The sequence below is a fragment of the Nocardia puris genome, assembly GCF_003315035.1.
Classification (GTDB): Bacteria; Actinomycetota; Actinomycetes; order Mycobacteriales; family Mycobacteriaceae; genus Nocardia; species Nocardia puris.
In genome coordinates this window covers 169,396-225,573 of the sequence record NZ_QNRE01000011.1, presented here as the reverse complement: position 1 = coordinate 225,573, position 56,178 = coordinate 169,396, and the positions used below count along the sequence as shown (strand labels likewise).

The 56,178-nt window shown below is 69.2% G+C and carries 57 protein-coding genes and 1 tRNA gene (2 of these 58 cut by a window edge); 26 read left to right on the top strand and 32 right to left on the bottom strand.

What is annotated here, in order from left to right; genetic code table 11:
* Together DFR74_RS24900 and DFR74_RS24895 are read right to left on the bottom strand one after the other, a co-directional pair.
* Nucleotides 1-106, bottom strand: partial view of a type VII secretion target gene (locus tag DFR74_RS24900; protein WP_067505224.1) — the beginning only. Its footprint begins 218 nt before the window's first position; only the first 106 of its 324 coding nucleotides appear in the window; its start codon is at nt 104-106; the stop codon falls past the left edge of the window.
* Between the two features lie 73 nt (nt 107-179).
* A complete protein-coding gene (locus tag DFR74_RS24895) occupies nt 180-1,124 on the bottom strand; it encodes a hypothetical protein (RefSeq protein ID WP_067505227.1) in 945 nt (314 codons plus the stop codon).
* A 266-nt stretch (nt 1,125-1,390) separates the two neighbouring features.
* Here DFR74_RS24895 and DFR74_RS35560 point away from each other — a divergent pair, with 266 nt between their 5' ends.
* Complete coding sequence (locus DFR74_RS35560; protein ID WP_067505230.1) at nt 1,391-1,708, top strand: helix-turn-helix domain-containing protein; 318 nt, start codon at nt 1,391-1,393, stop codon at nt 1,706-1,708.
* Nucleotides 1,709-1,823: 115 nt separating this feature from the next.
* Here DFR74_RS35560 and DFR74_RS24885 read toward each other — a convergent pair.
* From DFR74_RS24885 to DFR74_RS24875, 3 genes are all read right to left on the bottom strand, one after another.
* Nucleotides 1,824-1,898: transfer RNA gene (locus DFR74_RS24885), tRNA-Thr, on the bottom strand.
* A 106-nt stretch (nt 1,899-2,004) separates the two neighbouring features.
* A complete protein-coding gene (locus DFR74_RS24880; RefSeq protein ID WP_011207082.1) occupies nt 2,005-2,247 on the bottom strand; it encodes an MbtH family protein in 243 nt (80 codons plus the stop codon).
* A gap of 174 nt (nt 2,248-2,421) precedes the next feature.
* A complete protein-coding gene (locus DFR74_RS24875; protein WP_067505233.1) occupies nt 2,422-3,255 on the bottom strand; it encodes an alpha/beta fold hydrolase in 834 nt (277 codons plus the stop codon).
* A gap of 159 nt (nt 3,256-3,414) precedes the next feature.
* Here DFR74_RS24875 and DFR74_RS36180 point away from each other — a divergent pair, with 159 nt between their 5' ends.
* From DFR74_RS36180 to DFR74_RS24855, 5 genes are all read left to right on the top strand, one after another.
* Nucleotides 3,415-3,585, top strand: a complete 171-nt coding sequence (locus DFR74_RS36180; RefSeq protein ID WP_170160797.1) for a hypothetical protein — start codon at nt 3,415-3,417, stop codon at nt 3,583-3,585.
* 106 nt (nt 3,586-3,691) lie between these two features.
* Nucleotides 3,692-5,257: an alpha,alpha-trehalose-phosphate synthase (UDP-forming) gene (locus tag DFR74_RS24870; protein WP_084537402.1), complete on the top strand. Its 1,566-nt coding sequence runs from the start codon at nt 3,692-3,694 to the stop codon at nt 5,255-5,257.
* Between the two features lie 406 nt (nt 5,258-5,663).
* Nucleotides 5,664-6,392, top strand: a complete 729-nt coding sequence (locus tag DFR74_RS24865; protein WP_067505236.1) for a response regulator transcription factor — start codon at nt 5,664-5,666, stop codon at nt 6,390-6,392.
* An 83-nt stretch (nt 6,393-6,475) separates the two neighbouring features.
* A complete protein-coding gene (locus tag DFR74_RS24860) occupies nt 6,476-7,888 on the top strand; it encodes a sensor histidine kinase (protein ID WP_067505350.1) in 1,413 nt (470 codons plus the stop codon).
* A 301-nt stretch (nt 7,889-8,189) separates the two neighbouring features.
* Nucleotides 8,190-8,732 (top strand): helix-turn-helix domain-containing protein, encoded by a 543-nt coding sequence (locus DFR74_RS24855; RefSeq protein ID WP_147265911.1) that lies wholly within the window; start codon nt 8,190-8,192, stop codon nt 8,730-8,732.
* Between the two features lie 81 nt (nt 8,733-8,813).
* Here DFR74_RS24855 and DFR74_RS24850 read toward each other — a convergent pair whose 3' ends face one another.
* The 12 genes from DFR74_RS24850 to DFR74_RS24795 form a co-directional block, all read right to left on the bottom strand.
* Nucleotides 8,814-9,302, bottom strand: a complete 489-nt coding sequence (locus DFR74_RS24850; RefSeq protein WP_067505244.1) for a h domain protein — start codon at nt 9,300-9,302, stop codon at nt 8,814-8,816.
* Nucleotides 9,299-10,297, bottom strand: a complete 999-nt coding sequence (locus DFR74_RS36735; RefSeq protein ID WP_198161687.1) for a hypothetical protein — start codon at nt 10,295-10,297, stop codon at nt 9,299-9,301. The genes DFR74_RS24850 and DFR74_RS36735 overlap by 4 nt, the downstream gene beginning before the upstream one ends.
* A complete protein-coding gene (locus DFR74_RS24840; protein WP_067505248.1) occupies nt 10,294-11,709 on the bottom strand; it encodes an MCE family protein in 1,416 nt (471 codons plus the stop codon). Before DFR74_RS24840 ends, DFR74_RS36735 begins: the two co-directional genes overlap by 4 nt.
* Nucleotides 11,706-12,944, bottom strand: coding sequence for an MCE family protein (locus DFR74_RS24835; protein ID WP_067505251.1), 1,239 nt, complete (start codon nt 12,942-12,944; stop codon nt 11,706-11,708). Before DFR74_RS24835 ends, DFR74_RS24840 begins: the two co-directional genes overlap by 4 nt.
* Nucleotides 12,944-14,227 carry an MCE family protein gene (locus DFR74_RS24830; RefSeq protein ID WP_067505254.1) on the bottom strand — a complete coding sequence of 428 codons (1,284 nt, stop codon included), beginning with the start codon at nt 14,225-14,227 and terminating at the stop codon, nt 12,944-12,946. Before DFR74_RS24830 ends, DFR74_RS24835 begins: the two co-directional genes overlap by 1 nt.
* Entirely contained in the window at nt 14,224-15,288 is a 1,065-nt protein-coding gene (locus DFR74_RS24825; RefSeq protein ID WP_067505257.1) for an MCE family protein, read from the bottom strand. The genes DFR74_RS24830 and DFR74_RS24825 overlap by 4 nt, the downstream gene beginning before the upstream one ends.
* Entirely contained in the window at nt 15,288-16,310 is a 1,023-nt protein-coding gene (locus DFR74_RS24820; protein WP_067505260.1) for a virulence factor Mce family protein, read from the bottom strand. Before DFR74_RS24820 ends, DFR74_RS24825 begins: the two co-directional genes overlap by 1 nt.
* Nucleotides 16,307-17,473, bottom strand: coding sequence for an MCE family protein (locus tag DFR74_RS24815; protein ID WP_067505263.1), 1,167 nt, complete (start codon nt 17,471-17,473; stop codon nt 16,307-16,309). Before DFR74_RS24815 ends, DFR74_RS24820 begins: the two co-directional genes overlap by 4 nt.
* Nucleotides 17,474-17,477: 4 nt before the next feature.
* On the bottom strand, nt 17,478-18,329 hold the full coding sequence (locus DFR74_RS24810) for an MlaE family ABC transporter permease (protein WP_067505266.1): 852 nt from the start codon (nt 18,327-18,329) through the stop codon (nt 17,478-17,480).
* 4 nt (nt 18,330-18,333) lie between these two features.
* Entirely contained in the window at nt 18,334-19,098 is a 765-nt protein-coding gene (locus tag DFR74_RS24805) for an MlaE family ABC transporter permease (RefSeq protein ID WP_067505269.1), read from the bottom strand.
* Between the two features lie 296 nt (nt 19,099-19,394).
* Nucleotides 19,395-20,300, bottom strand: a complete 906-nt coding sequence (locus tag DFR74_RS24800) for a 3-oxoacyl-ACP reductase (protein ID WP_067505271.1) — start codon at nt 20,298-20,300, stop codon at nt 19,395-19,397.
* A 42-nt stretch (nt 20,301-20,342) separates the two neighbouring features.
* Complete coding sequence (locus tag DFR74_RS24795) at nt 20,343-20,531, bottom strand: ferredoxin (RefSeq protein WP_067505274.1); 189 nt, start codon at nt 20,529-20,531, stop codon at nt 20,343-20,345.
* A 141-nt stretch (nt 20,532-20,672) separates the two neighbouring features.
* Between DFR74_RS24795 and DFR74_RS24790 the strand changes: the two genes are divergently transcribed.
* From DFR74_RS24790 to DFR74_RS24780, 3 genes are all read left to right on the top strand, one after another.
* Nucleotides 20,673-21,866 carry an acyl-CoA dehydrogenase family protein gene (locus tag DFR74_RS24790; RefSeq protein ID WP_067505277.1) on the top strand — a complete coding sequence of 398 codons (1,194 nt, stop codon included), beginning with the start codon at nt 20,673-20,675 and terminating at the stop codon, nt 21,864-21,866.
* Nucleotides 21,867-21,895: 29 nt separating this feature from the next.
* Complete coding sequence (locus DFR74_RS24785; protein WP_067505280.1) at nt 21,896-22,999, top strand: acyl-CoA dehydrogenase family protein; 1,104 nt, start codon at nt 21,896-21,898, stop codon at nt 22,997-22,999.
* A gap of 95 nt (nt 23,000-23,094) precedes the next feature.
* The gene (locus DFR74_RS24780; protein ID WP_147265910.1) at nt 23,095-23,382 is read left to right on the top strand and encodes a hypothetical protein; all 288 of its coding nucleotides are present in this window, start codon (nt 23,095-23,097) and stop codon (nt 23,380-23,382) included.
* Nucleotides 23,383-23,460: 78 nt separating this feature from the next.
* Here DFR74_RS24780 and DFR74_RS24775 read toward each other — a convergent pair whose 3' ends face one another.
* The gene (locus DFR74_RS24775) at nt 23,461-24,459 is read right to left on the bottom strand and encodes a sigma-70 family RNA polymerase sigma factor (protein ID WP_067505286.1); all 999 of its coding nucleotides are present in this window, start codon (nt 24,457-24,459) and stop codon (nt 23,461-23,463) included.
* Nucleotides 24,460-24,618: 159 nt separating this feature from the next.
* Here DFR74_RS24775 and DFR74_RS24770 point away from each other — a divergent pair, with 159 nt between their 5' ends.
* Nucleotides 24,619-25,038, top strand: a complete 420-nt coding sequence (locus DFR74_RS24770) for a VOC family protein (RefSeq protein ID WP_067505289.1) — start codon at nt 24,619-24,621, stop codon at nt 25,036-25,038.
* Nucleotides 25,039-25,090: 52 nt separating this feature from the next.
* On the opposite strand, the gene DFR74_RS24765 is transcribed toward DFR74_RS24770, so the two are convergent.
* Nucleotides 25,091-25,873: a crotonase/enoyl-CoA hydratase family protein gene (locus DFR74_RS24765; protein ID WP_067505292.1), complete on the bottom strand. Its 783-nt coding sequence runs from the start codon at nt 25,871-25,873 to the stop codon at nt 25,091-25,093.
* A gap of 59 nt (nt 25,874-25,932) precedes the next feature.
* On the opposite strand from DFR74_RS24765, the gene DFR74_RS24760 reads away from it, so the two are divergent.
* The 3 genes from DFR74_RS24760 to DFR74_RS24750 all read left to right on the top strand — a co-directional run bounded on the left by DFR74_RS24760 (nt 25,933) and on the right by DFR74_RS24750 (nt 29,606).
* Nucleotides 25,933-27,582 (top strand): acyl-CoA synthetase, encoded by a 1,650-nt coding sequence (locus DFR74_RS24760; RefSeq protein WP_067505295.1) that lies wholly within the window; start codon nt 25,933-25,935, stop codon nt 27,580-27,582.
* A 62-nt stretch (nt 27,583-27,644) separates the two neighbouring features.
* Entirely contained in the window at nt 27,645-28,484 is an 840-nt protein-coding gene (locus DFR74_RS24755; protein ID WP_067505299.1) for a thioesterase family protein, read from the top strand.
* A 681-nt stretch (nt 28,485-29,165) separates the two neighbouring features.
* Complete coding sequence (locus DFR74_RS24750; protein WP_067505303.1) at nt 29,166-29,606, top strand: hypothetical protein; 441 nt, start codon at nt 29,166-29,168, stop codon at nt 29,604-29,606.
* Nucleotides 29,607-29,631: 25 nt separating this feature from the next.
* Here the strand turns inward: DFR74_RS24750 and DFR74_RS24745 are convergent, their stop codons facing one another.
* Together DFR74_RS24745 and DFR74_RS24740 are read right to left on the bottom strand one after the other, a co-directional pair.
* Nucleotides 29,632-31,188 carry an acyl-CoA synthetase gene (locus DFR74_RS24745; RefSeq protein ID WP_067505306.1) on the bottom strand — a complete coding sequence of 519 codons (1,557 nt, stop codon included), beginning with the start codon at nt 31,186-31,188 and terminating at the stop codon, nt 29,632-29,634.
* A 22-nt stretch (nt 31,189-31,210) separates the two neighbouring features.
* Nucleotides 31,211-32,248 (bottom strand): LLM class F420-dependent oxidoreductase, encoded by a 1,038-nt coding sequence (locus tag DFR74_RS24740; RefSeq protein WP_067505310.1) that lies wholly within the window; start codon nt 32,246-32,248, stop codon nt 31,211-31,213.
* Nucleotides 32,249-32,467: 219 nt separating this feature from the next.
* Between DFR74_RS24740 and DFR74_RS24735 the strand changes: the two genes are divergently transcribed.
* Genes DFR74_RS24735 through DFR74_RS24720 form a run of 4 tightly spaced genes read left to right on the top strand, consistent with a single transcriptional unit; the run spans nt 32,468 to nt 36,059 of the window.
* A complete protein-coding gene (locus DFR74_RS24735) occupies nt 32,468-33,433 on the top strand; it encodes a Zn-ribbon domain-containing OB-fold protein (RefSeq protein ID WP_067505313.1) in 966 nt (321 codons plus the stop codon).
* 12 nt (nt 33,434-33,445) lie between these two features.
* Complete coding sequence (locus tag DFR74_RS24730) at nt 33,446-34,471, top strand: thiolase domain-containing protein (protein ID WP_067505316.1); 1,026 nt, start codon at nt 33,446-33,448, stop codon at nt 34,469-34,471.
* On the top strand, nt 34,468-35,637 hold the full coding sequence (locus tag DFR74_RS24725) for a thiolase domain-containing protein (protein ID WP_067505319.1): 1,170 nt from the start codon (nt 34,468-34,470) through the stop codon (nt 35,635-35,637). The genes DFR74_RS24730 and DFR74_RS24725 overlap by 4 nt, the downstream gene beginning before the upstream one ends.
* On the top strand, nt 35,637-36,059 hold the full coding sequence (locus DFR74_RS24720; protein WP_067505322.1) for a nuclear transport factor 2 family protein: 423 nt from the start codon (nt 35,637-35,639) through the stop codon (nt 36,057-36,059). The genes DFR74_RS24725 and DFR74_RS24720 overlap by 1 nt, the downstream gene beginning before the upstream one ends.
* 89 nt (nt 36,060-36,148) lie before the next feature.
* On the opposite strand, the gene DFR74_RS24715 is transcribed toward DFR74_RS24720, so the two are convergent.
* The gene (locus DFR74_RS24715; protein ID WP_067505325.1) at nt 36,149-37,402 is read right to left on the bottom strand and encodes a cytochrome P450; all 1,254 of its coding nucleotides are present in this window, start codon (nt 37,400-37,402) and stop codon (nt 36,149-36,151) included.
* A 127-nt stretch (nt 37,403-37,529) separates the two neighbouring features.
* Here DFR74_RS24715 and DFR74_RS24710 point away from each other — a divergent pair, with 127 nt between their 5' ends.
* Nucleotides 37,530-38,693, top strand: coding sequence for a steroid 3-ketoacyl-CoA thiolase (locus DFR74_RS24710; RefSeq protein ID WP_067505328.1), 1,164 nt, complete (start codon nt 37,530-37,532; stop codon nt 38,691-38,693).
* A 362-nt stretch (nt 38,694-39,055) separates the two neighbouring features.
* Nucleotides 39,056-39,472 (top strand): helix-turn-helix domain-containing protein, encoded by a 417-nt coding sequence (locus DFR74_RS24705; RefSeq protein WP_019044759.1) that lies wholly within the window; start codon nt 39,056-39,058, stop codon nt 39,470-39,472.
* Nucleotides 39,473-39,845: 373 nt separating this feature from the next.
* Here DFR74_RS24705 and DFR74_RS24700 read toward each other — a convergent pair whose 3' ends face one another.
* The 5 genes from DFR74_RS24700 to DFR74_RS24680 all read right to left on the bottom strand — a co-directional run bounded on the left by DFR74_RS24700 (nt 39,846) and on the right by DFR74_RS24680 (nt 44,474).
* On the bottom strand, nt 39,846-40,868 hold the full coding sequence (locus DFR74_RS24700; protein ID WP_067505331.1) for a hypothetical protein: 1,023 nt from the start codon (nt 40,866-40,868) through the stop codon (nt 39,846-39,848).
* Nucleotides 40,865-41,380, bottom strand: coding sequence for an ImmA/IrrE family metallo-endopeptidase (locus DFR74_RS24695; protein ID WP_067505334.1), 516 nt, complete (start codon nt 41,378-41,380; stop codon nt 40,865-40,867). The genes DFR74_RS24700 and DFR74_RS24695 overlap by 4 nt, the downstream gene beginning before the upstream one ends.
* A gap of 7 nt (nt 41,381-41,387) precedes the next feature.
* Nucleotides 41,388-42,362, bottom strand: a complete 975-nt coding sequence (locus DFR74_RS24690; RefSeq protein WP_113975268.1) for a hypothetical protein — start codon at nt 42,360-42,362, stop codon at nt 41,388-41,390.
* Between the two features lie 383 nt (nt 42,363-42,745).
* Nucleotides 42,746-43,654: an SDR family oxidoreductase gene (locus DFR74_RS24685; protein ID WP_067505357.1), complete on the bottom strand. Its 909-nt coding sequence runs from the start codon at nt 43,652-43,654 to the stop codon at nt 42,746-42,748.
* A 31-nt stretch (nt 43,655-43,685) separates the two neighbouring features.
* Nucleotides 43,686-44,474, bottom strand: coding sequence for an SDR family oxidoreductase (locus DFR74_RS24680; protein ID WP_067505360.1), 789 nt, complete (start codon nt 44,472-44,474; stop codon nt 43,686-43,688).
* Nucleotides 44,475-44,546: 72 nt separating this feature from the next.
* Here DFR74_RS24680 and DFR74_RS24675 point away from each other — a divergent pair, with 72 nt between their 5' ends.
* The 4 genes from DFR74_RS24675 to DFR74_RS24660 are packed head-to-tail and all read left to right on the top strand — an operon-like array spanning nt 44,547 to nt 48,044.
* The gene (locus DFR74_RS24675) at nt 44,547-45,311 is read left to right on the top strand and encodes an enoyl-CoA hydratase family protein (protein WP_067505363.1); all 765 of its coding nucleotides are present in this window, start codon (nt 44,547-44,549) and stop codon (nt 45,309-45,311) included.
* A gap of 10 nt (nt 45,312-45,321) precedes the next feature.
* On the top strand, nt 45,322-46,197 hold the full coding sequence (locus DFR74_RS24670) for a CoA transferase subunit A (protein ID WP_198161689.1): 876 nt from the start codon (nt 45,322-45,324) through the stop codon (nt 46,195-46,197).
* Nucleotides 46,198-46,953 (top strand): CoA-transferase subunit beta, encoded by a 756-nt coding sequence (locus DFR74_RS24665; protein ID WP_067505366.1) that lies wholly within the window; start codon nt 46,198-46,200, stop codon nt 46,951-46,953.
* The gene (locus DFR74_RS24660) at nt 46,950-48,044 is read left to right on the top strand and encodes an NAD(P)H-dependent flavin oxidoreductase (RefSeq protein WP_067505369.1); all 1,095 of its coding nucleotides are present in this window, start codon (nt 46,950-46,952) and stop codon (nt 48,042-48,044) included. The genes DFR74_RS24665 and DFR74_RS24660 overlap by 4 nt, the downstream gene beginning before the upstream one ends.
* Before the next feature lie 147 nt (nt 48,045-48,191).
* Here the strand turns inward: DFR74_RS24660 and DFR74_RS24655 are convergent, their stop codons facing one another.
* From DFR74_RS24655 to DFR74_RS24635, 5 genes are all read right to left on the bottom strand, one after another.
* The gene (locus DFR74_RS24655; protein WP_067505578.1) at nt 48,192-49,340 is read right to left on the bottom strand and encodes an acetyl-CoA C-acetyltransferase; all 1,149 of its coding nucleotides are present in this window, start codon (nt 49,338-49,340) and stop codon (nt 48,192-48,194) included.
* Between the two features lie 86 nt (nt 49,341-49,426).
* Complete coding sequence (locus DFR74_RS24650) at nt 49,427-50,044, bottom strand: TetR/AcrR family transcriptional regulator (RefSeq protein WP_067505581.1); 618 nt, start codon at nt 50,042-50,044, stop codon at nt 49,427-49,429.
* Between the two features lie 64 nt (nt 50,045-50,108).
* Nucleotides 50,109-50,831: a hypothetical protein gene (locus tag DFR74_RS24645; RefSeq protein ID WP_067505372.1), complete on the bottom strand. Its 723-nt coding sequence runs from the start codon at nt 50,829-50,831 to the stop codon at nt 50,109-50,111.
* A gap of 133 nt (nt 50,832-50,964) precedes the next feature.
* Nucleotides 50,965-51,762, bottom strand: a complete 798-nt coding sequence (locus DFR74_RS24640) for an SDR family oxidoreductase (RefSeq protein ID WP_067505375.1) — start codon at nt 51,760-51,762, stop codon at nt 50,965-50,967.
* Nucleotides 51,763-51,814: 52 nt separating this feature from the next.
* Nucleotides 51,815-53,008, bottom strand: coding sequence for an acyl-CoA dehydrogenase family protein (locus DFR74_RS24635; RefSeq protein WP_067505378.1), 1,194 nt, complete (start codon nt 53,006-53,008; stop codon nt 51,815-51,817).
* A gap of 78 nt (nt 53,009-53,086) precedes the next feature.
* Between DFR74_RS24635 and DFR74_RS24630 the strand changes: the two genes are divergently transcribed.
* The 3 genes in view from DFR74_RS24630 to DFR74_RS24620 are tightly spaced (each overlapping or abutting the next) and all read left to right on the top strand, a layout consistent with a single transcriptional unit that may run on beyond the window.
* On the top strand, nt 53,087-54,646 hold the full coding sequence (locus DFR74_RS24630; protein WP_067505381.1) for a FadD3 family acyl-CoA ligase: 1,560 nt from the start codon (nt 53,087-53,089) through the stop codon (nt 54,644-54,646).
* Nucleotides 54,646-55,533, top strand: a complete 888-nt coding sequence (locus DFR74_RS24625; RefSeq protein ID WP_067505384.1) for an enoyl-CoA hydratase — start codon at nt 54,646-54,648, stop codon at nt 55,531-55,533. Before DFR74_RS24630 ends, DFR74_RS24625 begins: the two co-directional genes overlap by 1 nt.
* Nucleotides 55,533-56,178, top strand: partial view of an acyl-CoA dehydrogenase family protein gene (locus tag DFR74_RS24620; protein ID WP_067505387.1) — the 5' portion only. Its footprint extends 494 nt past the window's final position; 646 of the gene's 1,140 nt are visible here — the first part of the coding sequence; its start codon is at nt 55,533-55,535; its stop codon lies beyond the right edge, outside the window. The genes DFR74_RS24625 and DFR74_RS24620 overlap by 1 nt, the downstream gene beginning before the upstream one ends.

Sequence of the window (56,178 nt, the reverse complement as noted above, 5' to 3'; positions counted from 1 at the left end):
GGTGCCGGGCGGCCTCGGCGGCGTACGCGACGCGGTCACCGAAATCGCCGCACGACTCGGCGTGTTTGCGCAGATCCGCCAGTTCGACGGTGAAGCTGCTGGTCACCGCGGCCTCCTCCGGGTTGGGTACAGGGTGTGTTCATAGAGGTTGGACGCGGCGGCCGACCGATCGGTTCCCTTTATTTCGAAGTCGGGCCGTAAGGCGGGCTCGGTCGGCGCGAGCCCGGTCCCGGGTATCGGCGCAAGGCCGCGTAGCGGAGGAGCCGGCGGTGCAGGAGTTCGGCGGCGAAGGCGGCGTTACCGATGGTGAGGACGATGTCCCGATCCACGGTGCGGATCACCACCGCCGGAGTGGTCGGCGGGATGCGGTCGGCGGCACCGACCGGCAGCTCGGTCCACAGGTTTCCCGCGGAGCCAGGTGGCGCCCACCCGCTGCGCACAGCGACGACGCGGTCGAATCGCACGTTGCTGCCGGGGAGGAATCCGAATCGGCCGCCACGGCGGAGGACGGTGAGGGCGTCGGCGTGCACCGTCACCACCGTCGAATTCAGCACCACGGCCACCCCGTAGTCCCAACTGGATTCGCGCATGATGTCGACGGCGATGCCCGTGTCGCCGAGCGCGGCGTGCATCGGCTCCAGAAACTCGTGACCGGCGCGCCACCCGCTCCACCCCGCGGCTCCCACCACCGCGAGCAGCACCAGGAACAGGCCCGACCACCACACGTCACCGGACGCGGCACCGACGAGACTCGCGATTCGATCGGCCACGATCCCCTGCACCATCACGATTCCGCCCGCGAACCACCCCCACGCCTTCGGATGCTGCAACGCCGACCACGCCGCCGGGCTCCGCGGGCGCAACAGCAGGACTCCGCCCACCGCGGGAGCCGCCGCGAACACCATGGCGACATGCGCGGCACCGCCGATGACCAGCGGCCGCACTCCCTCCAACCCACCGGGTACGCCGCGCGCGATGGTCAGCACTGCCGCGAACACCACCCCGGCGCCGGGGATCGCCACGAACGCGTAGCGCAGAAATCGGCGCGATCGTTCCCACCGTTCCCGCAGCACTTCGTCCACGGGTCCGACGACCCCCGGCGGCGTCACCGGAATCAACTCCACATCCGCTCCCCTCCGCCCAGCGTGCCGCGCCCCTGTCGACGGCATGAGCGCCTTGATGCGAGACGACGCCGCGCACGCCAGGCAGTATGCCTCCACCGCCGCGACCAGCGGGCGCACGAACGTGATCGGCGCGGGTGCCCACCGCGGCGCAACGCCGACTCGCCGCTGATATCTCGCGGCCTCCACAGAACCCGGCGCGGCGCGAATCCCGTTGTGGTATCAAACGTCACCTGATCGCGAACACGACATCGAGGGGGAAGCAGGGCATGACGACCACGTGGTTCACCAGGACGCCGGAGGCCGCGGCGAAGGACGCCGAAGACCAACTGCTGTTCGACGCGACCGACCTCATCGCCGGCGCCATGACCACCGCCGGCCTCACCCGCCACGACCTGGCCGCCCTGCTCAGCACCCACCCCACCGAACTCGCCCGCCGCCTCAACGGCCGCCGCAACCTCACCCTGCGCGACCTGGCCCGCACCGCCCACACCCTCGGCTACCGCGTCGACCTGAATTTCGTCTCGGTCGGCGACCCCGCCCTCCCGCCGAGCGCGGAGAACGGCGAACACGCCAGCCGCGGCTGAGCGGGGTCACGCCCCGAGTACTGAGCCGCCCGCCACGTTCGCGAGCGGGCCACCCGGCTGAGTCCTCCCGTAAACAGTGATCGGCGACCGGAAGAATCCGGCCGCCGATCAAGTTTGGAGCCCCCTGTCAGGATTGAACTGACGACCTTCGCTTTACAAGAGCGGTGCTCTACCACTGAGCTAAGGAGGCGGGAAGCGGTGCCCATCATAGCCGGGGATACCCGCCGCACGGCACCGGGTTTCGGTGCCGCGCGGCGGGGTTCAGCTGTTCCCGGCGCAGTATCGGATACCGCGGGTCAGGACTGGGCGCCCTGCCGGGCCGCGTCGTCGGCGGCCATCGCGTCGCGCAGGCTCTTGGGACGCATATCGGTCCAGTTCTTCTCGACGTACTCGACGCAGGCAGCGCGGCTGTCCTCACCGAACACGACCCGCCACCCGGCCGGGACCTCGGCGAAGGCGGGCCACAGGGAGTGCTGTTCCTCGTCGTTGACCAGAACGAAGAAGCGGCCGTCTTCGTCATCGAAGGGATTGGTGCTCAATTTCACCTCACTGGATACTGGCGCTTTGTACGGGATCGCCCCTGGGGTCGCTCCGGCGCGGGCCCGTGGAACACGGCGCACTCGTCCCGGAAGACTCCCTGGGCGTTGTGTCGACCCTAGCAAGGGAGACGTTACGGCTGGGCGATTACCTCACGGACTCTCGCACACGACGGTTCACCCCGCGAAGAAATCGAGCAGGATCTTGTTGACGGCCTCGGGACGTTCCAGGTAGCCGAAGTGGCCCGCGTCGGGAATCTCCTGGTAGCGGGCGCCGGGGATGACCTCGGCGACCTCCCTGGTGAGGTACGGCGGGATCATGCGGTCGTCGGCGAAGCCGATGGCAAGGCTGGGCACGGTGATGCCGCGATAGGCCTGCACGCGGTCGAAGTCGTGGTCCATCCGCCGCTGCGCGCGGATACCGGGGGTGACCGGTCCGCCGGTGAATTCGAACAGGTCGAGCCAGTCGCGGGCGGCGTTGACGTCGGCCATGGTGGCCGGCGACAGGTTCATCACCGCCGTGATGGCGGCCTCGTACTTGGGCGGCAGTTTCACACCGCCGGCGTCGAGATCGTGTTCGCCCAGCGAGAGCGTCTTCTGGAACTGGTCGAGGCGCCCGTGCCCGGCCATGAACACGGCCTTGCGCACCAGATCGGGCCTGGCCAGGGCCAGTTCCTGGGTGACGCGCGCGCCCATCGAGGTGCCCACGACCAGCGCGGGACCCTCGTCGAGCAGTTCGATGAGGCCCGCGGTGTCGGCGACCAGATCGTCGATGGTGATGCCCGCCGCGGATTCGTAGGACGGCGCGATGCCCCGGTTGTCGAAGGTGCAGACCCGGTAGCCCGCGGCGACCAGCGCGGGCACCTGGTGCAGTTCCCACACGCGGCCGGGGCTGCCGGTGCCCATGATCATCACCACCAGCGGCCCGCCACCCTTGGTGTCGGTGCCCTTCGCCCGGTCACCTTTGACCTGGTAGTTGAGCGAAATTCCGTTCACCGTCGCCAGCGGCATCGTCGACCCTTTCGTCAGTTGGTGCTGCCCCACGGTATCCCCAGCCCCGCCCGATCGCGACGAACACGGGATACTGGCACCAGCAGCCGTGTACGCGGGGAAGTCACCTACCATGGACTACTCGCACGTACGAGCGTAATCAGCCGGGAGGACAAGAAGATGGCCGCGAAGGGCAGCGCGAACGATATCGCGGACGACGACCTGGAACCACTCGCCGACGAGACCGCCCGCCAGGCGCAGCGCGTGGTGGCGGCCTACGCGGCGGATGCCGACGAGTGCCGGATGCTGCTGTCGATGCTCGGCATCGGCCCGGGCAGCCGCACCGAATAACGGCCGACCCCGCTCGACGACAACGGCGCCGTCGAAACCGATCGACAACTCCATTGGGACCTGCGACTCCGTGGGGATCAGCGCGAAGGATGCGTGAGTGGACCAGATGAACGACAAGACGTCCGACGATTCCGAGCCCACCCTGTCCGCACCGGCGGATTCCGACCGGTCGGAGTCCGATCTGCGACCCGGTGATTCGGGTTCCGGATTCGTCGTCGTCGCCAATCGTCTGCCCGTCGACCTCGAACGGCTGCCCGACGGCACGTCCCGCTGGAAGCGCAGTCCCGGTGGCCTGGTCACCGCGCTGGAGCCGGTGCTGCGCAATAACAAAGGGGCCTGGGTGGGGTGGGCCGGCGTCCCGGACGTGGACGTCGACCCGATCATCGAGGACGGCCTCGAACTGCATCCGGTGCCTCTGACGGCGCAGGAGGTGGCCGACTACTACGAGGGCTTCTCCAACGGCACGCTGTGGCCGCTGTACCACGACGTGATCGTGCGCCCGACCTACGATCGGGCCTGGTGGGCGGCGTATGTGAACGTCAACCGCCGGTTCGCCGAGGCCACCGCGAAGGTCGCCGCCGAGGGCGCGACGGTGTGGGTGCAGGACTACCAGTTGCAGCTGGTGCCGAAGATGCTGCGGATGCTGCGCCCGGACCTCACCATCGGGTTCTTCCTGCACATCCCGTTCCCGCCGGTCGAGCTGTTCATGCAGATGCCGTGGCGGACCGAGATCATCGAGGGTCTGCTCGGCGCGGACCTGATCGGTTTCCACCTGCCGGGCGGCGCGCAGAACTTCCTGTACCTGGCGCGGCGGCTGGCCGGACAGCCCACCTCGCGGGGCACGGTGGGTGTGCGGTCCAAGCTGGGTGTGGTGCAGGTCGGTTTCCGCACGGTGCGGGTGGGCGCGTTCCCGATCTCGATCGCCTCGGCGGAGCTGGACGAGCATTCGCGCCGCCGGTCGGTGAAGGAGCGGGCCGCGAAGATCCGCGCCGAGCTGGGCAATCCCAAGAACATCCTGCTGGGGGTGGACCGCCTGGACTACACCAAGGGCATCGACATCCGGCTCAACGCGTTGCAGGAGCTGCTCGAGGAGGGGCGCGTCGACCCGCACGAGACGGTGATGGTGCAGCTGGCGACGCCCAGCCGCGAGCGCGTGGAGAGCTACATCCAGATGCGCGGCGATATCGAACGCCAGGTGGGCCGCATCAACGGCGAGTTCGCGCGCGTCGGGTACCCGGTGGTGCACTACCTGCACCGGCCGATCCCGCGCGACGAGCTGATCGCGTTCTTCGTCGCCGCCGACGCCATGCTGGTGACGCCGCTGCGCGACGGGATGAACCTGGTGGCCAAGGAGTACGTCGCCTGCCACAGCGGCCTCAACGGCGCGCTGGTGTTGAGCGAATTCACCGGCGCGGCGGCCGAACTGCGCCAGGCCTACCTGTGCAACCCGCACGACCTGGACAGCGTCAAGGACGCGATCGTCTCCGCCCTCGACGACGACCGCGACACCAAACGCCGCCGCATGCGCTCGCTGCGCCGCCAGGTCTTGGCCCACGACGTCGACCGCTGGGCCCGCGCCTTCCTCGACGCGCTCGCGCAGGGACAGGTCGCGGGCAGCGCGCTGCTGACGGACGAGGACACCTATTCGGAGTCGGAGACCCCACGGCGCTGATCACGTGGGGGTCCATCCCGAGCAGGTTCTCCTTCCGGCGCGAACGCCCCATCCGCACTCTCTCATCTACCTCGGGGACGGAGCCCGACGACCGGCCGCGAACCCGCACGCGCCAGCCAGCGCTCCAAAAACACCGGCACACCTTCACCGGGCTCGCCCCAACCCTCAACTGACAACGCACGATCCCCACCCTCCCGACCACCCCGGGGAGGGAGCCCGACGACCGACCGTTCGCGGCCGTCTGGCGTCCCAGCGCTCGAAGCGCACGCGCGCCAGCGCAAGTCTCGAGCGCTGGGACGCGAGACACAAAGGGCCGCGAACCCGCGCGCCCCGGCGCGCCGAAGACACAGCAAGTTCCCAGGTACTCCCCAGGAAGCCCTGAACAGGGCGGACGATCGTGGTCTGTATGAACGATGCACCGGCGGGACTTCCCGAGGCGAGGGTGCTCGTCGTCGACGACGAGCCGATGATCGTGGAACTGCTGTCGGTGAGTCTGCGGTTCCAGGGCTTCGAGGTCGAGACGGCGGCCGATGGGGCCCAAGCGCTGGACCGGGCGCGCTCGTTCCGCCCGCACGCGTTGATCGTGGACGTCATGATGCCCGGCATGGACGGCTTCGGCCTGCTGCCGCGGCTGCGGGCCGACGGCATCGACGCGCCGGTGCTGTTCCTGACGGCGCGCGACGACGTGCAGGACAAGGTCGCCGGGCTCACGCTGGGCGCCGACGACTACATCACCAAGCCGTTCAGCCTGGAAGAGGTGGTCGCGCGGCTGCGGGTGGTGCTGCGGCGCGCGGGTCACGGTGAGCCCGTACGGGATTCGCCGCGCCTGCGGTTCGAGGACATCGAACTCGACGACGACACGCACGAGGTGTGGAAGGCGGGCGAACCGGTCGCGTTGTCCCCGACGGAGTTCACGCTGCTGCGCTACTTCATGGTGAACGCGGGCACGGTGCTGAGCAAGCCGCGCATCCTGGATCACGTGTGGCGCTACGACTTCGGCGGCGAGGTGGGCGTGGTGGAGACCTACGTGTCGTATCTGCGCAAGAAGGTGGACACCGGGGAGCGACGGTTGATCCACACGTTGCGCGGCGTCGGGTACGTGATGCGCGCGCCCGACCGCAGCCGGACGCCGTGACCGCCGACCAGACGACGCGGAAGGCCGCACGCCCGAACCGGATTCGGCGTGAGCAGGATCCGCTGAGCCGGGCGCGCAAGGCGGTGGGCGATCGGCTGTCGGCCGTCCCGCTGCGCGTGACCTTGGTTCTCGCGCTGGTGATCTCGGCCGCGCTGGGCTTGCTGGTGTCGGGCCTCGCGGTGACCTCGTCGTTGCAGAACTCGCTGATGAACCGCACCGATCAACAGTTGGCCGACGCCGCGATGTCGCGGGTCCGGGCCATCCGTCCCGCGCTCCCCGCCCCGCCGCCCGACCAGCGCGGCACCCCCACCACGTTCTACGTGACCACCGAATACGCCGACGGCGCGGGCACTTTCGTGTCCAAGCCGTTCGACGTGGAGGCGGTTCCTGATCTCACCGCGGTGTCCGCGGCGCATCCGGTGACGGTGGACTCCTTGAACGGCGATCCGACGCGGTGGCGCGTGGTGCAAGTCCGCACCCCCGACGTGGCCACCACCGTGGCGCTCCCGCTCACGCAGAACGACGACACCGTGCGGCGATTGGTGATGCTGCAAGTGGCAGTCGGCTCGGCGGTGCTGGCGGTGCTGGCGCTGGCGGCGTATTTCGTGATCCGCCGCAGCCTGCTGCCGTTGCGGCGGGTGGAGAATATCGCGGCGGCCATCGCCAAAGGCGATTTGCACCGACGAGTTCCGGTGCGTGGCAACGACACCGAGGTGGATCGGCTGTCGCGGTCGCTGAACGGCATGCTGGCCCAGATCCAGTCGGCGTTCGCGGCGACCGAGGCGTCGGAGGCCGCCGCGCGCGATTCCGAGGCGACCATGCGACGCTTCGTCGCCGACGCCAGCCACGAACTGCGCACCCCGCTGACCACGATTCGCGGATTCGCCGAGCTGTATCGCCAAGGCGCGACCGACGATCCGGTGCTGGTGCTGGACCGCATCGAACGCGAAGCCCAGCGCATGGGCGTGCTGGTGGAGGACCTGCTGATGCTGGCGCGGCTGGACGCGCAACGGCCGCTGGAGCGCGGGCCGGTCGACCTGCTGACCCTCGCGGGCGACGCGGTCCACAGCGCGCGCGCCGTCGCCGCCGCTACCGCGACCGATCGGCGGATCACGCTCGAAGTGCGTTCCGGCAAGGGCACTCTGGAGGTGGACGGCGACGAGACCCGATTGCGCCAAGTGCTCGCCAACCTGGTGAACAACGCGCTCACCCACACACCACCCGACGCAGATATCACGGTCGCACTCACCCCCGAGCTCTATGACGTGGTGCTGGAAGTCGCCGACACCGGCCCCGGATTGCCGCCGGACGAAGCGGATCGAGTCTTCGAACGCTTCTACCGCACCGACACCTCCCGCACCCGCGCCAGCGGCGGGACGGGTCTGGGGCTGTCGATCGTGCGCGCGCTGGTCGAAGCGCACGGCGGAACCGTCGGCGTGCGCAGCGTGCCCGGCGAGGGAACGATCTTTACGGTCCGATTGCCGCGCGACGCGTGAGCGATCCGGCGGCTGGGGTCGAGGGAGAGCCGTGCGTCCCGGGGGTCGCGCGCGGAAACGGTCGGCATCAGGGAGGACGAGACTGTGTTTCGGAAAGGAATCGCCATGATCGGGATCGCGGCGGCCGGTGTGGTGGGCGCGAGTGCGCTCGCGGGCGCGGCGCACGCCGAACAGCGGGTGGCGGGCAACTGCTGAAGCATCAGCCCCGATATCGTCGACGTGTCCTACAACGGCGGCGCGACCGTGCGCACCGACCCCGCGACGAGTTCGCGCGCTGGCGCGAACAGGCGGGGTGTCCGCCGTGAAGGTGGGCCGGCGGTGGGATATCGACGCGCCGGCCCCCGTGCGACGGGCAGCGCGGCGACCGCTGTCGGTGGCGTCGCAGCGCGCGCTGACACGAGCGCTGCACACCCGGTCGCTGGAGGGCCTGACCGGCCAGTTGCGGGCTCGCACAGCGGAGCGATTGCGGCTGCTGCGCACCGCCGATGATCCGGCCGGACTGCTGGTCGATTGGTGGGCTGGTCGCGCGCCGACCGAGCTGGACGGCGGGTCAAACTTGGTCGTGCACGCCATCGCGGGGAACAAGGAACGCGTGTGGTCGGTATTGCACCGCCCCCGGCGGGAGTACCTGCGCTACCCGTCGACATTGGCGCGAGTGGTCCGGGACGAACGCGCGATCCACGGCCTCACCCGCACCGAACTGGCCGGACTGGCCGGAGTCGATCACCGCCTCGTGGTGGACATCGAGCGCGCAGCTCTGTTGCACGACCTGATCGGCCTGCGAAAAGTGTTGCGGGCGTTGAGCGTCGAACCCACGGCCCTGCCCCCGATGGATCTGCGATGACCGACGGTTGTGTCACGAAGGCCGCACAGGTCTCGGATTCCATAGATCCCTCCCCACCGGATGGCGGCGTATCAACACCCTCTAGATCGGGGTTACCGAATCCACCAGCCACCGTCCGTCGGTTTTGTCGACCGTCACGCGGACTCGGCTGCCGGTGGTGGTCCCTTGGGGGGAGTCTTTGCTGGTGGTGATCTGGTTGAGGTAGAGCAGGACTACGGCGCGGTCGTCTTCGGCGGAGACGATGCCGGCGGCTTGGGTGGTGGCTTGGACGGTGAGCTGTTTTTCCTTGGCGCCGGGGGCGATGGCCTCGGTGATGAGTTTGAGGTAGTCGGCGCGGAAGTCGGCGGAGAGGTTGTCGGCCGCCTTGGGGAGTTCGGTGTCGACGGTGCCGAACTCGTAGCTGAACATGGCGGCCACCGTGCGGCTGGCCGCGGCCGCGGCGTCCTGCCTGGCCTGTTCGGCCTCGCGGTCGCTCCAGTAGCGGAATCCGTTGACACCCATCACGATCACCGCCGCCAGCGCGACGGCGCCCGCGACGCCCGCCGCGATCAGTACTCGGGTTCTGGTCATGGCACGAACTCCACGTTGGAGGCGGTGAGACCGCCGTCGGTGTCGGTGACGGTGACGCGGAACCGGTAGAACCGCGTCTGCGGTTCGGCCTGACCCGCGTTGGTCAGGGTCTGTTTGGCGGCGACGAGCACCTTGGCGGAATCGTCGGCGTCGCTCTCCAGCGCCGCCTCCACGATCTCGCCGCTGGAGCGCACCTCGGCCTGCTGCACGATGCTCAGGAACGGGTCGACGCGGCCGTCGAATTCGGTCTTGAACTGGCCCGACGCCATCGACAGGATGCGGTCGATGTCCTCCTTGGCGGAGTCGGCGTTGATGGTGGTGAGGTTCAGGATCGCCTGCCGCGCGGTCTGCACGTATTCGGCGCGGCGCGCGTCGCGCTCGTCGATGGACCGGGTGAGGAACACCGAGACCACCGCGCCCGCGACGAGCGCGAGGACGAGCACGGCCGCGGCGGCCGCGAGCAGGATCCGCCCGACACCCGGCCGACCGGTCGTCTCGGATGCGGACTCGCCATCGGCCTTCGCGTCGGCCGAATCGGATTCGGCGGCATCCGATTTCGAGAGCACGACGGCAGTTTCCGCGGAATCGGTGCTGTCCGACTTCGTCAGCGGCACCGAACCGCCGGCATCGCCCGCCTCGGACGCACCACGGTCGCCCTTCGTCAGCGACTCGGCAACGCCCGAACCGGCAGCGTCCGTCGACCGACGCACAGCATCGCCCGATCCGGCAACGCCTTTCGCCTGCGGCCCGGCATCACTCGCACCGCCTTTCGCCAGCGGCACCGAACCAGCCGCGCCGGCGCCCTTGCCACCCTCCGACGACACAGCCCCGGCACCACCACCGAATCCCCCACCAGCCGAACGGGATTCGACCGCATCACCACCCAGGCGGACCGTCACGTCCCCGGCGACCGTCCCCGCCTCGTCCACGGGCGGCCCCGCGGACCGCACGGCCTTCCTGCGCCCCCGATGTGTGTTCGAATTCGTATCACTCATCGTTGCTGCTCCTCGAGCATCGCCTGCCAGCTCGACGGTACCGTTCCCGAACCGCCCGGTCCGATATCACCCTGACGATACGTGCGACCGTCGGTGCCGATGTAGACGCCCGTCTCCGGGTCGTAGGACTTGGCCGCCGCGGGTGTGCTGTAGGAAGCCGGAGCCACCTGTCCCGGATCGGCGGGCGCGCTCGCGGGAGCCACCGGCTGCGGCGGGCCGAACGGCGGGTTGTCGCCCTCCGGCACGTACCCGGTGCGGCACAGTTCCGGCGTCGGCGCGCGCACGCCGGGAAACTCCATGCAGGGCGTGTTACGGATGCCGCGCACCTCGATGGGTGAGTCCTGCGGGATCTTGCAGTACAGGCCGGGCGGGGTGTCGACGAAGTTCAGTTCGCTCGGGGACCGCCGCTCGTTCGGCGGGAGGAAGCCGGTCGTGCAGGCCGGCGGATCGTTGACCGTCATCATGAAGTCCACCATGACGCCGTACTCCACGGGTCCGCGCACGGCCGTCATCAACGCCGCGACCAACGGCGGATATACGACAAGCAATTGTTCGATACCCGCGTGATAGATGGTGCTCACCTGCCCGAGACTCACCAGGTTCGACAGCAGTAGCGGCAGAGTCGGCCGCAGGTCGGCGAACTGGGTGGTCACTCGCTCCATGGCGGCCGGTCCCTCGCGCAGGATGCCGCGCAGCGCCGGATCGTGTTGGCGCAGTTGATCGGTCACCGTCGCCAGGTCGGCGGTCCACGAGCGGATGGCCGGATCGGAGCGGATCTGGGTGTCCAGCAACGGCCCGATCTGTTCGATCAGCTTCTTGGTGGGCTCCTGCGCGTTCTGCGCCTCCTGCACCAGCAGCGAGGCCGAGTCGATGAAGCGCTGCAGGTCGGGTCCGGCGCCGTTGAACGCGCGGAACGCCTCGTCGATCACCTGCCGCAACCGGGTGTCGGCGACGCTGGACAGCAACCGGTCGGTCTGGTCGAGCAGCGTGCCCACATCCTGCGGCAGCTGGGTGCGGCTCTGCGGAATCACCGATCCCGCAACCAGATTCCCGCCCTGCGGATTCTGCACCGGGATCAGGTCCACGTACTGTTCACCGATGGCCGACACGCTGCGCACCCAGGCGTCGACGTCGGCGGGGATCTTGTAGTCGCTGTCGATGGAGAGCTCCGCCTCGACGCCGTCGGGTGTGAGCCGCACCTCGCGCACCTTGCCGACGTTCGTGCCGCGATAGGCGACGTTCGCGTTCTGGTAAAGCCCGCCGGTCGCGGCGAGTTCCACTGTCACGTCGTAGCGCCCGATGCCGAACATCGCGGGCAATTGCACGTAGGTGCCCGACATGACGGTCAGGCCGATCACCGTGAGCACGGCGAAGATGACCAGCTGGGTCTTGACGAACTTGGTGAGCTTCATCGGCCCGCACCCCCTTCACCCGCGCCGGGCAGCGGAACGGTGAGCCCCGGAATGGCGGGCAGGCCCGGGATCGGCGGCAGACCCGGAATGGTCGGCGTCGCTTGCGGATTCGGTGCGGGCCCGGTCTGGAGCGGCCCGGTGGCCGGGTTGCCCATATCGCTGGCGGTGCTCGGCGCGAAGCTACCGACCACACCCTCCACGCCGCCGAACCGGCCGCCGAGCGGAGTGCCGGTGAGCCAGTTGGAATCCAGGCGCTTACCGGTCATGTCGACGGTCATGAACAGGTTGAGGTAGTCGCCCTTGATCGCGTTGTCCAGGCCCCGCATCGGGAACGGGAAGGTCAGCAGGATGGTCAGCGACTCGCTGAGATTGCCTCCGGTGTCGGCCAACTGCCGCAGGACGGGCACCAGGCTGTTCAGGTTCGACGTCAGGTTCTCCCCGCTCGCATCGATCACGCGCTGCGTCACGTCGCTGAGTTCACCCAGTGCGGTGAGCGCGCCGGTGATGTTCTCGCGGCGGTCGGCGAGCACCGTGAGCGCGGGGTGCAGGTTGTCGATCGCGTTGGCGAGCACGTCGCGCTGGCCTGCCAGCTGCCCGCCGAGGCGGTCCAAGCCCTCCAGCGCGGACATGATGTCGCCGGTCTGATCACGCAGGTTCGACGTGAGGGTCTCCAACTGCGGCAACAGATCCCGGATCGCGTCCTCGCGACCGGTGAGCGCGGCGTTCAGTTCGCGGGTGATGGTCTCGAGCTGGGCGACACCGCCGCCGTTGAGCACCACCGACAGCGAGGACAGCACCTGCTCGGTGGTGGGGAACGCGCCGGCGCGCCGCAGCGGGATCACATCGCCGCCCCGCAACTCCCCCTCGGGGGCCTCGTCGGCAGGTGCGGCCAGCTCGACGTGATTGCTGCCCAGCAAGCTGGTCTGGCCGATCCGGGCGGTCGCGTTGGCGGGCAACCGCACATCGCCGTTGAGCGAGACGGTGACCAGCGCGTGCCAGTCCTGCACTTCGATGCCGGTGACCGTGCCCACCGGCACGTCGTCGACGCGCACCGGCGAGTTCCTGGTCAGCGTGGTGACATTCGGCATCTGGATGCGTACCTCGTAGGCGCCCTCACCCTTGCCCTCGGCGCCGGGCAGCGGCAGCGAGTTGAGGCCATCCCATTCGCAACCGGTGGCGCCCAGCGCGAGCGCCAGGCCGACGGCCAGTGCGGTGGTGCCGCGTCGCGTGCGCATCATCGTCCTCCTCCCGGCAGCACCAGCCCCGGTATCGCCAGCCCGGGCAGTCCGTTCGGCACGGTGACCGGCGCGGGCGCCGGCTTGGTCGGCGCGGGCGGCGCGCTCGCCGCCAGACTCGGCGGACTGAACGTGAGCTGGTTCGGGAAGGCGTGCACACCGGTCGCCGGGTTCGTCATGATCGGCACGTAGTTCATGGCCAGCGACTGGATCACCGGCGCCAAGTGCAGGGCGCACAAGTCGGCGGAGCGATCGGAATCGTTCTCCTCCAGCGCGCGGATCGAACCGCACAGGAAGCTCAGCGGATCGGCTGTGTTGTTGAGCGCGACCGCGCCGGTGATGGTGCCCTGCGCGGGCTTGTACAGCTGGTAGAAGTTCACCAGCGCCGTCGGGCCCGAGTGCAGCACGCGCTCGAACTCGGGGCGCTTGTCCACCAGGATCTGGGTGGCGTCGGCGAGCCGCTGCACGCTCTCGGTGAGCTCGGCGCCGCTGCCGTCCAGGAAGCGCTTCACATCGACCAGCGCCAGATCCAGATTGTCCAGGCCCGCACCGAGATCCGCGGACACGCCGGCCAGCACCGAGGAGACCGAGGCCAGCCTGCCGCCGAACTGCACGATCTGCTCGTTGCTCGCGGAGAGCACTTCGACGAACTGTTGCAGGTTGCGCACGGTGCCGAAAAGGTCGGTGCGCCCGTCGGACAGCGTGGTCAGCGTGGCCGAGAGTTCGCGCAGCGTCTCGCGCATCCGGTCGCCGTTGCCGTCCAGGTTCTCCGCGGCGGTTTCCACGAACCGGCCGAACGAGCCCTGCTCGTCGTCGCCCACCGGGCCCAGAGTCGTAGCCAGCTTGGACAATTCGGCCTTGATGTCGTCCCACTCCACCGGAACGGCGGTGCGCTCGACCGGAATGGTCGCGCCGTCAGCCATTCTCGGCCCGCCGGTGTAGGCGGGGGCGAGCTGGATGAACCGCGCCGAGACCAGCGAGGGCGAGATGATAACAGCGCGCGCGTCGGCGGGGATGTCCACGCCGCGGTCGACGGTGAACTCCACGCGCACCTGGTCACGTCCCGGCTCCACGTCGTGGATGCGCCCGACGTTCACGCCGAGCACGCGCACGTCGTCGCCCTCGTAGAGGCCGGTGGTGGACGGGAAGTAGGCGGTGACGGTCTTCGTCCCGATCTTCGAGACCCCTTGGTACACACCGGCGATCACCAGGGCGGCGACCACTACACCGGCCAGGATCAGCGCCCAGCGCGGGGGCTTGCGGACAGCGGCAGGAAGGTTCATCGCGGCGGCTCCTGGACCGCGGGCCCGATGGAGGGCGGTGGGTTCAAGAAGAAGTTGCGCAGGTCGGCGGGCAGATGCTCGGGCCAGACCAGCGCGTCGACCAGGGGTTGCAGGCCGACGCTGGTCGCGTTGACGACGTAAGCGTTGAACCACGGGCCATTGCCGACCTGCTCGCCGAGTGCCGCGGCGAACGGGCCGAGCCCGTCGAGGGCTTCGGTGATGTTCTGCCGGTTGCGCTGCAGGATGTCCACCACCGAGTTGAGCCGCTCCAGCGCGGGCCGTAGCTGGGCTTCGTTGTCGGCGACCAGCCCGCGCAACTGCTGGGCCAGCCCGTTGACGTAGACGATGAGCTGGCCGATGGCGGTGCGCCTGCGGTCCAGTTCGCCGAGCAGTTCGTTGCCGTCCAGCAGCAGCGCGTTGATCTGGGCGCTGCGGTCGGACAGGATCTTGGTGACATTCTGCGCCCTGGTCAGCAGCTCCGACAGCGCCCGATCGCGGGCGTTGATGGTGCGCGAGAGCTCGGTGACGCCGTCGAGGGCGTTGCGCAGCGGGGCCGGGGTGTCGGCGAAGGTCTCCGACAGCGCGTCCAGCGTCTGGTCCACCTTGACCATGTCCAGTCCGTCGACGGTCTCCGCGAGATCGCCCAGCGCGTCGTTGAGCGAATACGGCGACGTGGTGCGCTCCAGCGGGATGGTGTCGTCGCGCCGCAGTGCGCCCTCCCCCTGCGGCGCCACCTCGAGCGATTTGCGACCGAGCACGGTGTTGGTCTTGATCGCGGCGGATGTCCTGTCCCCCAGCACGATCGCCTCGTCCAGGGTGAACCGCACCAGCACCCTCGCGCCGTCCAGCTCGACGTCCTCCACCCGGCCGGAGCGCACGCCCGCCACCTGCACGGGATCGCCCGGCAGCAGGCCGCCCGCATCGGCGAAGTGCGCGGTGAAGGTGGCGCCGCCGCGGATGAACGGCAGCCGGTCGAACTGCAACGCCGACAGCGCGATGGCGATCGCGAGGACGATGCCGACGACGCCGATGGTCACGGCGGGAGATCTCTGCTCGCTCATCAGGGTGCACACCTTCCCGTGTCCTGCCCGCCGGGCATGGTGATGTGCAGGGGGTTGCCGTCGGGACCGTCGACGATGAAGTTCGTGCTGCACACGTAGAGCGCGAGGAACGAACCGTAGGAACCGATTCGGATCAGCTTGCGGTAGGTCTCGGGCAACCGCTCCAGCACCCACTCCACGGTGTCGGAGTCGTTGTCGAGGTTGGTGGCCAGCCGCCCGGTCTGCTCGACGGTCGCGCGCAGGTCGGGGCGGGCCTGGGCGAGCAGATCGGTGAGATCACCGGTGGCGCCGGCGATCCGGGGAATCGCGTCGCCGATCGGATCGCGGTCGGCGGCCAAACCGCTGACCAGGCGCTGCAATTCGTTCAGCGTGGTGTCGAACTGTTGATCGCGCTCGTCGATGGTGGCCAGCACGGTGTTGAGGTTGTCGATCACGCTGCCGATCAGCGCGTCGCGCTCGCCCAGCGTCCTGGCGAAGTCGCCGCCGGAGTTCAGCAGCGAGACCAGCGTGCCGCCTTGGCCCTGGAAGATCTGCAACAACGCGTTGGTGAGATCGTTCACCTGCGCCGGATCCAGGCCGCGCAGCAGCGGTTTGAAGCCGCCGAGCAGCATGTCCAGGTCGAGGGCGGGCGAGGTGCGGTCGGTCGGGATGGTGCCGCCCGCGTGCAGGGTGTCGGCCGTGCCGGGACCGTCGAGCAGTTCGAGATACCGGTCGCCGACCAGATTCTCGTACCTGATCGCGGCACGCGTGCTGGTGAGCAGCCGGTACTTGCGGTCCACGTCGAACTTCACGTGCGCGAGGTTGTCCTCGCCCACCTTCACCGAGCTGACCGAGCCGACCGGCACGCCGGCGATGCGCACCTTCGCGCCCGGCAGCATTCCGGAGGAACTGGTGAACACGGCGTGGTAGCCGTGCTCGCGGGCGAACCGCATCTGGCTGAACACCACCGCCAGTCCGGCGAAGATCAGCGTCATCACCAGGGTGAAGATCGCCAGCTTGACCGTGGTCTTGGTGTTCCTCATCCGGTCACCCCCGGCAGGCCGCCGAAGAGCAGCTGAAACACCTTGGAGCCGTTGAACTCCAGCTTCATCGACGGCACGTAGGGCGCGCCCTGACTGGTGTCGGTGACGACGTAGTTCGAATGACTGCCGGGTACTCGGTCCATCAGCCCCTCGCAGCGCGGTCCGCCGGTCGCGTTCACCTTCGGCAGATCCTCCGGATACTTGTACGGCTCGGCGGCCGGCATGAAGTTCGTGTTCATCGTGACGCCCGGCTGCATGCCGCCGAACATCGCCTCACCGACCGGCAGCAGCGCGCCGATGGCGTTGATCATGCAGTTCAGTCCCGGCGCGTACTCGGCGAGCAGGCCGGTGGTGGGGCGCAGCAGATCCAGCGCGGTCACCAGGTTCTGCTCGTTCTCGCGCAGCACCGAACCGGTGGTGTCGGCCAGGCCGACCACGTTGGCGAGCACGTCGTCGAGCGCGTTCTGCTCGTCGACGAAGGTCTGCCCGGTGACGACGAGGTTGTCCGCGGTGCGCAGCAGATCGTTCACCGTGTCGGCGTACAGGTCGGTCACCTCGGCCGTCTTGGCGAAATCCTCCCGCAGCGTGGGCAGCATCGGGTTCATCTCGCGCAGGTAGGCGTCCAGGTTGGCCAGCAGCTCGCCCAGCGACTGCCCGCGCCCCTGCAACGCCGTGCCCAGCGCGGAGAGCGTGGCGTTCAGCTTCTCCGGCTCCACCTTGGCCAGCACATCGGACAGGTGCTGGAACAAGGTGTTGAACTCGACGGTGACCTGCTCGGCGACCACGGTGGCGCCCGGTTCCATCGAGGACGACGAAGGGTCCTGCGGCACCACGAAGTTCACGTACTTCGCGCCGAACACGGTGGTGGAGCGGATGTCCACGCCCGCGTTGGCGGGCACCAGCTTCAGCTGCGCCGGATCGACCGCCAGGCGCAGGGTGGCGCCCTCGTCGGTGTGCTCGACGGCGGCCACCCGGCCGATCTCGACGCCGCGCACCTTCACCTTGGCGTCGGGGTCGAGCACCAGGCCGCTGCGCGGGGCCTGCACCAGGATCTCGGCGGTCTTGGTGAACCCGCCGACGAACATCGTCAGCGCGATCGCCACCACCGCGACCAGCGCCAGCACCATCACCAGGCCCGCGAGTTTGAGCTTGATCTTGTCCATGTCGCTACCCGGAGAGGTTGAAGTTGCCGGACGTGCCGTAGATGGCCAGCGAGACCAGCAGCGTCACCGTCACCACCGCGACCAGCGAGGCGCGCACCGCGTTGCCGACCGCCACGCCGACGCCGACCGGGCCGCCCGCGGCGTGATAGCCGTAGTAGGTGTGAATCATCATGACCGCCAAGGCCATGAGGATCGCCTGGCCGAACGACCACAGGATGTCGCTGGGGATGAGGAACGTCGAGAAGTAGTGGTCGTACACGCCCGCCGACTGTCCGTAGATCACCACGGTCGCGAACCGCGCCGCCAGGAACGAGGCGATCACCGCCAGCGCGTAGAGCGGGACGATGGCGATCATCCCGGCCAGCACGCGGGTGCCCACCAGGTACGGCACCGGCCGGATGGCCATGGTCTCGAGCGCGTCGATCTCCTCCGACACCCGCATCGCGCCGAGCTGGGCGGTGGAACCGGCGCCGATGGTGGCGGCCAGGCCGATGCCCGAGATCACCGGCGCGGCGATGCGCACATTGATGAAGGCGGAGAAGAAGCCGGTCAGCGCCTCGACGCCGATATTGCCGAGCGAGCTGTAGCCCTGCACCGCGATGGTGCCGCCGGCGAACAGCGTGAGGAAGCCGACGATGACGACGGTGCCGCCGATGACGGCCAGCGCGCCGGTACCCATGGAGATCTCGGCGATGAGCCGGATCGTCTCGGTGCGGTAGTGGATCAGCGCGCGCGGCAGCGAGGCGACGGTCTGCGCGTAGAACACGGCGTGCTTGCCGACCGAGTCCAGCGAGTCCGACATCCGCCGCACCCGCCGCACCGTGCGGGGGAAGCGGGACTGGATCACGAAGGCCATCGCGTCACCGCACCGTGAACTTGATGCCGACGGCGGTGACCACCACGTTCACCACGAACAGCGCCATGAAGGCGAACACCACGGTCTGGTTCACCGCGTCACCGACACTCTTGGGACCGCCCTTGACGTTCAGGCCCAGGTAGCAGGCGACCAGTCCGGCGATGAGCCCGAACAGCCCGGCCTTCACCTCGGAGATGATCAGCTCGGGCAGGTGGGTGAGCAGCGTGATCCCGTTGACGAAGGCGCCGGGGTTCACGTCCTGGAGGTAGACCGAGAACAGGAAGCCGCCGACGATGCCGATGGTGCAGACCAGGCTGTTCAACATCAGCGCGACGAACATCGAGGCCAGCACGCGCGGCACCACCAACCGCTGGATCGGGTTGATGCCGAGCACGCGCATCGCGTCGATCTCTTCCCGGATCGTTCTGGCGCCCAGATCGGCGCAGATCGCGGTGGCGCCGGCGCCCGCCACGATGAGCACCGTGACGATGGGGCCGACCTGGGTGACCGCGCCGAAGGCGGCGCCCGCCCCGCTGAGGTCGGCGGCGCCGATCTCGCGGAGCAGGATGTTCAGCGTGAAGCTCACCAGAACGGTGAACGGGATCGCGACCAGCAGGGTCGGCACGATGGAGACGCGTGCGATGAACCAGGACTGATCGATGAACTCACGCGCTTGGAAGGGCCTGCGGACACTCGCGCGGGCCACGTCGGCGGTGAGTTCGAAGAACCCGCCGACGGCCCGCAACGGGACAGCAAGGACCTCGTTCATCCGCGATCCTCCTTGCTCAACTGCTTGCACTGCTCGTGGCGCGACTCGGCGCCATGGCCGTATCGCCGGACTGATTAGAACACGTTCACATTGTCATCGTGCGGTTTTCGTCACATTTGAACTGCACTTTTTCGAGATGTCCGCCCCCAAAGTTGAAACAAGGATCTCCGGCTGGTGAGGGTGCGTTTGTGACACCTCACACACCCGCCTGACCATGTCTACCAAGTGCCGGACCCATGATCAACAGATGGTCAGTTGATCAGTTGCCGGGCGGCGACCCCGCCACCGCCCGGCGATCAGCCGAGCTCGGTGAGCGAGGACGCGGAGAACGTACGGCCCGCCGGACGGTCCGCGAAGTACCCCGACAGCGTGTCGGCCAAGTCGCCCTCGGTCCACGCGTCACCGGCCGCGTCGAAGCGCTGTTCGACCACCGGGGCGGCCATCAGCGCGACCATCGGTCCGTAGACCACGAACAGCTGTCCGTTCACCGCGTCGGCGGCGGGCGAGGCCAGGTAGGCCACCAGCCGCGCGACATGTTCCGGGGCCAGCGGGTCGACGCCCGTCTCGGGGGCCGCGCTGAACACGGCCTCGGTCATCGCGGTGCGCGCCCGCGGCGCGATGGCGTTGGCACGCACGCCGTAGCGCGACAGCGCCCGCGCGGCCGACAGGGTGAGGGCGGTGATCCCCGCCTTGGCGGCGCCGTAGTTGGCCTGCCCCTCCGGGCCGAGCAGGCCCGCCTCCGAGGAGGTGTTGACCAGCCTGCCGTAGACCGGACCGCCCGCCGCCTTCGACTTGCCGCGCCAGTAGGCGGCGGCGTTGCGGGAGAGCAGGAAATGCCCGCGCAGGTGCACCGCGACCACGGCGTCGAAGTCGTCGTCGGACATGTTGAACAGCATCCGGTCGCGGGTGATGCCCGCATTGTTGACGACGATGTCCACGCCGCCGAAGGACTCCTCCGCGGTGCGGATCAGCGCGTCGGCGGTGGCTCGTTCGGCGATGCTGCCCGCGACGAACTCGGCTTTCACGCCGAGCGCGCGGATGGCGGCCAGGGTGTCGGCGACCGAGTCGGATTCGGCGAGATCGTTGACCACCACCGCCGCGCCGGCGCCCGCCAGCGCCAATGCCTCGGCCCGGCCGAGCCCGGCACCGGCTCCCGTCACGATCGCCACGCGCCCCTCGAGGCTCAGATTGTTCTCACTCACGGGGCGACTTTAGAACGCGTTTCAATGTGCTGGCAAGAAACTTCATCCGAGCTTCAACGCCGCTTTCGGACACTGCGAGACGGCATCCTCCACCTCGGGGACGCGGTCGGCGGGCACCTCGGTCACGAGCAGGTGCAACTGGTCGTCGTCATCGAGTTCGAACACGTCGGGGGCGATTCCGACGCAGATTCCGTTCGCCTCGCACAGGTCGGGATCAAAGCTGAGCTTCATCAGAACTCCTCTACTGCCGCTGCTTGGCAGCCTACAAGCCGGCGCCACGGACCGCGCCGGATTCCACACCCAATACTGGAACATGTTTCAGTCGATATGCAATCATCGGGACAAGCGAATCGAACGACACGAGGTTTTGCCATGCGCATTGCGTACACGCCGCAGCAAGAAGAGCTCCGCGCCGAACTGCGCGACTACTTCGCGCGGCTGATCACCCCGGAGCGCCGGGCCGCGCTGAGCGCGACGACCGGCGAGTACGGACAGGGCAACGTCTACCGGGAGGTCGTGCGCGAGATGGGCCGCGACGGGTGGCTCACGCTGGCCTGGCCGAAGGAGTACGGCGGGCAGGACCGCCCGACCATGGACCAGCTGATCTTCACCGACGAGGCCGCCGTCGCGGGCGCGCCGGTGCCGTTCCTGACCATCAATTCCGTCGCGCCGACGATCATGCACTACGGCAGCGAGGAGCAGAAGAAGTTCTTCCTGCCCAAGATCGCGGCCGGTGAACTGCACTTCTCCATCGGCTACTCCGAACCGGGCGCGGGCACCGACCTGGCCAGCCTGCGCACCACCGCCGTGCGCGACGGCGACGACTACGTGATCAACGGCCAGAAGATGTGGACCAGCCTCATCGCCTACGCCGACTACGTCTGGCTGGCCGTGCGCACCGACCCGACCGCCAAGAAGCACAAGGGCATCAGCATGCTCATCGTGCCCACCGACGCCGAGGGCTTCTCTTGGACGCCGGTGCACACCATGGCCGGACCCGACACCAGCGCCACCTACTACCAGGACGTGCGGGTGCCCGCGAGCGCTCTGGTGGGCCAGGAGAACGGCGGCTGGGCGCTGATCACCAACCAGCTCAACCACGAGCGGGTCGCGCTCACCTCGGCCGGGCCGCTCACCCTCGCGCTGAACCAGACCGTCGAATGGGCGCGCACCACCAAGGCCGCCGACGGCTCGCGGGTGATCGACCGGGAATGGGTGCAGCTGAACCTGGCGAAGGTGCACGCCAAGGTCGAGTACCTGAAGCTGCTGAACTGGGAGATCGCCAGCCGCGCCGACGCGGGCGGCGACGCGGCCCCGCGGCCGTGGGACGCCTCGGCTTGCAAGGTGTACGGCACCGAACTGGCCACCGAGGCGTACCGGCTGCTCATGGAGGTGCTCGGACCGCAGGCGTACCTGCGCCAGGACTCCCCCGGCGCCGAGCTGCGCGGGCGGCTCGAGCGCATGCACCGGGCCGCGCTGATCCTCACCTTCGGCGGCGGCACCAACGAGGTCCAGCGCGACATCATCGCCATGACCGCCCTCCGTCAGCCGGCCGCGGCGCGCTGAGCGTCTTCTTCCAGGAGCAGAGAGAAACCATGGATTTCACCCCCACCGAAGCCCAGCTGGATCTGGCCCGCCTCACCGGCGAGGTCTGCGCCAAGCTGGTCACCGCCGACCGGTTGCGCGAACTCGACGCGGCGGGCCGGTTCGACGAGGCGCTGTGGAAGTCGTTGGCCGAGACCGGGATTCTCGCGGCCGTGCTGCCGGAGAACGCGGGCGGCAGCGGGCTGGGCGCGCTCGAGCAGACGGCCGTGCTACGCGAACTGGGTAAGTCCGTCGCGGCGGTGCCGTACCTGTGGTCGATCGTGGTCGCGGCGAACGCGCTGGCCGCGTTCGGGTCCGCGGCGCAACGGGATTGGGCCGCGCAGGCCGGCGAGGGCAAGGTGGTGCTGAGCGCCGCGCTCGCCGAGGAGCAGAACTGGGAACCGGCCGAACCGGCGACCGTCGCGGTGGAGACCGGTGACGGCTGGCGGCTGACCGGAGCGAAGACCACCGTGCCGAACGCCGACCGGGCCGCGCGAATCCTGGTGCCCGCCAGCGTTTCCGGGCGTCCCGCGGTGTTCCTGGTCGATCCCTCCGACGCTTCGGTGCGCGTCACCGCGCAGCAGGTGGTGGACTTCAGCGCCGAGTTCGCGGTCGAATTCACCGAGACCCCGGCGGAATTGGTGGGCACGGTGGAGGACGGGGCCGACATCCTGGACTGGATCCTGACCCGCGCGTGGCTTGGCCTGGCCGCCCAGCAGCTCGGCACGCTGGAGAAGGCCCTCGGGCTGGTCGCCGACTACGCCCGCGAGCGCGAGCAGTTCGGCAAGGCCGTCGGCAGCTTCCAGGCCGTCGCCCAGCGCCTCGCCGACGCCTACATCGACGTGCAGGGCCTGCGCCTGGCCGTCACCCAAGCCGCCTGGCGCCTCGCCGAGGACCTGCCCGCCGCCGAAGCCGTCCACACCGCCAAATTCTGGGCCGCCGACGCCGGCCACCGCGTCGCCCACACCGTCGTCCACGTGCACGGCGGCGTCGGCATCGACCGCGACCACATCGTCCACAACTACTTCACCGCCGCCAAACACAACGAGTTCGCCCTCGGCGCGGCCACCGACCACCTCCGGTCCCTGGGTGCGTTGCTGGCGACACCTTCCTGAGCACAGCAGGACGAAGGCCCGCCGAATCCGGCGGGCCTTCGCCGTTCACCGGAAATCACCTGCGCACAGCCGCATTCGCCGATAGCCTGCCCGAAGTGACCACTGACGTCCCAGAACCCCCGATCGACCGGATGACGCGGGAGTACCCCTGGCTCGCCGACTTACCGGACGACGGCCGCGCCGAGGCCGTGGCGGAACTGACGCACGTACGGATCACGAAAACAGAAGTATTTGTCCACGAACTGACCGCGTGGCAACACACCGCCGAGATCTATGCGGACCCGGAACTGCTCGACAAGCTCAGGGGCCCGTGCGAGGTGTCCGAGTTCGTCGCAGCTTATCGACCCTCGGCATCCCTCGGCACAATCCCGTCCACCGACTGACCGCAGCCAGGATCGTGAAGGCCGAGCACAAAGGGCCGTTCGTCTACAAAGACGAACGGCCCCTTCGTGTCTCGCCGATCAGGCCGGGTCGCGCAGTTCCATCGGCAGGTCGAACAGTGGGAACAACTTCTCCGTGTCGAGGAAGAAGTTGAGGCCGGTGATGGTCTTGCCCTCGAGTTCGAGCACCGTGATGGACCACGGGGAGTACACGCCCGGCTCGTCGGTGGGCTTGTAGTGGCCGAAGGCGGGCAGGCCGTTGGCGCCCTCGAGGCGGATCATCCGCGAATTGCGGCAGGCCGCGCCGTGGCCGAGCATGAACGCGGCCACGTTCTCCGGGCCGGAGACCCACAGCTCGAGCGGCGGCATCGACAGCGCGACATCGGCTTTCAGCAGTGAGGTGAGCGCGTCCATATCGTAGGACTCGAACGCGGTGACGAAATCGTCGATGAGCTTGCGCTGGTTCTCGTCGGTCTCGTCGTAGCCGTCGGAGTCGGTGGGCTTGATCTTCGACATGGTCGCGCGCGCCCGCTGCAGGGCGCTGTTGACCGACGCGGGCGACATCATCAGCGCCTCGGCCGTCTCGCTGGCCGAGAAGCGCAGCACCTCGCGCATGATCAGGATGGCGCGCTGGGTGGCGGGCAGGTGCTGACAGGCGGCCACGAACGCCAGGCGCAGCGTGTCCTTGATGGTGGCGTGCTCGGCCGGATCAGCCCCGAAGGCAAGGGAATTCGGGATGGGCTCGATCCAGACGTAGTCCGGCTGCGGCGGCGGGAGCGGCGCGTCGGGGCGGTACGGGCCGTTGAGATCCATCGGCCTGGCCCGGCGCTGCGGGCCGTCGAGCATGTCCAGGCAGACATTGGTGGCGATGCGGTACAACCACGAGCGCAGGCTCGCGCGACCCTCGAAGGAGTCGTAGGACTTCCACGCGCGCGTGAAAGTCTCCTGTACCGCGTCCTCGGCCTCGAACGAGGAGCCGAGCATGCGGTACGCGTAGGCGCACAGTTCCCGCCGGTGCCCCTCGAACGACGCGAGCACGTCGGGCGAGAGGGTCGCGGCCGGGCCGGACGATTCGGTCATGGAGGTCACGATGCCACAGGCCACCGACAAGCGACAGGCCCGAAAACTGCCTGGTCGACCCTTCAAGATCAGAATTTTCGGCGGCAGCGATGAGTTCGGCGCACCTGCCCCGTCCTTACCTGTGACCACGCACCGAGCGCCCCGAAAGGACGAAACTCCATGAGCAGCAAGATGATCTTCATCAACCTCCCCGTCGCCGACCTGAACCGCTCCAAGGCCTTCTACGAGGCCCTGGGCTGGAAGGTGAACCAGGACTTCACCGACGACAACGCCGCCTGCATCGTCGTCGACGACAACATCTGCCTGATGCTGCTGACCCGCGAGTTCTTCAGCACCTTCAGCAAGCGCCCGGTCGCCGACACCGGCGCCGTCATCTCCGCCACCTACGCGCTCTCGCTGGGCAGCCGCGAGGAGGTGGACGCGCTGGCCGCCGCCGCGCTGGCCGCCGGCGCCACCGAGGAGGTCAACCCGGACAAGGCCGCGCAGGAGGCCGAGGTCGGCATGCACGGCCGCAACTTCATCGACCCCGACGGCCACCAGTGGGAGCCGTTCTGGATGGCCTACCCCGGCGCGGAGTGACCTGGGCACGACTCGGCCCCCGGCGCGGTGCGCGCACGGGGGCCGCGGTGTCTCACTGCCCGGTGAAGTGGGGCGCCCGCTTCTCGGCGAACGCCTTCGGCCCTTCCTTGGCGTCGGCGGACCGGAAGACCTCCGCGCCGAGCTGGGCCTCGATCTTGAAGGCCTCCTCCTCGTGCAGGCCCTCGGTCTCGCGGATGGTGCGCAGGATGGCCCGCACCGCCAGCGGTCCGTTGGCCGCGATCTGGCTGGCCAGCTCGAGGGCCTTGTCCAGCGCGGAACCGTCGGGGACCACGTGGCCGATCAACCCGATCTCCTTGGCCTCGGCGGCGCTCAGGTGCCGCCCGGTCAGCAGGATCTCGGCGGCCACGGTGTAGGGGATCTGGCGCACCAGCCGCACCGCAGAGCCGCCGAGCGGGAACAGGCCCCAGCGTGCCTCGGACACGCCGAATTTCGCGCTCTCCCCGGCCACGCGCAGGTCGGTGCCCTGCAGGATCTCGGTGCCGCCCGCGATGGCCGGGCCCTCGACCGCCGCGATCAGCGGTTTGGTGAGCCTGCGGCCCTTGAGCAGCGCGTCGAGCCGGGTGAGGTCGAAGCCGCCGCCGGAGAACGATTCGCCGGGCGGGCGGGCGTTCATCGCCTTGAGATCCATGCCCGCGCAGAACGCGCCGCCCGCGCCGGTCAGGATCGCGACGCGGATGTCCGGATCGCTGTCCACCCGGTCCCAGGCGTCGCGCATGATCGCCATCATCTCGGCCGAGAGCGCGTTGCGGGCCTCGGGCCGGTTCATGGTGACGACGAGCACGTGATCGCGCTTCTCGACGAGGCAGTGCGGCATTGCTGATCTCCTGACTTTCGAGCCTTGTCAGGAACAGTAACACGTTCTATTTTTAGGGTGTGAGCCACAACATAGCGGACCTCGTCGAACACGCCATCGACCTCATGCCCGACCGCGTCGCACTGGCCGACGACGCCCGTGAGGTGACCTACGCCCAGCTGGAGGAGCGAGCCAACAAACTGGCGCACTACCTGCTGGAAAACGGTGTCCAACCGGGTGACAAGGTGGGCATATACTCGCGCAACACGATCGAGGCCGTCGAGGCCATGGTCGCGGTTTTCAAAGCGCGCGCCGTGATGATCAACGTGAACTTCCGATACGTCGAGAACGAGTTGCAATACATCTTCGACAATTCGGACATGGTCGCGCTGATCCACGAGCGCCGCTACACCCCGAAGGTGTCCGCCATCCGCCCGAATCTGCCCAAGCTGAAAACCGTGGTCGTCGTCGATGACGATACGGTCGATTCGGTGCCGCTCGCGGCGGATTCGGTGGAATACGAGGCCGCGCTGGCCCAGGCCTCCGGGGACCGCGACTTCGGCGAACGCTCGCCCGACGACCTGTACATGCTCTACACCGGCGGCACCACCGGCATGCCCAAGGGCGTGATGTGGCGGCAGGAAGACGTGTGGCGGGTACTCGGCGGCGGGATCAACTTCCTCACCGGCGAGTACGTCGCCGACGAATGGGACCTGGCGAAGCTGGGCGCGGCGAACCCGCCGATGACGCGCTTCCCGATCCCGCCGATGATCCACGGCGGTTCGCAGTGGGCCACCTTCCAGAGCCTGTTCGGCGGCGGCAAGACCGTGATGATCCCGGAGTTCAGCGGCCACGGCGTGTGGCAGCACATCGACCGGCACCAGATCAACCTCATCTTCATCACCGGCGACGCGATGGCGCAGCCGATGCTCGACGCGCTGGAGGAGGGCAACCCGGAGACCGGCAAGCCCTACGACCTGTCCAGCCTGTACGTGATCGCCAGCAGCGCGGCGCTGTTCTCGCCCGCGCTCAAGGACAAGTTCCTCGATCTGCTGCCGAACCGGATGATCTCGGACTCCATCGGGTCCTCGGAGACCGGCTTCGGCGGGTTGTCGATGGTCACCAAGGGCGCCACCCACACCGGCGGGCCGCGCGTGAAGATCGACGCCGCCACCGAGGTGCTCGACGAGGACGGCAAGCCCGTCGAGCCGGGCTCGGGGAAGGTGGGCATCCTCGCCCGCAAGGGGCACATCCCGCTCGGGTACTACAAGGACGAGGCCAAGACCGCGGCGACGTTCAAGGAGATCAACGGGGTGCGCTACTCCATCCCCGGCGACTACGCGCGCGTCGAGGAGGACGGTACCGTCACCATGCTCGGCCGCGGTTCGGTGAGCATCAACAGCGGTGGCGAGAAGATCTACCCGGAGGAGGTGGAGGGCGCGCTCAAGGCGCATCCCGACGTCTTCGACGCCCTCGTGGTGGGGGTGGACGATCAGCGCTGGGGCCAGCGCGTGGCCGCCGTCGTCCAGTGTCGCGGCGCGAACCGTCCGTCGCTGGAGGATCTGCGCCCGGTCCTCACCCAGGAGATCGCCCCCTACAAGCACCCCCGCAGCCTCTGGTTCGTCGACGAGATCAAGCGCTCCCCGGCGGGCAAGCCCGACTACCGTTGGGCCAAGGAGCAAACCGCCGCCCGTCCGGCCGACGAGCACGGCACGGTCGCCGGCAAGTAGTCTCCGCGCGAGGGGCCGCCGCACTCCGGCGGCCCTTTTGCGCGTCAAGGAAGGCAGATTCGATGGAGATGGCGTTCTTCGAGCGCACCGAGCGCGGGTTCGAGCCGCTGCCGTTGGCGGCCAGCGCGTGGTCGCCCGATATGGTGAACGGCCCGTCGATCTGCGGCCTGCTGGCATGGGCGCTCGAGATCGAGTACGGCGCACCGGGTTTCGTGCCCGCGCGGCTGACCGTCGATCTGTTCCGGCCCACCTTGCGCAAACCGGTCGAAGTGGTGACGACGCCGGTGCGCGCCGGTCGGCGGATCGTGGTGGCCGACGCCGAACTCATCCAGGGCGGTGAGGCGGTGGCCAGGGCGACGGTGGTGTTCCTGAAACGCTCCGAGCAGCCGCCAGGAAACCTCTGGACGCGCGCCGAGCAGCCCGCCCCACCGCCCTCGGATGTGCTCGCGGGCGCGGGCACCCACCTGTGGGGCAGCGACGCGGGGTGGTCGGAGTCGCTGGCCGAACACCAGAACGACACGCGCAAACGCGCATGGCAGCGCCCGCCGGCCCCGGTCCTCGGCGAGCCCCCGTCACCGTTCGTCGCCGCGGCCGAACTCGGCGAATCGGCCAGCTTGATGACCAACTGGGGCAGCGCGGGCATCGGCTTCATCAACGCCGACCTCACCCTGGCCCTCTCTCGCCCGCCGCGCGGCCCCGAACTCGGCATCGAGGGCGACAGCCACCTCAGCGCCGACGGCGTCGCGGTGGGCTCGGCCACGCTGTTCGACCACGACGGCCCCTTCGGCACCTGTGTGGTCACCGCGCTGGCCAACGCGGCCCGCCAAGTGGACTTCACGTCCGAAGAGCAACTCCGCGACCACGCACTGCGCCGTGCCGAGGCGGCGCGAAACAGCCGCTGAGATACCGACGGTTCTACGGCTCCGGAATCCGGTCGTCCGTCACAGAGGCAGCTGGGGGGTAGCCTGGATACGGGCTCAGGGACGGTACGACAAGCTACCGGTATTCAGGTTTGTCGAAGCCCTCCAGCCAAGGGGTATGGCTGACACTCGTGCACATCTTCGTCGTGTCGAAACTCGAGGGGGGTACTTCTCGATGGCCGTTGGCGGCAGCGGGCGGAGATCGCCCGAAGATCCACCGCATTGGACCGGACCGCAATACCGCCACATCTCCTCGGTCGATCCAACTGCGTGGGTCAGTCGGTACGGGCGGGTCCGCGCGGACGGGACATACGAGTTCCGCGAGCAACCCCGATTCGATCGACGCACGCCGATCGAGTACGACATCTCGATGCTGCTCGGGAAGTGCACGCCGGAGGAGGCAGGAATGGCGGTGAGGGGTATGAATCCGCCGGCCCGCATCCGCATTCGAGAACGCGTGAGATGGTTCCGTGTCGGCGATTTGATCGAGGCTGACTACTTGGTGATGCGGACACCGACACCACGCAACCCCGCACACGTGAGTGTTCTCGCCCCGATCGAGCCAGAGCAAGCCCACGAGCTGGTGATCAATCAGGCATGGTGGGTCAGTCCCACCCGTGTCACACTGGAGTCGTTGACCTGGGGGATTGGAGGTGATCCGACGTGACCGACCGATACGGATGGCTGATCGAGAAGCCGCTCCGGCAGCCGCTGGTACTCGGACGCTGGGACGGCTTCTCCAACATCATGCTGTTCCACATCCCCAGCGGTGCGTTGCTCTGGTGGATGTTCGACGAGACCGACGAGGGGTCACTCGGCGTGTTCGTCCACCTGACCTCCGAGGAAGCGCAGACGGTCTACGACAGTGCCGACGGAGGCGTTCTCGAACCCGTACGACACAACCTGACGGACCGGCAGGCTGTTGTCTGGTCGGCGTCCGAAGGCGAACCGCCCCGTGTCGCGGAGTTCTACGTTCCGGCGGAGATGAGCGAAGCCGAGTTCACCGAGTGCCTGTGGTCCGCCGCCGAAGCAACCCGTCTTCGCGCGGCACTGTCGGCTCCGGCCAAAGAGGCGTTCGATCTGGCACGACTGGCGGCCTGTTGATCGTCGCGGCCCCGCGCCGCCCGGACTACGACGCAGGCACGTACCGATCGCGCAGCTTGCGCTTGTAGAGCTTCCCGTTGGGGTCGCGGGGCAGTTCGGGGAGGTAGTCGACGGTGCGGGGGATCTTGTACTTGGCCAGTTGGGTGGCGGCGAAGGCGAGGAGTTCGGCGGTGAGGGCGTCGTCGTGGTCGACGTTGTCGACGGGTTGGACGACGGCCTTCACCTCCTGGCCCCAGTCGGGGTGCGGGATGCCGAAGACGGCGACGTCGGCGACCTTGGGGTGGGTGACGAGCACGCTCTCGATCTCGGCGGGGTAGATGTTCACGCCGCCGGAGAGGATCAGGTCGGAGCGGCGGTCGCAGAGGTAGAGGTAGCCATCGGAGTCCAGGTAACCGATGTCGCCGACGGTGAACATGTCGCCGACGCGCGCGTCCTCGGTCTTGGCCTTGTCGTGGTGGTACTCGAAGCTGGAGCCGCCCATCTTCATGTACACCAGGCCGGCTTCCCCGGGGGCGACCTCGGACCCGTCCGCCTCGGACAGCACCTTGATCACCGACCACGGCCACGCCTTGCCGACCGAACCGGGCTTGCGCAACCACTCCTCGCCGGTGATCACCGTGCCACCGCCCTCGGTCGCGGCGTAGTACTCGGTGACGACCGGCCCCCACCACTCGAGCATCTTGCGTTTGGTCTCCGGCGGGCAAGGCGCCGCGCCGTGCACCATGCTGCGCAGCGAGGACACGTCGTACTTCGCGCGCACCCCCTCCGGCAGCGCGAGCAGCCGGTGGAACTGGGTGGGCACCATGTGGCTGTGCGTCACGCGGTACTTGTCGATGAGCCGCAGCATCTCCTCGGGATCCCACTTGTCCATCAGAACGAGCTTGTGCCCCAACTGGATCGAGATCGTCGCGAAGTTCAGCACGGCCGTGTGATACAGCGGCGAGCCGCAGATGTGCACGTGGTCGCCGTAGGGCGCGAGCCCGAACAGGCCGAAGAACGCGCCGGTGTGCGGCGGCACCACATCCGGGTCGGCGCCGGTGAGCGGGCGCCGAACTCCCTTGGGGCGCCCCGTGGTTCCGGAGGTGTACAGCATCGGCGCGCCGGTGCTGCGGTCGGCGGGCCTGCCGGTGTCGGCCGCGCCCAGCCACGCCACGGACTTGAACCCCTCGATCGGGCCCACCGAAAAGCGGGCCGTGACAGGCAGTTCCGCCTCGTCGGCGGCGGCTTTCGCGGCCGCGGCGAACCGTTCGCTCGCGAAGAACGCCTTGGCCTCGCTGTCGCGCAGGATGTAGGCCACCTCGGGACCGGTGAGGTGCCAGTTCACCGCGACGATGTACAGCCCCGCCTGGTAGGCGGCGAAGTACGCCGCCACCGCCTCGACGCAGTTGTGCACCATGCTCACCAGCACGTCGCCGGTGGCCATCCCGAGCGAGCGCAGACCGGTCGCGTAGCGGTCGGCGAGCGTGGCCAGCTCGCGATAGGTCACCTCCCGGCCGCCGGGATCGACGACCGCGATCCGGTCCGGATCGGCCGCGGCGATATTCCACAGACCGAGAACGTTGGCTGACTCCTGCGCCGTCACCCCATTGAATCTAGAACGCGTTCTACTGTTCGACAAGGGGTGCGAGCAGACGCAATTGCTCGAGATCGGGCACCGACACCAGCAGCATGGTCACGCCGGCCGCCTCCCACACCTTCACCTGTTCGCGCACATGGTCCGCGTCGCCGATGATCGCGGTGTCCAGGATCAGCTCGTCGGGCACCACGGCCGCGGCCTCGGCCTTCTTGCCCGCCTGGAACAGCTTGCCGATCTCCTCGACCTCGCGCTCGTAGCCCATCCGCCGGTACACCTGCGCGTGGAAGTTCAGCTCCGGCGCGCCCATCCCGCCGATGTAGAGCGACATGATCCAGCGCATCTTCTCCAGCTCGGCCGCCGGATCGTCGGTGATCACCACCTGGCAGCTGGCGGCGATCTCGAAGTCCTCCCGCGACCGGCGGGCACCGGGCCGGGCGAATCCCTCGTCGAGCCACGCGTTGTACATATCGGCCAGCCGCGGCGCGTAGTAGATGGCCAGCCAGCCGTCGGCGATCTCGGCGGTGAGCGCCACGTTCTTCGGGCCTTCGGCGCCCAGCCAGATCGGCAGATCCGCACGTAGCGGGTGGGTGATCGGCTTGAGCGGCTTGCCGAGCCCGACCGCGCCCGGTCCGGTGTATGGCAGCGGGTAGTGCGGGCCGTCATTGGTCACGGGTGCCTCGCGGGCCAGCACCTTGCGGATGATCGAGACGTACTCGCGGGTGCGCTGCAACGGTTTGGCGAACGGCTGCCCGTACCAGCCCTCCACCACCTGCGGCCCGGAGACGCCGAGCCCGAGGATGGCGCGGCCGCCGCTGAGGTGGTCCAGGGTCAGCGCGTGCATGGCGGTGGCGGCGGGCGTGCGCGCCGACATCTGCACCACCGACGTGCCCAGCCGGACGCGCTCGGTGTCCGACCCCCACCAGGTGAGCGGGCCGAAGGCGTCCGAGCCCCACGACTCGGCGGCGAAGACCGCGTCGAAACCGGCCCGCTCGGCCGCGACGACCATCTCCCCCGCGTTGCGCGGCGGCTGCGCCATCCAATAACCGAGCTGCAATCCGAACTTCATGGCCGACCCTTTCCCGATCCACTGCTTGCCACCAGAATAAGAACCTGTTCTACTCGATAGCGTGACGCAGGGGAATACCGCATCCGGCGAAGTCAGGGGCGGGACCCGGCCGGATCGGCGGCGCCCGCGCCCCGTCCGGGTTGAACACCGCTTCCCCCGTCGACGGTACGGGCCGAGTCCGGCGAACGCCGCCGGACACGAACGGAGAGAGGGCCGGATTTGAGCACCAGCACCGCACCCGACGTGCTGAGCGCCCCGCTGCGGGCGCGATTCGACTACACCCGCTCGGTAGGGCCGGTCATCGGCAGGTTCCTGACCGAGCTGCGCGCGCGCCGTGTGGTCGGCATCCGCGGCTCGGACGGCCGCGTGCTGGTCCCGCCCGCCGAGTACGATCCGGTCACCACCGAGCCGCTCACCGAATTCGTCGACGTGTCCGACACCGGCACCGTCGCCACTTGGACCTGGGTCCGCGATCCGCTGCCCGGCCAGCCCTTCGACCGGCCGTTCGCGTGGGCGCTGATCAAGCTTGACGGTGCCGACACCACGCTGCTGCACGCGGTGGACGTGGCCTCCCCCGAGGACATCCACACCGGTCTGCGCGTGCGAATCCGCTGGGCCGACGAGACGCAGGGATTCATCACCGATATCGCGTGTTTCGAGCCGGGCGAGGGCAACGGCATCGAAAGCGCTTCCGCGAGTGGCGATCCCGTCACGATGATCACCACGCCGGTCGACCTGTCCTACAAGCACACCGCGTCCCCGCAGGAGACGGTCTACCTGCGCGGGTTGGCCGAGGGCAAGCTCATCGGCGCGCGCACCGACGCCGCGGGCAAGGTGTACTTCCCGCCGCGCGGGGCGAATCCGACCGACGGCAGGCCCACCGACGACTACATCGAACTGTCCGACCACGGCACCGTCACCACCTTCTGCATCGTGAACGTGCCGTTCCTCGGCCAGCGCATCAAGCCGCCGTATGTGGCGGCCTACGTGCTGCTCGACGGCGCGGACATCCCCGTGCTGCACCTGGTACTCGGTTGCGAGGCAAGCGAAGTGCGCATGGGCATGCGGGTGAAGGCGGTGTGGAAACCCCGCGAGGAGTGGGGCCACGGGCTGGAGAACGTGGACCACTTCGAACCCAGCGGCGAACCCGACGCCGACTACGAGACCTACTCCCACCACCTCTGAGAGGCGAGCACGTTGACTGACAACGACATCGCGGTCGTGGGCTTCGCGCACGCGCCGCACGTGCCGGAGACCTTCGGCACCACCAACGGTGTCGAGATGCTGGTGCCCTGTTTCGCCCAGCTCTACCAGAAGCTGGGCATCAGCAAGTCCGATATCGACTTCTGGTGCTCGGGATCTTCCGATTACCTTGCCGGACGGGCGTTCTCGTTCATCTCCGCGGTCGACGCCATCGGCGCGGTGCCGCCCATCAACGAATCGCACGTCGAGATGGACGCGGCCTGGGCGCTGTACGAGGCGTTCGTGAAACTGAAGTCGGGGCAGGCGCGCACCGCGCTGGTGTACGGCTTCGGCAAGTCCTCGGCGGGCACCCTGCGCCAGATCATGACCATGCAGCTGGACCCCTACCTCGTGACGCCGCTGTGGCCCGACGCGCTGTCCATCGCCGGACTCCAGGCGCGCGCGGGCATCGACGCGGGCCGCTGGAGCGAACGCGATATGGCCGCGGTGGCGGCCAACGGCTCCGGCGACGTCGAAAGTCTGCTCGCCACACCGTATGTCGCCGATCCGCTGCGCGCCCACGACTGCGCGCCCGTCACCGACGGCGCGGCCGCCGTGGTGCTCGCCGTCGGCGACCGGGCGCGGGACCTGTGTGAGCGACCGGTCTGGATCAAGGGCATGGCGCACCGCATCGACACCCCGGTGCTGGGCGCGCGCGATCTCACCGTCTCGCCGTCCACCGCCGCCGCGGCGCAGCAGGTCACGGGCGGCGACCTGAGCGGCTTCGATATCGCCGAACTGCACGCGCAATTCAGCCACCAGCAGCTGATCCTCGCCGAGGCGATCGGACTGAAACCGGAGACCAAGGTCAATCCGTCCGGCGGCCCGCTGGCCGGCAACCCCATGTTCGCGGCGGGACTGGAGCGCATCGGCTTCGCGGCCGAGGCGATCATGGCGGGCGAGGCCGATCGGGCCCTCGCCCACGCCACCAGCGGTCCCGCGCTGCAACAGAACCTCGTTACCGTTTTGGAGGGGCAGTGAGCTTCCCGGCCGCGGTGCTCGGCACCGGTCAAACACATCACGTGACGAAACGCTCGGACGTGTCGATGGCGGGCATGTGCCGCGAGGCGATCGATCGCGCGCTCGCCGACGCCGGACTCACCATCGCCGATATCGACGCGGTGGTGGTCGGCAAGGCGCCCGACCTGTTCGAGGGCGTCATGATGCCCGAACTGCACATGGCCGACGCGCTCGGCGCCACCGGCAAACCGCTGCTGCGCGTGCACACCGCGGGCTCGGTCGGCGGCTCCACCGGCGTGGTGGCCGCCAACCTGGTGCAGGCCGGCGTGCACAAGCGGGTGCTCGCGGTGGCGTGGGAGAAGCAGTCCGAATCCAACGCGATGTGGGCGCTGTCGATCCCGGTGCCGTTCACCATGCCGGTGGGCGCGGGCGCGGGTGGCTACTTCGCGCCGCACGTGCGCTCCTACATCCGCCGAGCCAACGCGCCCTCGCACATCGGCGCCATGGTCGCGGTGAAGGACCGCCGCAACGGCGCGAAGAACCCGCTGGCCCACCTGCGCCAGCCCGACATCACCATGGAGTCGGTGCTCGCCTCCCAAATGCTGTGGGACCCCATCCGTTTCGACGAGACCTGCCCCTCCTCCGACGGGGCCTGCGCCATCGTGCTCGGTGACGCCGACGCCGCGGCCGCCGTGGAGGCGCAGGGCCGCACCGTGGCGTGGGTGCACGGCACCGCCATGCGCACCGAACCCACCACCTACGCCGGGCGCGACCAGGTGAATCCGCAGGCCGGCCGCGACGCCGCCGCCGCGCTGTGGCAGGCGGCGGGGATCACCGACCCGCTCGAGGAGATCGACGCCGCCGAGATCTACGTGCCGTTCTCCTGGTTCGAGCCGATGTGGTTGGAGAACCTCGGCTTCGCCGCCCCCGGCGACGGCTGGAAGCTCACCGAGAAGGGCGAGACCGAGATCGGCGGCCGCATCCCGGTGAACCCGTCCGGCGGCGTGCTCTCCTCCAACCCGATCGGCGCGTCCGGGCTCATCCGGTTCGCCGAGGCCGCCAAGCAGGTCATGGGCAAGGCGGGTGATTACCAAGTGCCGAATGCGCGCAAGGCGATGGGCCACGCGTATGGCGGTGGGTCCCAGTATTTTTCCATGTGGGTTGTAGGTGCGGAGAGGCCTCGCTGATGACCGGCACGAAGACCGAACATCCCGCTCGGGCCGCGGGTTTGGCGTCGCAGGCGGCGGTGCGGGCGCGGGACAAGGACGCGTGGCTGGCTTTGTTCGCCGAGGACGGGATCGTCGAAGATCCCATCGGCCCGTCGGGATTCGACCCGGAGGGCAAGGGGCATCGGGGGCGTGACGCGATCGCGGCGTTCTGGGACAAGGCGATAGCGCAGACCGAGTCGATCGAATTCCTCTTCGACGACTCTTTCGCCTGCGGCGCGGAGGTGGCCTTCACCGGCACCATCCGCAGCCGCCTCGGCGGACATCAGATCGACGCCGACGGCGTGTTCACCTACCGGGTCGACGGCGCGGGCAAGATCGCCGCCTTGCGCGCGTTCTGGGAGGTCGACCGCGCGATGGCGACCGCCAGGCGCGTCGACTGATAACCGGCCGCCCCTCCCCCTCGGGGCGGCACAGGGAAGGGCCCCTCGGACCGAATGGGTACTCCGGTCCGAGGGGCCCTTTTCGTGCGCTACGCCCCGGCGGTGCGGTAGTCCACCGGGAACTCCTTGATGCCGTTCAGCCAACCCGACCGCAGCCGCTTGGGATCGCCGATCTTGGTGATGTCGGGCAGGTGGTCGGCGATGGCGTTGAAGATCAGATCGATCTCGAGCCGGGCCAGGTTCGCGCCGACGCAGAAGTGCGCGCCGGTGCCGCCGAAGGACAGGTGCGGGTTGGGGTCGCGGGTGATGTCGAAGGTGTCCGGGTTCTCGAACACCGACTCGTCGAAGTTCGCCGAGCGGTACAGCAGCACCAGCCGCTGCCCCTTCTTGATCCGCACCCCGCTCAGTTCGGTGTCCTCCAGCGCGGTCCGCTGGAACGAGGTGACGGGGGTGGCCCAGCGGATGATCTCGTCCACCGCGGTGGCCGGGCGTTCCCGCTTGTACAGCTCCCACTGGTCGGGGTTGTCGAGGAACGCCATCATGCCGTGCGTGATGGCGTTGCGGGTGGTCTCGTTGCCGGCGACGGCCAGCAGGATGACGAAGAAGCCGAACTCCTCCGGGGTGAGGTGATCGCCGTCGACATCGGCCTCGATCAGGGTGGTGACCAGGTCGTCGGCCGGGCGCTGACGGCGCTCCTCGGCCATCTGGTAGGCGTAGCCGAGGATCTCCGTCGACGCGGCGACCGGGTCGATGTCGATGTCCGGGTCGTCGTAGCCGGTCATCTCGTTGGACCACTCGAAGACCTTCATGCGGTCCTCCTGCGGCACGCCGATCAGCTCGGCGATGGCCTGCAGCGGCAGCTCACAGGCCACCTGGGTGACGAAGTCGCCCGAGCCGGCCTGCGCGGCGGCGGTCACGATCTCCCGCGCCCGCGCCGAGAGCTCGGCGCGCAGGCTGTTGATGGCCCTGGGCGTGAAGCCGCGCGAGATGATCTTGCGCAGCTTGGTGTGCTCGGGCGCGTCCTTGTTGATCAGGATGAAGCGCTGCAGCTCGATCTGCTCGCGGGTGATGTCGTCGTTGAAGCGCGGGATCGCGGTGTTCTCGTGGGTGGAGAAGACATCACTGCGGCGCGACACCTCCTTGACGTCGGCGTGGGTGCTGACCACCCAGAAGCCGTCGTCGTGGAAGCCGCCCACCTCGGGCGACTTCGGGTTCCACCACAGGGGCGCGGCCTTGCGCAGCTCGGCGAACTCGGCCTCCGGCACGCGATGGGCGTAGATGTCCGGGTCCGTGACGTCGAACCCGTCCGGCAGTTTCGGGTGGGCGCTGCGGGTCTCAACCACCAGATGTCTCCTTCGACAAACTGAAACACGTTCTACAATCAATTCCAGCACAGCCGGAAGGACTAGTAAAGAAGCTGGCGAGATCCTGCTGTCACACGTTTCAGTTTGCACCGAGGAAAGGACCGAGATGGGCACACCCGTCATCGTCGAGGCCGCGCGCACCCCGATCGGCAAGCGCGGGGGGTGGCTGGCCGGGCTGCACGCCGCCGAACTGCTCGGACTGGCCCAGCGCGGCCTGCTCGAGCGCGCCCACCTGGATCCGGCCCGGGTCGAGCAGGTGATCGGCGGCTGCGTCACCCAGGCGGGCGAGCAGTCCAATAACGTCACCCGTGTCGCCTGGCTGCACGCCGGGCTCCCCTGGCAGGCCGGCGCCACCACCGTCGACGCGCAGTGCGGGTCCGCGCAGCAGGCGAACCACCTCATCGCCGGACTCATCGCGACCGGCGCCATCGACGTCGGCATCGCCTGTGGCGTGGAGGCGATGAGCCGAGTTCCGCTGGGCGCCAACGTCGGCGAGCACGCCGGGCCGCGCAGGCCCGCGTCGTGGAACATCGATCTGCCCAACCAGTTCGAGGCCGCCGAACGAATCGCCAAGCGGCGCGGCATCACTCGCGCCGACGTGGACGAATTCGGCGCGCGCTCACAGCGCTTGGCCGCGCGGGCCTGGACCGAAGGCCGCTTCGACCGCGAGGTGCTCCCGGTCACCGCACCCGCGGTGGACAAGGAAGGCGCGCTCACCGGCGAGAAGGTGGACGTCACCCGCGATCAGGGCCTGCGCGAGACCACCGCCGAAGGGCTGGCGAAGCTGAAGCCGGTCCTGGAGGGCGGCGTGCACACCGCGGGCAGTTCCTCACAGATCTCCGACGGCGCGGCCGCGGTGCTGCTGATGGACGAAAAGGCCGCCACCGCAGCGGGATTGCGCCCGCGCGCGCGGATCAGGACCCAGGTGCTCGTCGGCGCGGAGCCCGAGTTCCACCTGGACGGCCCGGTGCAGGCGTGCACGCGTCTGCTGGAGCGATCCGGGATGAGCATCGGCGATATCGATCTCTTCGAGATCAACGAGGCCTTCGCCTCGGTCGCACTATCTTGGGCGTCTGTACACCAACCCGACATGGACCGGGTAAATGTCAACGGCGGAGCCATCGCACTCGGCCACCCCGTGGGATCGACCGGATCCCGGCTCATCACAACGGCTTTGCACGAGCTGGAACGCACCGGCCAGGGCACCGCGATGGTGCTCATGTGCGCCGGTGGCGCACTGGCGACAGGTACGATCATCGAGAGGTTGTAGCAAGTTCAACCAATTCCATGCTGCAAGTTGAACGTTCATCCCCGGGCCCGGAAAACGTGTCGTACACCACACAATCCGCGATACAACCGACTAGATGAGATGTCAGCTATCTTTTAGCTATCATCGAGCCGTCGGGGAAGACCGTCGCGACGGGCTAGAACCGGGTCGTACCAGGCCTCTACCAGAGACGTTGGCGCGACCCGCAAACGCCGCCGTCCCAGTGCCTTCGCCGACGTCACGCCTGGAAGCTTCAAGGAAATCCGGAATCAGGCGTAGGTTTTCAGTTACTGAGCCGCTAATATCAATGATACGTATCCGAGATAACGACTGTTAGTACAGCGAAGGGAATTGGGCGGCTCACAATGGCTGATTTCGCGGCGCGGCTGAACAAGCTGTTCGAAACCGTGCATCCCCCGGGGCGCAAGCCGCACACCAACGCGGAGGTTGCGGCTGCGCTGACGGCCTCCGGGCATCCGATCTCGAAACCGTATCTCTCGCAGTTGCGGTCGGGGCAACGGACCAACCCGTCGGACGAAACGGTGGCGGCACTGGCCAAGTTCTTCAAGGTCAAGCCCGACTACTTCTTCAACGACATCTACGCGGCCAAGATCGACCACGATCTCGAGCTGCTGGCCCAGCTGCAGGGCTATGGGCTGCGACGGTTGTCGAGTAGGGCGTTCGACCTCTCCGAAGAATCACAGAACCTCCTCACCTCCATGGCGGAGAAGTTGCGGGCCAGCGAAGGCTTGCCCGAAATTCCTCCGGATGGAACCGAATAGGGTTCACCACCAACGCGGCACAGTGCGACCGGAAGGTCGCACTGTGCCGCGTTGTGCGATCCGCCGCCCATAGCGCGGCCGTCGCGGCCGCCCGCCAATTCGGCGCGGCCGCCGCGACGGCACCCCGGCGCGGTTCGCTCGCGCATTAGGCTCGTGTGTGGACCGCGTGCGCACACATTCCGATTCAGCGCAATGCAAGAACGTTTGCACGTACGCTCCGGACGAACCGCTCGGTGCGCGGAACGCCATTGGGCAAACGCACTGCTGCGAACCGCGGCATTCTGCGACGCGCGAAGTCCGTTGGAAAGACCCGAGTTTCCCGGGCACGATTCTCAGCGGGCGGCGACACCGCGAGCACGGGTCGCCGGCGACGTCACCGCGACCGCGCCCGTTCCGCCCTGGCGCCCTGCGCCTTCTCGAAAGCGAGCGCGATGGCCCGCACCCAGCCGCGCGGGCTGACGCCCTCCGGCGGCGCGATCCAGCGCGCGTCGACCACGATGTCACCCAACGGGTTACGCGCCCACTCCGCCACCAGCCCGGCCCGCTCCGGGATCGAGGCCGGCGGCGCGCCCGCCGCGACCAGCTCCACACCGCTGCCCGACTGCAGGTACAGCGCGTCCATGATCTGGGCCACCTGGTCCGAAGCCCGCAGCTGCGTGGAGGTTCCGGTCTGATCGTGCGCGACGACCTCGGGGAACCGCTTGATCATGGTGCGGTGCAGCGGGCGGATCTGGCGCAGCAGCAGCCGCGCGCGCACCCACAGCTCCACCACGATCCAGACCGCGCCGAAAGAGATGAGCAGACTGGCGATTTCCCACGCCACCCAGGCGAAGGTGGGTTCGCCGTGCGGGGCGCGGGGCGCGTCGGTGAGGGCGCGGCCGATGTTCAGCGCCGCGAGCACACCCACCACGGCGGTGCCCGCCGTATAGATGGCGATACCGCGGCCCAGGGTGGTCCAGTCCAGGTTGCGCAGACCGGTTACCACGATGAACACGCTGCCCAGCGCGACGAGCATCCAGCCGAAGGTGAACGACCACAGCAGCGAGATCAGCACCGCCACACCGCCTCCGGCGTAGATGAGCATCGCGATCTGGCGCAGGTTGCGCCGCGACACCACCGGCCAGGCGGCCGCCGCGACGACCGAGGTCGCGGTGACGAAGGCCAGCCACGACCCGAGCACGATGCCGTCGGACAGCAGGCCCGGAGGCAGGCCGCGCGGCAGCAGATTGTCGATGGCCAAAGCGATTTCGGGCACGGCCACCGTCGCGGCGGCCGCCACCGCCGCCACCGCGACGACGATCGCGACGCGCGCGGTGGTGGCGGGCTTGACCAGCACGCGGCCCACGCGCGCACCCGCCGCGATCCACACCAGCATTGCGGTCAGCCACAGCGTCATCCGAGTGCCTCATCGAATCGAAGGACCGAGACGCCTGCGCCCCGGCTGTTGAACACGCGCAGTCGGGTCATGAGCATGGCGGCGAAGGTCTCGGCCTCCCATTCGGCGAGTTCGTCGGCGCCGTCGTCCACGATCTGCTGGTGCGCGCGCTGGCTGAGCATGTAGGCGATCAAATCGTCGCTGGCCTCCAGGGTGACCTCGGGGGCGGGCGCGCCCTCGTGATCGAACACGATGTGCCCGAGTTCGTGGGCCAGCGTGTGGTCGCGGCTGGGCAGTGCCTGGGCCAGCACGATCACGTCGCGGTCGGGGTAGAACCGGCGCTGTCCGCACACGCCGGGGCCCAGATGCGCACTGGCGATCTCGATTTCGCGCCTGCGCTCGTCGGCGATCGCGGCCACCACCTCGTCGAGGGTGGTGGCGTCGGAGTCGGCCGCGACGGCGCACACGGCGTCGACGGCGGCCGCCACCCGGCGGTAGGACCGGGAGCTGCTCTGCGTCCTGCTCTCACTCATCGCTACCTCACGACCTCGGGCCGAAGAACTGGGCGCGGGCGGCGTCGATGCGCGCCTGCGCGGCGGAGGCGCCTTGGAAGCTCACCGCACCGGAACCGGCGCCCGCCAGGGCGAGCGCGGCGAGGCCGCCGATCACCGAGAGCATGTTCGGCTCGGGCAGGCCGTCGTCGGCGCTGGTCGGGCGGACGTTGTGGTCGGGGTTCGCGGGCGCGGCGGGTGCCGCGGGCGGAGCCGGTGGGGCAGGTGGCGGCGGTGGTGGCGCCTGTTCGGGTAGCGCGGGCGGCGCGGCGACGGGCACCGGGGCCAGCGGCGGAGCCGGGATCGCGGGCACGGCCGGAACGGCCGGCGGAATGATGACCGGCACCGGCGGAACCACGGCGGGCGGTGCGGGGACGGCCGGGATCGGGATGAGGAGCAGCAGGAGGGGCGCGGCCGAACCGACCGCCGCGGACCCCACCGCGGCCGAGCCGAGGGCGGCGGAACCCGTTGCGGCGGAACCGACTCCGGCCGATCCCACACCGGCGGAGCCGAGCGCGGCCGAACCCGTCGCGGCGGCGCCGACGCCCGCCGAACCGAGTGCGGCCGAACCGGTGCCGAGCGCGGCCGAACCGGTCGCGCCGAGGCCCACACCGGCGGAACCCACTGCGGCGGAACCCGTTCCGAGCACGGCGCCCAGGCCGGCCGAGCCGGTGCCCAGCAGCGCGCCCAGGCCGGCGGAACCGGAGCCGAGCACCGCGCCGAGCCCACCGGAGCCGGTCGCGGCGGAACCCGCGCCTGCGGCCGAACCAGCGGCGGAACCGGCACCCGCCGACCCCGCACCGGCCGAACCAGCGGCGGCCGAACCAGCTCCCGCCGAACCAGCGGCGGCCGAGCCCGCGCCCGCCGAACCGGAGCCCGGGCCCGCGACGGGACCGGGCGTGCCGATCTCCTCGCCGTAATACCCGGGGTTGTTCGGGTCCAGGCCCAGCGGCTGCGGCGTCACTTCGGACGATCCGGGCGACGAGGGCTCCTCCAGTGGGATGCCACCGGGTTGCGCGGTCGCCGCGACGGATCCGCATAGCGCAAACCCGGCAACAGCACCGGCCAGTGCCACCGCGCGGAACATGCGACCAACGGCCATTCGCGAGCCTTCCCTGGGTCTTCCCCGTCACACGGGGAGCACGCCGTACCTACAGCGCTGATCTCCGCCCGGTCGCGATTCACCCACCCGGACTTCTACGGACGATCGCCCATAGTAATGCCCGCCAGGAATCGACGCAGAGAAAGTACCCCCGGTCACAGGCACCGGGGACTTTCGTCCTCCCCGGTGTTAGCCGAGGTTTCACTGGCAGGTTACCCAGCCCGCTCAGCAAACCTCGGTGCGGCTCACGCGCCGTAGACGGGCTCCGGCGGCGCCGCCTTCGCGATGAGGTCGGCGACCACGGGCCCGAGCTCGGCGGGTTCCCACCGCGCGCCGCGATCGACGGCCACGCCGTGGCGCCAGCCGTCGGCCAGCGCGACCTTGCCGCCCTCGACCTCGAACATGCGGCCCGTCACCCCGGCCGACCGGGCGCTGCCCAGCCACACGACCAGCGGGGACACGTTCTCCGGGGCCATGGCGTCGAAGCCGGAATCGGGCTTGGCCATGGTCTCGGCGAACACCGTCTCGGTCATCCGGGTGCGCGCGGCGGGGGCGATGGCGTTGACGGTGATGCCGTAGCGGGCGAACTCGGCGGCCGCGGTCAAGGTCAGCCCGGCGATGCCCGCCTTGGCGGCGCCGTAGTTGCCCTGGCCGACGCTGCCCTGCAAGCCGGCGCCGGAGCTGGTGTTGATGATGCGGGCGTCGACCGGACGACCGGCCTTGGCCTCCCCGCGCCAGTACTCGGCGGCGTGCCGCATGGTGGCGAAGTGGCCCTTGAGGTGCACGCGGATCACCGCGTCCCACTCCTCCTCGCCCAGGTTGACCAGCATCCGGTCGCGCACGAAGCCGGCGTTATTGACCAGCACGTCCAGCCCGCCGAAGGTGTCCACAGCCTGGCGGACCAGGTTGCGCGCGCCCGCCCAATCGGCCACGTCGTCGCCGTTGACCACGGCCTGCCCACCCATCGCCTCGATCTCGGCGACCACCTGGGCGGCCGGGGTCTCGGTGGTGGCGGCACCGTCGAGGGCCGAGCCGATGTCGTTGACCACGACGCGCGCGCCCGCGGCGGCGAAGGCCAGCGCGTGCGCCCGGCCGATCCCGCGGCCCGCGCCGGTGACGATGACGGTGCGCCCGGCGCAGATCTGCTCGTCCATTCCCTGTTGTCCTCTTTCGTTGCGGTTGCGGTCAGTGCTTCGCGCCGTTGGCGGCGGTGGACGCGGCGAGGAAGGCCGGGCGCTCGCCGCCGCCGTGCACGGGCAGCGAGCCGCCGCTGATGTAGGCGGCCAGCGGTGAGGCCAGGAAGACGGCGGCGCGGCCGATGTCCTCGGGCGCGGCCATCCGGCCCAGCGGCACGGTGGCGGCGACGGCCTCGACACCGTCGCGGTCGCCGTAGTGCAGTTCGCTGAGTTCGGTCTCGACCAGGCCCACGACCAGCGAGTTGACCCGCACCTTGGGCGCCCACTCCACGGCCAGCGACTGGGTGAGGCTGTCGACGCCCGCCTTGGCGGCGCCGTAGGCGGCGGTGCCCGGCGAGGCGCGGTGCCCGCTGACGCTGGAGACCATCACGATGGAGCCGCCCGCGTCCTGGCGCTGCATCACCTCGTTGGCCACCTGCGAAACGAGCAGCGGGGCAAGCAGATTCAGCTCCACGATCTTGGCGTGGAATTTCGGGCTGGCGGTGGCGGCGAGGGCGAAGGGCGCGCCACCGGCGTTGTTCACCAGGTGATCGAGGCGGCCGTATCGCGCGACGACGGTATCGATCAGCTCTCGGACCGCGTCGGGATCGCGTACGTCGCAGGGCAGGTAGTCGATCTCGCGATCGCCGTGCACGACGGGCGTATCGGCCGGACGGCGCGCGCAGGCGACCACGGTCGCCCCCGCCGCGAGGAAGGCTCGGCTGATGCCCGCGCCGACACCGCGCACCCCGCCGGTGACCAGAACGACGCGATCGGCCAGATCGATTTCGAGTCCCACCGTGCTAACCTACCAAGCAACTGCTTGCTTTGCCAATGCGACAGACTTCCGGCACGCACGATGGGATACGCGATGGGGATCGACCGTCACACCGAATCAACCGGCATCACCGTGGTCACGGTGGACTATCCGCCGGTCAACGCCATTCCGACCGACGGTTGGTTCGCCATCGCCGACGCCGTGCGCGCCGCCGGGCGCGACCCGGAGACCAAGGTGGTGGTGCTGCGCGCGGAGAACCGCGGATTCAACGCGGGCGTGGACATCAAGGAGATCCAGAGCAAACCGGGCCACCAGGCGCTCATCGACGCCAACCACGGCTGCTTCGAGGCGTTCGGCGCGGTGTACGACTGCCCGGTGCCGGTGATCGCGGTGGTGCAGGGCTTCTGCCTGGGCGGCGGCATCGGCCTGGTCGGCAACGCCGATGTGGTGATCGCCTCCGACGACGCCACCTTCGGCCTGCCCGAGGTGGACCGGGGCGCTCTCGGCGCGGCCACCCACCTGGCGCGGCTGGTGCCCCAGCACCTCATGCGCGCGCTGTTCTACACCGCGAGCACCATCACCGCGCAGCAGTTGCACCACCACGGGTCGGTGTACCAGGTGGTGCCGCGCGCCGAACTCGACGCCGCCGCCATGGAACTCGCCAAGAACATCGCGGCCAAGGACGGCCGCGTGCTGCGGGCGGCCAAGCGGGCGCTCAACGGCATCGACCTCCAGGACGTGCACCGCAGCTACCGCTACGAGCAGGGCTTCACCTTCGAACTCAATCTCGCGGGCGTGGCCGACGAGATCAGGGCCCGATTCGACGACGATCTCGCGGCCCGCAAGGCCGGAAAGTAGGGGAAAACACATGCGCGACAAGAGAATGTCGCTCGAGGACGTGGTCGGCGAGCTGCGCAGCGGCATGACCATCGGCATCGGCGGCTGGGGTTCGCGGCGCAAGCCGATGGCGCTGGTGCGCGCCCTGCTGCGCTCCGACGTCACCGATCTCACCGTGGTGAGTTACGGCGGGCCGGATCTGGGCCTGCTGTGCTCGGCCGGCAAGGTGCGCAAGGCGTATTACGGCTTCGTGTCACTGGATTCGGCCCCGTTCTACGATCCGTGGTTCGCGAAGGCCCGCACGTCGGGCGCGCTGATCGCCAGGGAGATGGACGAGGGCATGCTCAAGTGCGGGCTGGAGGCGGCCGCGGCGCGGTTGCCGTTCCTGCCGATCCGCGCCGGGCTCGGCTCCGACGTGCCGAACTTCTGGGAGGGCGAGCTGCGGACGGTCACCTCGCCGTACCCGGGACCGGACGGCAGGCCCGAGACGCTGACCGCGATGCCCGCGCTGAATCTCGATGCGGCACTGGTGCATTTGAGCATCGGTGACAAGCACGGCAACGCCGCATACACCGGCGTCGACCCGTACTTCGACGACCTCTACTGCCTGGCCGCCGAGCGCCGCTACCTGTCGGTGGAGCGGATCGTGGACACCGAGGAACTGGTGAAAGCCGTTCCCCTGCAATCGCTTCTGCTCAACCGGATGATGGTCGACGGCGTGGTCGAGGCTCCCGGGGGGGCGCACTTCACGCTCGCGGGCGACGACTACCGGCGCGACGAGAAATTCCAGCGGCACTACGTGGAGGCCGCGAAGACACCCGAGTCGTGGCAGGAGTTCGTGGACACCTATCTCGCGGTGTCCGAGGACGAGTACCAGGCCGCCGTGCGCAAGTTCCAGGAGGCGTAGATGAGCACCGACACCATCACCCGCGCGGAGGTCTGCGCGGTGGCCTGCGCCGAGATCTTCGCGGGCGCGGGCGAGATCATGGCCTCGCCCATGACGCCGATGAGCACCCTGGGTGCGCGACTGGCCAAGCTCACCACCGAACCCGATCTGCTGCTCTCCGACGGCGAGGCGCTGTATCTCGCCGAGACGCCGCCGCTGGGCGGGAAGTCGCCGGTGGAGGGCTGGATTCCGTTCCGCCGGGTGTTCGACGTGGTCGCCTCCGGACGCCGGCACGTGGTGATGGGCGCCAACCAGATCGACCGGTACGGCAACCAGAACCTGTCCGCCTTCGGCCCGTTGCAACAGCCCACGCGCCAGATGTTCGGCGTGCGCGGGGCGCCCGGCAACACCCTCAACCATCCGACCAGCTACTGGGTCGCGCGGCACACCAAGCGCGTGTTCGTGGACCGGGTCGACATCGTGTCGGGCGTCGGCTACGACAAGGTCGATCCGGACAATCCGGCGTTTCGTTTCCTGCACCTGCACCGCGTGGTGACCAATCTCGGCGTCTTCGATTTCGAAGGTCCCGGCCACACCATGCGCGCCCGGTCACTGCACCCCGGCGTCACGACCGAGGAGGTCGCGGAGAACACCTCGTTCGAGATCGCGGGGCTCGCCGAGGCGGGCGAGTCCCGGCTGCCGACGGCCGAGGAACTGCGGATCATCCGGGATGTGCTCGACCCCAAGAAGATTCGCGAGAGCGAGGTGCCGTCGTGACGCCCCGGCTGCGGACGCCGCTGACCGAACTGGTCGGCATCGAGCATCCGATCGTGCAGACCGGCATGGGCTGGGTGGCCGGACCGAGCCTGGTGTCGGCCACCTCGAACGCGGGCGGGCTCGGCATCCTGGCCTCGGCGACCATGACGTATGAGGAGCTCGAGGCCGCCGTCGCGAAGACGAAGGCGCAGACCGGCAAGCCCTTCGGCGTGAACATCCGCGCCGACGCGGCGGACGCGCCCGACCGCATCGACCTGCTCATCCGCGAGCGGGTGGCGGTGGCGTCGTTCGCGCTGGCGCCCAAGAAGGAACTCATCGCGAAGCTGAAAGACGCGGGCGTGGTGGTGATTCCGTCGATCGGGGCGGCCAAGCACGCGGTGAAGGTGGCGTCGTGGGGCGCCGACGCGGTGATCGTGCAGGGCGGGGAGGGCGGCGGGCACACCGGCCCGGTCGCCACCACGCTGCTGCTGCCCTCGGTGCTGGACGCGGTGGACATCCCGGTGGTGGCCGCGGGCGGATTCTTCGATGGGCGCGGGCTGGCTGCGGCGCTGTCCTACGGCGCGGCCGGGATCGCGATGGGCACCCGGTTCCTGCTGACCCAGGAGAGCACGGTGCCCGACGCGGTGAAGCAGGAGTACCTGGACCGCCACCTCCAGGACACGGTGGTCTCGCTCAAGGTCGACGGTATGCCGCACCGGGTGCTCAACACCGAACTCGTGCAGCGCCTGGAACATTCGGGCCGCTGGCGCGGGCTGGCGGCCGCGGTGTCGAACGCGGCGCGCTTCAAGAGCATGACCGGGATGAAGTGGTCCACGATGGTTCGCGACGGCCTGGCCATGCGAAAGACCAAGGACCTCACCTGGTCTCAGGTCGTGATGGCGGCCAATACCCCGATGCTGTTGCGCGCCGGGCTCGTCGAGGGCAACACCCACGCGGGCGTCCTCGCCGCGGGACAGGTCACCGGCATCATCGACGACCTGCCCACCTGCGCGGACCTGATCGACCGGATCATGACCGACGCGGTCGCTCGGATCGATGCGCTCGCGGCGTTGCGTGACGGGGCGACGGTCACGCAAGCCCCGCCCGTCTGAGCGCGCGTTCGACGAGGTGCCGCCCGGAAGTCCGGGCGGCACTTCGTCGTTCACCTTCCGGCACGCGAACGACCGGACCCGTGCGAGGTGGACATCGGCGCGGGGCATTCGGCGAGCGCCGCGGTCCACCCGCTCAGGGGAGATCCGTCAGAGTCGTTCGATGATCGTGACGTTCGCGGTGCCGCCGCCCTCGCAGATGGTGAGCAGGCCGTAGCGCCCCTGGCGGCGCTCCAGCTCGTTGAGCAGGGTCGCGAACAGCTTGGTGCCGGTCGCGCCGAGCGGGTGGCCGAGCGCGATCGCGCCGCCGTTGACATTCACCTTCTCCGGATCGGCGCCGGTCTCCTTCAACCACGCCAGCACCACGGGGGCGAACGCCTCGTTGATCTCCACCACGTCGATGTCGTCGATGGTGAGACCGGTCTTCTCCAGCGCCCACTTGGTGGCCGGGATCGGCGCGGTGAGCATGAAGATCGGGTCCGCGCCGCGCGCGCTCACGTGATGGATGCGGGCGCGCGGGGTGAGCCCGTACTCCTGGACCGCCCACTCCGAGGCGAGCAGGGCGGCGCTGGCACCGTCGGAGATCTGGCTGGCCACGGCCGCGGTGAGCGGGCTGCCCTCGGCCAGCGGCGGCAGCGAGGCCATCTTCTCCAGCGAGGTCTCGCGCGGGCCCTGGTCGATCCAGAAATCACCCACCGGCACGATCTCGTTGTCGAACTTGCCCTCCTTGATGGCCCGGCGGGCGCGCTCGTGGCTGCGCAGCGCCCAGCGCTCCATGTCCTCGCGGCTGATGCCCCACTTCTCGGCGATCAGCTGCGCGCCGCGGAACTGCGAGACCTCGTCGGTGCCGTAGCGGTGGTCCCAGCCCTGCGCGCCGACGAACGGCGAGTCGAAGCCGTACTCCTTGCCGGCCAGCATGGCCGCCGAGATCGGGATGGCGCTCATGTTCTGCACGCCGCCCGCGACGATCACCTCGGCGGTGCCGCTCATGATCGCCTGCGCGCCGAAGTTCACCGCCTGCTGCGACGAACCGCACTGGCGGTCCACGGTGACGCCGGGGACCTCCTCCGGATACCCCGCCGTCAGCCAGGCCGTGCGGCCGATATTGCCCGCCTGCGGGCCGATGTTGTCGACACAGCCGACGATCACGTCGTCGACGGCGATGGGGTCGATCGGCGAGCGGTCCAGCAGGCCGCGCAGCGCCGCCGCGCCGAGATCGGCCGGGTGCACGCCCGCCAGCGCGCCGCCGCGCTTGCCGACCGGGGTGCGCACCGCGTCGATGACGTAGGCGTCCCGCAGTGGGGCATAAGGGGGACGGTTGCCGTCGGAGCCTGCGGGGTGGGTACGCGCAGCACGGCGGGCCGAGGGTGTAGACATGAAAACTCCTAGTCGCGGTGCCGCGGCGCGGTGAGGCCGTCGAGCACGATGGTGAGATATTGCTTGGCGAGGTTCTCGACGGTGATCGGGCCGCCCGGCCGGTACCAGCGCACGGCGACCCACACCGTGTCGCGCAGGAAGCGGTACGCGAGTTCGACGTCGAGCTCGGGACGGAAGCTGCCGTCCTCGACACCGCTGGTGAGCACCCGGTGCCACAGCTCGCGGAACTCGCGGTTGTACTCCTCGATGTAGGCGAAGCGCTCCGCATCGCGCAGCCGCTTGGCCTCGGCCTGATAGATGGCGACCGCCGCGTGGCTGCGATCGAAGGATTCGTAGGACGCGAGCACCAGCGCCTCGAGCGTGTCGCGCGCGCTCAGCCCGGCCCCGACGATCTCGCGGTACCGGCCGAACAGGTCGTCGAGGAATCCGCGCAGGATCTCGTCCACCATCGACTCTTTCGAATCGAAGTGGTGGTAGAGGCTGCCCGATAGAATCCCCGCCGCGTCGGCGATATCCCGCACGGTGGTCGCCCGCAACCCGCGCTCCGCGAAGAGATCGGCCGCCATGGCGAGCAGTTCCGTCCGTCGAGCCGATTTCGAAGAGTCAGGTGCCGTCACAACGGCCATCATAAACCAAGCATTTGCTTGGTGAAAGGTGGGCACGGGAGCGCGGCGGCTCTCGGCGTCAGGCTCAGCGCAGCGAGTAGCGCAGGGGCGAGGACATCGACAGGTCCGCCAGCAATCGATCGCAGATGATCACCGGCGAGACCCCCGCCCGCGCCATCCGCGCCACCAGCGCCAATCGCCGCTCCGGCGTATCCCATTCGACGGTCAGCGGCACACACCCCGGCCCCGCGTCGACGGTCGCCATCGCGCGCGGCGGACCGTAGGGCACCGGCTCCTCGCTGATCTTCAGCACCATGCCGCGCTGCCACGCCTGGTAGGCGGTCATATCGGCGCCGAGGACGAGCTTGTCGGTGGCGGCGCACAGCCCCTGGGCGATGGCGGCGCCGACGGCGGTGCCGTCGACGCGCTCGCGCCGGCACCGGCGCAGCACCTCGAGCAGATCCGAGCGCACCTCGCAGAGTAGGGCGGTGCGGCGTCTGCGGTGCCGGTCCTGCTCGGACAGGCCGCCGCCCACGCCGATGCGGCGCAGGCGGGCGCGGTCGCGCGCGAGGTCGGCGCGCAGGGCGGCCTTGGGATCGCGGGTGATCGCCTCCTCGTCGACGGCGAAACCCTCGAGGATCTGCGCGGCGCGGGAGGCGGTGGCCCGTTCGGATTCGTGCGCCATGAGTTCGGCGCCGAGGGTGAGCGCGGCGAGCACCATACTGTCCAGCCGACGCCTGGCGAGCACGACTTCGCTCACCACATCGAGTTCCAGTTGTTCGCGGGGATCTGGGCATTCCGAGCCCATGGCGATCGCCCCTAACTCCGAGTGCGGGATCCGACCACTTTCAGCATGGCACACCCGCACCCCCGACACGCCAGCCTTTTTACCTGATCGGAAGCATGATCAGCGGCCGGGAAACGATCTCACCGAGATCGCCTCAGGCGCGCTGGCTGCTCACCGAGACGACCTCGCCGGTCAGGTAACTGGTGTAGTCACTGGCCAGCATGGCGATGGTCGCGGCCACCTCCCACGGCTCGGCCGCGCGCCCGAACGCCTCCCGCTCGGAGAGCCGGTCCAGCAGTTCGGTGGAGCTGACCTTGTCCAGAAAGGCGTGCCGGGCGATGCTCGGCGCGACCGCGTTGACGCGCACGCCCAGCTCGGCGGCCTCGACTGCGCTGCACCTGGTCAGCGCCATCACGCCGGCCTTGGCGGCCGCGTAGTGCGCCTGCCCGTACTGCGCGCGCCAGCCGAGCACGCTCGCGTTATTGACGATCACACCGCCGTGCCCCGCCGACCGGAAGTACCCGAGCGCGGCGCGCGTGCAGCGGAAGGTGCCGTTGAGCGTGATGTCGAGGACCCGGTCCCACTGCTCGTCGGTCATGTCCACCACGGGCGTCTCGCCGCCGAGTCCGGCGTTATTGACCATGATGTCGATGCGGCCCAGCGCTTCGGCCGCGCCGCGCACCAGGTCGTTCACCTGCTCGGTGCTCTGCACATCGCAGGCGATGGCGGCCACCCGCCGGTCGGGGAACTCGCCTTTCAGTTCGACTTCGGTCTCGCCGAGCCGGCGTTCGTGCCAGTCGGAGACCACCACGTCGGCGCCCTCGGCCAACAGCCTGCGCGCGGTCGCCGACCCGATCCCGGTACCGGCGGCGGCGGTGACCACCGCGACGCGACCGGTCAGCAGTCCGTGCCCGGGGATGGGTTCGGGCGCGATCGACAACGGCCCGCTCATGCTCGCACCTCGCTCCGGCCCGCCTGAAGTTCGGTCCCGACGGCCCGCCCGTTCACGGCCGCGCCTCCCTCGGCAGCCCGAGCACCCGCTCGGCGATGATATTGCGCTGCACTTCGTTCGAACCTCCGTAGATGGTGTCGGCGCGGGTGAACAGATACAGCCGCTGCCATTCGTTGAGATCGTCGTCCTCGTCGGCCACCAGCCCGCGCGCGCCGAGCACGGCCATGGCCAGCTCGCCCAGCCCGCGGTGCCAGTTGGCCCAGAGCAGTTTCGCGACGGACGCCTGCCCGCCGTCGTCCACACCCGCACCCTCCATCGTGCGCAGCGCGTGGGCGCGCAGGACACGCAGTCCCACCCACGCCCGGTCCAGGCGATCGGCGATCAAGGGGTCGTCGGCCGCGCCGGTGCGCCGGGCCAGCGCCTCGATGTCGGCGAGTTCGCGCGCGAAGCGGATCTGCTGGCCGAGGGTGGAGATGCCGCGTTCGAAGGTCAGGGTGCCCATGGCGATGCGCCACCCGTCGCCGGGCTCGCCGACGACCAGGTCGGCGGCGGTGCGCGCGTCGTCGAAGAACACCTCGTTGAACTCCGAGGTCCCGGTGAGCTGGATGATCGGGCGCACTTCCACGCCCGGCTGTTTCATGGGAACGAGCAGGTAGGACAGGCCCTTGTGGCGCACCGAGCCCCTCTCGGTGCGCGCGACGACGAAGCACCAGTCCGCCACGTGCGCCAGCGAGGTCCAGATCTTCTGCCCGTTGACCGACCACTCGTCGCCGTCGAGGTGCGCGGCGGTGCCGATGGCCGCCAGATCCGAGCCGGCGCCCGGCTCCGAATACCCCTGGCACCACAGCTCGGAGACGGTCCGGATCCCCGGCAGGAACCGGTCCTTCTGCGCCTGGGTGCCGAACGCGAGCAAGGTGGGGCCGAGCAGTTCCTCACCCACGTGCGAGACGCGCGCGGGCGCGTTCGCCTTGGCGTACTCCTCGTGGAAGATCACCTGCTGGCGCACGGTGGCTTCGCGCCCGCCGTACTCCTTCGGCCAGCCGAGGCAGGTCCAGCCGGACGCGGCGAGGTGCCGGTCCCAGGCCAGCCGCTCCTCGAACGCCTCGTGTTCGCGGCCGGGACCGCCCAACCCGCGCAGCGCGCGGAACTCTCCGTGCAGATTCTCGGCCAGCCACTCGCGCACTTCGGCGGAAAACCGCGCGTCGGCGGCGGCGGTGCCGGAATCTGAGGTCTGGATCGCAACCACGCCGGTAGGATAACCTACCAAGCACTTGCTTTGTAAGGTGTGGACGACAGGCGCACTCGAACCGGTGAGGAACACCCCGTGACAACCCCTGCACAGACGACACCGCTGGCGCTGCACGATGCCACGCGGTCCTTCGGCACGGCCCCCGCGCTGGCCGACGGCGATGTCCGGCTGGATTGGAACCAGCTGCTCGCCGCCGTCCAGCAGACGGCGCGCGCGCTCGTCGCGCGCGGCGTGCGGCCCGGCGACCGGGTGGCCATGTGGGCGCCCAACACCCACCACTGGGTGATCGCCGCGCTGGCCGCGCACTACGCGGGGGCGGCGCTGGTGCCGTTGAACACCCGCTATGTGGCCGACGAAGCCGCCGACGTGCTCTCCCGCGTCCACGCGAAGGCGTTGTTCATCGCGGGAACGTTCCTCGGTCGCGACCGGCTCAGCGAATTGCGCACGGCGGCGCCCGAATTGGGTATCGACACCATCGTCGTGATTCCGGTCGAGCCGGACAGCGCTGTCGTGAGCGATGATCCTTCGGTACTCAATTGGTCCGATCTGGCGGCCGTCGCAGAACCGGTGTCGGTGGAGGAAACCGAGCACATCGCCGCATCGGTCACCCCCGACGACATCTCCGACATCCTTTTCACCTCGGGCACCACCGGCCGCAGCAAGGGAACGCTCGTCGCGCACCGGCAGGCGCTGTCGGTCGTCCGCGCGTGGGCCGAGTGCACCACCCTGAACAGCGACGACCGCTACCTGGTGGTCAGCCCGTTTTTCCACAACTTCGGGTACAAGGCGGGCATCCTCGCGTGCCTGGTCACCGGCGCGACCATCATCCCGCAGGCCACCTTCGACGTGCCGCAGACGATGCGCCTGGTCGGCCGCGAGAAGGTCACGGTGCTGCCCGGCCCGCCCACCATCTACCAGACCATCCTCGACTTTCCCGACCGCGATGCCTACGACCTGAGCTCCCTGCGGATCGCCGTGACCGGCGCGGCCACGGTGCCGGTGGTGCTGGTCGAGCGGATGCGCTCGGAACTCGAATTCGACGTCGTCATCACGGGTTACGGGCTCTCCGAGGCCGCGGGCTTCGGCACCATGTGCCGCGCCGACGACGACGCCGAGACCATCGCCACCACCTGCGGCCGCCCCATCGCCGGTTTCGAGTTGAAACTCGGCGACGCCGGCGAGGTACTGCTGCGCGGGCCGAACGTCATGCTCGGCTACCTGGACGATCCGGAGGCCACCGCCGAGGCCATCGACGCCGAGGGCTGGCTGCACACCGGCGACGTCGGCACCCTGGACGAACGCGGCTACCTGAAGATCACCGACAGGCTCAAGGACATGTACATCTCCGGCGGGTTCAACGTCTACCCGGCCGAGGTGGAGCAGGCGCTCGCGCGGCTGGACGGCGTGGCCGAATCGGCGGTGGTCGGCGTGCCCGACACCCGGATGGGCGAGGTGGGCAAGGTCTTCGTAGTGCGCAAGCCCGGTGCGACGCTCACCGAGGACCAGGTGCTCACGCACGCGGGGTCGGTGCTGGCCAATTTCAAGGTGCCGCGCTTCGTCGAGTTCCGCGACCAGCTGCCCTACAGCGCCGCGGGCAAGGTGCTCAAGCGTCAACTACGTGAGGAGAAGTCCTGATGACAGACCAGCACGCCGGGGTTCCGGACGAGGGCGAGGTCGTCACCTACGAGCGGCGCGGCCGGATCGCGATCGTCACGCTGAACCGGCCCGGCTACCGCAACGCGCAGAACTCGGTGATGACCTACGCCCTCGACGCCGCCTTCGAGCGCGCCGTCGAGGACGACGAAGTGGGCGTGATCGTGTTGGCGGGCAACGGAAAACACTTCAGCGCCGGCCACGACATCGGCACGCCCGGCCGCGACCACCACGTGCGCTACCCGAACAAGGCCACGCTGTGGTGGGACCACGTCGACAAGGCGGGCGGCGACCAGCGTTTCGCGCGCGAGACCGAGGTGTACCTCGGCATGTGCCGCCGCTGGCGCGAAATCCCCAAGCCCACCATCGCGATGGTGCAGGGCGCGTGTATCGCGGGCGGGCTCATGCTCGCCTGGGTGTGCGATCTGATCATCGCCTCCGACGACGCCTTCTTCTCCGATCCCGTGGTGCGGATGGGCATTCCGGGCGTGGAGTACTTCGCGCACCCGTGGGTGATGGGTCCGCGCGCGGCCAAGGAGTTCCTGTTCACCGGCGACCGGTTCGGCGCGGCGCAGGCCAAGGAGTGGGGGATGGTGAACCGCGTCGTGCCGCGCGACCAGCTCGAGGCCGAGACCCTGGCGCTGGCCGAGAAGATCGCCGCCATGCCGCGTTTCGGGCTCGCGCTCACCAAGAAGGCGGTGAACCAGGCCGAGGACCTGATGGGGATGCGCACCGGCATGGACTCGGTGTTCGGCCTGCACCACTTCGCGCACGCGCACAACGCCGAGGTCGGCGCGGATTCCCTCGGCGGCATGAACGCCAAGACCATGAAGGCCGCGAGCGCGGCCGAGCAGAACGGGACGACGTAGTGGATCTGGATCTGGACGCGGCGGCACGGGATTTCCAGCGGGAGGTCCGCGCCTTCCTGGCCGCCGAAAAACCCTCGGCCCCTTTGCCTTCCATGGACACCAAGGCCGGGTTCGAAGCGCATCGCGACTGGGAGCGCACGCTGGCCGACGCCCGGTTCTCGGTGGTGTCGTGGCCGCGCGAATACGGCGGACGCGACGCGTCGCTGCTCGAGTGGGTGCTGTTCGAGGAGGAGTACTACGCCGCGGGCGCGCCGGGACGGGTCAGCCAGAACGGCATCTTCCTGCTGGCCCCAACCCTTTTCGAACACGGCACACCAGAACAGCTGGCGCGGATCATGCCTCGTATGGCGCGCGGTGACGACATCTGGGCCCAGGCGTGGTCAGAGCCGGAGGCGGGCAGCGATCTGGCCGGTATCCGGTCGACGGCGCGGCGCGCCGAGGGCGGCTGGCTGCTGAGCGGGCAGAAGACCTGGAGTTCGCGAGCGGCGTTCGCGGACTGGGCATTCGGACTGTTCCGCAGCGATCCGGAGGCCGAGCGCCACAAGGGCCTGACCTACGTGATGTTCCCGCTCACCGCCGAAGGCGTATCGGTGCGGCCGATTCCGCAGCTCGACGGCGAGCCCGGCTTCGCCGAGATCTTCCTCG

What these genes read in the sequence shown, in the direction of transcription:
- DFR74_RS24695 (WP_067505334.1), bottom strand. Translation starts at nt 41,380, where the DNA reads ATGAGTGAGAGCAGGACGCAGAGCAGCTCCCGGTCCTACCGCCGGGTG.
- DFR74_RS24710 (WP_067505328.1), top strand. Translation starts at nt 37,530, where the DNA reads ATGGGCACACCCGTCATCGTCGAGGCCGCGCGCACCCCGATCGGCAAG.
- DFR74_RS24785 (WP_067505280.1), top strand. Translation starts at nt 21,896, where the DNA reads ATGGATTTCACCCCCACCGAAGCCCAGCTGGATCTGGCCCGCCTCACC.
- DFR74_RS24675 (WP_067505363.1), top strand. Translation starts at nt 44,547, where the DNA reads ATGGGGATCGACCGTCACACCGAATCAACCGGCATCACCGTGGTCACG.
- DFR74_RS24875 (WP_067505233.1), bottom strand. Translation starts at nt 3,255, where the DNA reads ATGCCGCTGGCGACGGTGAACGGAATTTCGCTCAACTACCAGGTCAAA.
- DFR74_RS24650 (WP_067505581.1), bottom strand. Translation starts at nt 50,044, where the DNA reads ATGGCCGTTGTGACGGCACCTGACTCTTCGAAATCGGCTCGACGGACG.
- DFR74_RS36735 (WP_198161687.1), bottom strand. Translation starts at nt 10,297, where the DNA reads ATGAGTGATACGAATTCGAACACACATCGGGGGCGCAGGAAGGCCGTG.
- DFR74_RS24700 (WP_067505331.1), bottom strand. Translation starts at nt 40,868, where the DNA reads ATGACGCTGTGGCTGACCGCAATGCTGGTGTGGATCGCGGCGGGTGCG.
- DFR74_RS24740 (WP_067505310.1), bottom strand. Translation starts at nt 32,248, where the DNA reads ATGAAGTTCGGATTGCAGCTCGGTTATTGGATGGCGCAGCCGCCGCGC.
- DFR74_RS24645 (WP_067505372.1), bottom strand. Translation starts at nt 50,831, where the DNA reads ATGGGCTCGGAATGCCCAGATCCCCGCGAACAACTGGAACTCGATGTG.
- DFR74_RS24665 (WP_067505366.1), top strand. Translation starts at nt 46,198, where the DNA reads ATGAGCACCGACACCATCACCCGCGCGGAGGTCTGCGCGGTGGCCTGC.
- DFR74_RS24805 (WP_067505269.1), bottom strand. Translation starts at nt 19,098, where the DNA reads ATGAACGAGGTCCTTGCTGTCCCGTTGCGGGCCGTCGGCGGGTTCTTC.
- DFR74_RS24705 (WP_019044759.1), top strand. Translation starts at nt 39,056, where the DNA reads ATGGCTGATTTCGCGGCGCGGCTGAACAAGCTGTTCGAAACCGTGCAT.
- DFR74_RS24795 (WP_067505274.1), bottom strand. Translation starts at nt 20,531, where the DNA reads ATGAAGCTCAGCTTTGATCCCGACCTGTGCGAGGCGAACGGAATCTGC.
- DFR74_RS24790 (WP_067505277.1), top strand. Translation starts at nt 20,673, where the DNA reads ATGCGCATTGCGTACACGCCGCAGCAAGAAGAGCTCCGCGCCGAACTG.
- DFR74_RS24770 (WP_067505289.1), top strand. Translation starts at nt 24,619, where the DNA reads ATGAGCAGCAAGATGATCTTCATCAACCTCCCCGTCGCCGACCTGAAC.
- DFR74_RS24820 (WP_067505260.1), bottom strand. Translation starts at nt 16,310, where the DNA reads ATGAGGAACACCAAGACCACGGTCAAGCTGGCGATCTTCACCCTGGTG.
- DFR74_RS24815 (WP_067505263.1), bottom strand. Translation starts at nt 17,473, where the DNA reads ATGGACAAGATCAAGCTCAAACTCGCGGGCCTGGTGATGGTGCTGGCG.
- DFR74_RS24810 (WP_067505266.1), bottom strand. Translation starts at nt 18,329, where the DNA reads ATGGCCTTCGTGATCCAGTCCCGCTTCCCCCGCACGGTGCGGCGGGTG.
- DFR74_RS24825 (WP_067505257.1), bottom strand. Translation starts at nt 15,288, where the DNA reads ATGAGCGAGCAGAGATCTCCCGCCGTGACCATCGGCGTCGTCGGCATC.
- DFR74_RS24625 (WP_067505384.1), top strand. Translation starts at nt 54,646, where the DNA reads ATGACAGACCAGCACGCCGGGGTTCCGGACGAGGGCGAGGTCGTCACC.
- DFR74_RS24720 (WP_067505322.1), top strand. Translation starts at nt 35,637, where the DNA reads ATGACCGGCACGAAGACCGAACATCCCGCTCGGGCCGCGGGTTTGGCG.
- DFR74_RS24830 (WP_067505254.1), bottom strand. Translation starts at nt 14,227, where the DNA reads ATGAACCTTCCTGCCGCTGTCCGCAAGCCCCCGCGCTGGGCGCTGATC.
- DFR74_RS24670 (WP_198161689.1), top strand. Translation starts at nt 45,322, where the DNA reads ATGCGCGACAAGAGAATGTCGCTCGAGGACGTGGTCGGCGAGCTGCGC.
- DFR74_RS24755 (WP_067505299.1), top strand. Translation starts at nt 27,645, where the DNA reads ATGGAGATGGCGTTCTTCGAGCGCACCGAGCGCGGGTTCGAGCCGCTG.
- DFR74_RS24850 (WP_067505244.1), bottom strand. Translation starts at nt 9,302, where the DNA reads ATGACCAGAACCCGAGTACTGATCGCGGCGGGCGTCGCGGGCGCCGTC.
- DFR74_RS24685 (WP_067505357.1), bottom strand. Translation starts at nt 43,654, where the DNA reads ATGGACGAGCAGATCTGCGCCGGGCGCACCGTCATCGTCACCGGCGCG.
- DFR74_RS36180 (WP_170160797.1), top strand. Translation starts at nt 3,415, where the DNA reads ATGGCCGCGAAGGGCAGCGCGAACGATATCGCGGACGACGACCTGGAA.
- DFR74_RS24870 (WP_084537402.1), top strand. Translation starts at nt 3,692, where the DNA reads ATGAACGACAAGACGTCCGACGATTCCGAGCCCACCCTGTCCGCACCG.
- DFR74_RS24865 (WP_067505236.1), top strand. Translation starts at nt 5,664, where the DNA reads ATGAACGATGCACCGGCGGGACTTCCCGAGGCGAGGGTGCTCGTCGTC.
- DFR74_RS24840 (WP_067505248.1), bottom strand. Translation starts at nt 11,709, where the DNA reads ATGAAGCTCACCAAGTTCGTCAAGACCCAGCTGGTCATCTTCGCCGTG.
- DFR74_RS35560 (WP_067505230.1), top strand. Translation starts at nt 1,391, where the DNA reads ATGACGACCACGTGGTTCACCAGGACGCCGGAGGCCGCGGCGAAGGAC.
- DFR74_RS24640 (WP_067505375.1), bottom strand. Translation starts at nt 51,762, where the DNA reads ATGAGCGGGCCGTTGTCGATCGCGCCCGAACCCATCCCCGGGCACGGA.
- DFR74_RS24765 (WP_067505292.1), bottom strand. Translation starts at nt 25,873, where the DNA reads ATGCCGCACTGCCTCGTCGAGAAGCGCGATCACGTGCTCGTCGTCACC.
- DFR74_RS24835 (WP_067505251.1), bottom strand. Translation starts at nt 12,944, where the DNA reads ATGCGCACGCGACGCGGCACCACCGCACTGGCCGTCGGCCTGGCGCTC.
- DFR74_RS24775 (WP_067505286.1), bottom strand. Translation starts at nt 24,459, where the DNA reads ATGACCGAATCGTCCGGCCCGGCCGCGACCCTCTCGCCCGACGTGCTC.